The sequence below is a fragment of the Pseudomonas zhanjiangensis genome (assembly GCF_041027545.1).
GTDB classification, from domain to species: Bacteria; Pseudomonadota; Gammaproteobacteria; order Pseudomonadales; family Pseudomonadaceae; genus Aquipseudomonas; species Aquipseudomonas zhanjiangensis.
Genome location: NZ_JBFTEG010000004.1, coordinates 167,047 through 221,531, shown reverse-complemented (window position 1 = coordinate 221,531; position 54,485 = coordinate 167,047). Strand labels below are relative to the sequence as shown.

Below are 54,485 nucleotides of genomic sequence, written 5' to 3'. Positions count from 1 at the left end.
CAGCCGCGGCAAGGCGCTGTCGAGTACGCGGGTGGACAGCAGGTTGTCATAGAAGGCCGGGTCGAGTTCATCGGCCATGGCCTTTTCGCTCAGCTGGTAGAGCAGCTGGTTGAACAGGCTGGCGGCGGTCGAATCCAGGCTGTGGTCGCCGTTCCAGCCGGCCAGCTGCTCGACTAGGTCGCGCTCGCGCGGGTTCGCCGCGGCGCCGCGCAGATCGTCGAGAATCGGCGCCAGCAGGCGCTGGGCGTAGCCGCTGCCGGGGTCGAGCTGCAGGGCCTGGCTGTTTTCCAGGTCCCACTTCACCGAGGCGTCGGCCAGGCGCTGGTCCAGGCGCTGGCCGCGGTCCGGCAGGTTGTAGTAGCCGGGAATCGCCAGGCCGCTGGGCGATTGCGGCTGGAAGTTGGCCGAGACGATATAGCCGCGTGGCGGGTTCTCCTCCTGGGGATTGGCGCTGAACGGATAGAAACCGTCCTTCTCGGCCTCGCCGCCGGCGCCGTCGAGAATGAAGCTCGGGTTGACCCCGGCCGGGCGCCGCGGCAGCTTGGCCGCCGCCCACCAGCCGATGTCGCCGGCGGCGTTGGCCCAGACCACGTTGAGCCCCGGTGCCTCGATCTTCTCCACCGCGGCGCGCGCCTTGGCCAGGCTGTCGGCGCGGTTGAGCCGATAGAAGCCCTCGAGGATCGGGTTGTCGGTCTCGAGGAAGGCCCACCACAGGGCGATCGGCGTCTGCCCGGCGGTGGCGCCGAGGGCCTCGTTGATCAGCGGGCCATGGGGCGAGCGGCGCAGGGTCAGGGTGACGGGCTCGGCGTCCTTGACCCGGATGACTTCCTCGCGGCGCTGCAGGTCGACCCACTGGCCGCGGTACCAGACCTGCTCGGGGTTGTCCGGGTTGAGCCGCTCGGCGATCAGGTCGACGTCGTCGTTCTGGAACATGGTCAGGCTCCAGGCGAAGTCGCGGTTGTGCCCCAGCGAGGCGACCGGGTTGAGCGCCTGATGGTGGCCGTACAGCTCGAAGCCCGGGTAGCTCAGCTGCGCCTCGTACCACACCGCCGGCACGGCGAAGCGGATGTGCGGGTCGCCAGCCAGCAGCGGCTTGCCGCTGGCGGTGCGGCTGCCGGATACCGCCCAGGCGTTGCTGCCCTCGAACTGCGGCAGGCCGGCATCGCTCAGCGCCCGGTGGCTGAGGCTGGCCAGCGCGCCCAGGTCGCGCCAGTCGCCGGCGCTCAGCGGCTGGTCGAGCACGCCCTGCGGGCGCCAGTCGAGGTCGAACACCCGCAGGTAGTCGGCGCCCAGGCGGTCGCGCACATAGCTGAGCACCGGCTCGGTGCGAAAGGCCGCGGCGAAGCTGTAGGCCATGTAGCCGGCCACGCTGAGGGTGTCGGCGACCGTGAAGGGGCGCGGCTCGATGCCCAGCAGGTCGAACTCCAGGGGCCTGGCGCCCTTGGCCTGATACTGGTTGATGCCGTCCAGGTAGGCCTGCAGGGCCTGCCCGGACGGGCTGTTCAGGTCCAGTTTGCGCGCATAGGCGTCGGCGTGGGCGCGGATGCCGAGGGTGCGGAACAGGCGGTCGGTGTCGACCAGTTGGCTGCCCAGGACCTCGGCCAGCTCGCCGCGAGCCAGGCGGCGCAGCATCTCCATCTGGAACAGGCGGTCCTGGGCGTGGACGAAGCCCAGGGCGCGGTACATATCGATCTCGTGCCGGGCCTGGATATGCGGTACGCCGCGTTCGTCGTAGCGCACCTCGACCGCAGCCTGCAGGTGCTCGAGCACCCGCTCGCCAGCGCGCTGCGGCTGCTTGCTGTGCAGGTACCAGGCGCTGCCGGCGGCGGTGGCGGCGACGATCAGGGCGAGGGCGGTCAGGCGGCGTTTCATCGGCTCATCCTCAGGGTGATGTGGCGGGCATTGTGCGCAGCGTTTCGGCTGCTGGCATTGACCAAATGCACCAGGGCCTGCAAGTCTTTGGTCAATCATATGGAGAAGCCATGCCCGCCAGCGCCGCCCTGACCCATTCGCCGACCCTGCGCCGCCTGCTCTACGAGGCCCTGGCCGATCTCGGCCTGGACCCGACCGATACCTACAGGCGCGCCTACCGGGGCCTGCCCCTGGCGCCGCCGCTGCTCGAAGCGCGCGAGGGGCATGACAACGCGCCGCGCTTCTGGCAGGCGCTGGAAGGCATCAGTGGCGATGCCGACATCGGCCTGCACCTGGGCGAACGCATGCGCCCGCGGCCCATGGATGTGGTCGGCTACCTGCTGCTGGCCAGTCGCGACCTGCGCCAGGCGCTGGAGTGCTTCGTGCGCTTCCAGCACATCCTTTCCGGCGGCTTCGCCGCACGCCTGGAGGAGCACGAGCAGACCGCGCGGCTGATCATCGACCTCAACTACCGTGGCATCGGCTCGCTGCGCCAACAGATGGAGTGCCTGGCGGTGCTGCTGCGCAAGATGCTGGCCAGCGTCAGCGACGATGAGTTCAGCCTCACGGCCATCGAATTCCGTCATCCTCAGCCGCGCCGCCTCGGCGAGCATCGGCGCCTGCTCGGCCTGACCCCGCGCTTCGCCCAGGCCCACGATGCCCTGTTGTTTCCGCAGGCGTTGCTCGCTCGGCCGTCGCGCAGCGCCAATCCGCGGCTGTTCGCCTTGCTCTGCGCCGAGGCCGAGCGCGAGTTGGCCGAACTGGCCGAGAACCAGCTGCTCAACCGGGTGCGCTACTGGCTGGCGCTCAACCTGGGCCTGCAGGCCTGCAGCCTGGTCGCCTGTGCGCGGGCGCTGGGCCTCTCCGGCGGGGCGCTGCAGCGGGCGCTGGCCGAGCAGGGCAGCAGCTTTCGCGCCCTGCACGACGAGGTGCGGCGTCTGCGCGCGCTGGAACTGCTGGAGGCCGGCCAGGCGATTCGCGACGTGGCGCGGGCCTGCGGCTTCGCCGAGCTGTCGCCGTTCTACCGGGCGTTCCGCCGCTGGCAGGGGCAAACCCCGCAGGCCTGGCTGGCGCGCTGAGGGCCCTTCGCTCAGTCGTCGCCGGCCTGCCAGTCGCAGAAACAGCCCAGCGCCAGGGTGTTGCTGGCGTTCACCGTGCGCCCGGCGGCCAGGGCCTCGAGTATCGGCTCGATGAAGCTGTTGCTCGAATTGCAGGTGAGGCCCTCGCTGTAGGGGCCGAAATAGGCCAGCTGACCCTGCCTGTCCCAGATGGCCACGGCCGGGCTGGCCGGCAGCTGGTCGGACCCGGGCAGCTGCGGCAGGGGCTCCAGGGAGCCCAGGCTGGCCGGCAAGGGGGCGGTGCTGCCGGGCTTGCGCACGACATGGAAGGTCACCCCTTTGTGCGCGAACTGCTCGAACAGCTCGGCCAGGTGCTGCTGGTTGCCGACGTTGCACGGGCAGGCCGGGTCCCAGAAATGCACCAGGCGGATCGGGCCGGGCCCCGCCAGCTCATCGGGCAGGCGCAATTCGGCACCCGAGAACAGCGCCGCCCGTTCGTCGAAGGGCCTCAGGTAGCGGGCCTGGAACCACTGGTAGGCGGCGAGCAGGGCGCCGCAACAGAGCAGGGCGATCAGGCCGGTGAGCAGGGTCTTGCGGCTGGGACGGGGCATGGCGACGCATCTGGCGGGGGACGGCATAGCTTGCCATGGCCGGCTCGCCAGCAGAATATTGGCAGTTGGCCGGGCGCTGCTGACAGCGCCCGGAAAGCCTGTGCGAATGATTGGAAAGCCCCATGCCAGAACGTTTTCAGCCCGATGACCTGAGTGCCAGCCTGCGACCCTTGGACGCGGCAACCGGGGCGTCGGCGCACGAGCAGGCCTATCTCCGCTTCTACGGCCTGGAGTCGGTACCGGCCCGGCAATTCCGTCTGGGCTACTTCCAGGTGGCCGGCTACCGCATCGCCGCCCAGGTCTGGTGGCCGGCGCAGCCGCGGGCGACGCTGATCCTGGTGCATGGCTACTACGACCACAGCGGTCTGTACCGCCATGTGGTCGAGTGGGCGCTGCAGATGGGCTTTGCCGTGCTGGCGTTCGACCTGCCGGGGCATGGACTGTCCAGTGGCGCGCGCGCCAGCATCGACGACTTCTCCGAGTACCAGCTGGTGCTCCAGGGTGCGCTGTTGCAGGCCGCCGACCTGGGGCTGCCGCAGCCTTGGCACCTGTGTGGGCAGAGCACCGGCGGGGCCATCCTGATCGACTACCTGCTCAACGGCCAGCCGGCGCCGGAGGTGGGCCGCACCATTCTCCTGGCGCCGCTGGTGCGGCCGCGGGCTTGGGGCTGGTCGCAGCTCAGTTACCGCCTGCTCAGGCCGTTCGTTCGTGAGATTCCCCGGCGTTTCAGCGACAACTCCAACGATCCGGCGTTCGTCGAGTTCGTCGAGCACGGCGACCCCTTGCAGCCGCGCAGCCTGCCAACCGCCTGGGTCGGTGCCTTGAGCCAGTGGGTGCCGCGCATCGAGAAGGCGCCGCGCAGCGAGCGCAGCCCGCTGATCGTCCAGGGTGAGGCGGACATGACGGTGGACTGGGCGCACAACCTCGAGGTGCTCAAGGGCAAGTTCGCCGAGCCGGAGATTCTGCGCCTGGCGCAGGCGCGCCATCACCTGGCCAACGAGTCGGAGGCCTTGCGCCGGCGCTATTTCGACTTTCTGCGCGAACGCCTGGACTGAACCTTCAGCTGCCCTGGACCGGCATCAGGCTGCTGGCGGGCTGGCCCACGGCCAGGCTCGCCCGCAGCGCCGCGAGGGCGGCCTGGTAGTAGGCCTGGCCGGCGCTGGACTGGGCGAACTCGACGAACTGCTCCAGCTCCGGATCGGACAGCTCGCGATAGACATGCAGCAGGGTGTTGTCCAGGTCGCTGGCGATCTGCTCGACCAGGCGCTGGCGCTGGCTGTCCAGCAGCGTCTGCGCGGCATCACCGCCGAACAGGCCGGGCATCATCTGGCTGAGGCTGTCGGCGGCGACCCCGGCCAGGGCCAGGCTGACCTCGGCGCCGGCTTCGCCGGCCGGCAGCGCCTGGGCCAGGTGGCGGATCAGCAGGCGCCGGGTGGCGTCGGCCTCGCTGCGCGGCAGGCCGTTGGCGTAGCGCGCCAGTTGCTCGCTGCGGGTCGCCAGCAGTTCGGCGGCGACCACCTTGCGGCCCAGCGGCGACTGGAAGAACGCCAGGGCCGGCGCGGGGTCGGCCAGGCTCTGGCGCAGGCTCTGCTGGGCGCGCCGATCCATTGCCAGCGGCGCGAAGCGGCGGTTGCTGTTGTTCACCAGGGCGTCGTAGAGCGCCGGTGGCAGGCTGCCCCGATAGCGCTCCTGGGTGGCGTTCAGGGCGTCGAGAAAGTGCGCCCGCTGCTGTGGCCAGCCGGCGCTCTGGTACAGCTGCAGGTAGGTGTCGGCCAGGCTCGGCAGGCTCAGCAATGACAACAAGACAACACAAAGGGCACGCATACAGACTCCTGTCGGGCGGGCGGCTATTCTCGATGGCGGTTCCGGGCTTGTCGAGCCGCCGTGACGAGCCTGTGAGGCTTGCCGACGGGCTGCTAGAATCGCCGCCATGACCAATACCGCCCCTCTCCCGTTGCTGGCGAACATCGTCGACGACCTGGCCGAACACGGCTGGTCGCTGCAACCGCTGTTCGCTTCTCAGACTCTGACCCTCGAACTGGCCGAAGAGTGCCGCGCGCGTGCCGCGCAGGGCGCCTTGAGCCCGGCCAACATCGGTCGCGGCAGCACCCAGACGGTCAACGAGGGCATCCGCGGCGACCGAATCCAGTGGCTGGAGCGCGGCCAGTCGGCGGCCTGCGATCGTTACCTGGCGCTGCTCGACGAGCTGCGCCTGGCGCTCAACCGTGGGCTCTACCTGGGCCTGGAGGACTACGAGAGCCACTTCGCCCTGTATCCGCCGGGGGCCTTCTACCAGAAGCACCTCGATCGTTTCCGCGACGATGACCGGCGCACGGTGTCGGCGGTGTTCTACCTCAATCAGGACTGGCAGCCCGGCCAGGGCGGCGAATTGCGTCTGTACCTGGCCGACGGCAGCACCCGTGACGTGCTCCCCGAAGCCGGCAGCCTGCTGGTGTTCCTCTCCGCCGACATGCCGCACGAGGTGCTGCCGGCCAGCCGCGAACGCCTGTCGCTGACCGGCTGGTTCCGCCGCCGCGGCCCCGGCCTGTCCTAAGCGGCGGCGCACCACACTGTGAGTGCGCGTCCCGGCCCTCCCTCACTCGCCGATGGCGCCGTCGACGGCCGCTTGCGCGTGTAGCCAGTCGATGAAGTCCCTGACCAGCGGGCGCTGGCGCGCGGCCGGCGGGCAGATGACGTAGTAGCCCAGCCCGGTGTCGATGCAGTGGGCGAAGGGCCTGACCAACCGTCCCGCCGCCAGGTGGTTGGTGACCAGGGCCAGGCCGCACAGGGCGATGCCCTGACCGTCGATCGCGGCCTGGGTCAGTACGTTGGTGTCGTCGATGACGATGCCGCTCTCCGCCTTGATCTCCTGGTCCCCCGCCGTCGTCAGCCACTGGCGCCAGCCGTCGTAGTCGCAGTCGTGCAGCAGCGTGTGCCGGGCCAGATCGGCCGGCGTACGCAGCGGTTGTGCGCCCTCCAGCAGGGCGGGGCTGCAGACCGGGGTAAAGGCCAGCCCCATCAGCCGTTCCGCGCTCAGGTTGGGCCAGTCGTCGCGCCCCCAGCGCACCGCCAGATCGAGCTCCTCGCGGGCGAAGTCGACCCGATGGCGGGAGTGATGCAGGCGCAGGTCCACCCCCGGATGCTGCGCCCAGAAGCGCCCGAGGCGGGGCGACACCCAGTTGGCGCCGAAGGAGGGCTCCAGGCCGACCGTCAGCGTGTGCTTGCCCTCGTCGGCGCGCAGGGTGGCCAGGGTGTCGGCGATCCGGGCGAAGGCGTCCTGCACCACCGGTAGCAGGGTCTGGCCCTCGTCGGTCAGGCGCAGCTTGCGGATCATGCGCTGGAACAGGGGCATGCCCAGGTGCTCCTCCAGCAGCTTGATCTGGTGGCTGACGGCGGCCTGGGTGACGTTCAGTTCCTCGGCCGCGCGGGTGAAACTCAGGTGGCGGGCGGCGGCCTCGAAGCCGCGCAGGAGATTGAGGGGCGGAAGACGCTGGCTCATGGTTGTGCTCTATGGATTACCGTGGCTAATCCATTAGATCAATATTGATTGATTGTCAATGCGCCTGATCGAGATTTAAATCCAGACAAGTCGCGGTTGAAAGCACTCGTGTGCGGCCTGTTCTCAACTTCCGACGAATAAGCAGGAATTATCGATTGCGTGCGACGCGCGGCCTCGACAGGTCGTGCGCCCAAGACCGGCCCCGCAGGCAGGGCTCGAGTCAGAAAACAAGAAAGGCATGACCGACATGCCAGTTGCCGAGAGGAAAGCGTGATGACGGGTAGCCAGCAGGCGGCCATCGAGTGCCGCAATGTGTGGAAGATTTTCGGTTCGCGGGCCGACGAGGCATTGGCCGCGATCCGCACCGAGGGACTGGACAAGGATCAGGTGCGTGAGCGTTACGGCTGCGTGGTGGGGGTGGCCGATGCCAGCTTCAGCGTGGCCGAGGGTGAGATCTTCTGCATCATGGGCCTGTCGGGCTCGGGCAAGTCGACCTTGGTGCGGCATATCAACCGCCTGATCGAGCCCACCGCCGGCGAAATCCTCATCGACGGCGGCGACATCAACCAGCTGGGCGCCGAGGCGCTGCGTCAGGTGCGTGCCGAGAAGATCGGCATGGTGTTCCAGCACACCGCCCTGTTGCCGCACCTGACGGTGCGCGACAACGTCGCCCTGAGCCTGGAGCTGCGCGGGGTCGACAAGGAAACCCGGATCAAGGTGGCCGAGGCCAAGCTGGCCCTGGTGCAGCTGAGCGGCTGGGAGGAGCGCATGCCGGGCGAGCTGTCCGGCGGCATGCAGCAACGGGTCGGCCTGGCCCGGGCGATGGCCGCCGATCCGCGGGTGTTGCTGATGGATGAGCCCTTCAGCGCCCTGGACCCATTGATCCGCCGGCAGCTGCAGGACCAGTTCCTCGAGCTGGCGGCGGTGATGAAGAAGACCACGCTGTTCATCACCCACGACCTGGACGAGGCCATCCGCATCGGCAATCGCATCGCCATCATGAAGGACGGGCGGGTGGTTCAGGTCGGCACCCCGGAGCAGATCATCACCGCCCCGGCCGACGACTATGTGGCCGAGTTCGTCGAGGGCATCTCCCGCCTGCATCTGGTCAGCGCCCGCAGCGTGATGCAGCCGATCGCCGCCTACCGCGCCAGTCACGGCGAGCCGCCGGCGGGCTGCCCCACCGCCGGCCCCGACGCCGACCTCGACCAGCTGACCGATCTGGCCGTGTGCGGCGACAAGCCGATCCTCATCGTCGCCGCCGGCCAGGCCGTCGGTATCGTCACCACCCGCGACCTGTTGCGCGGCATTCAGGGGGAGAGCAGCCATGCACACTGACACCCGCCAGCAAGCTCCCTTGCAAGAGTTCGCCCACCGCTCCGCCGACTACTACGCCGAGGCGTTCGCGCGGCTGGGCGAGAAGGGCTGGGCGGCGCTGCCGTTCAACCTCGCCGCCACCCTGCTTGGCCCGCTGTGGGCCGCGGCCCGCGGGCTCTGGTGGCTGTTCTGGCTGGCCGCCGGGGCCGATGTGGCGGCGCTGATCCTGCTTGCCCGGGCCCTGTGGAGCGAGCCTGCGACCTCCAGCCTGTTGGCCGGCGGCGTGCTACTGCTGCTGGCGGCGCGGCTGCTGCTGGGTTTTGGCGCTAACGTCGCCTATCAGGCGCGCTATGTGCGCTGGCGCATCGATCGCCGGCTGAGCCACGGTCTGTCGAGCTGGCGGGTGGCCCAGGGGGCGCTGCTGATGGCCGCCACCTACCCGCTGACCATCTATCGCTTCGGCGCGCCGACGGTCTCGGCATGGGTCACCGAGTTTCCGACTCGCGAGGGCATCGCCAGCCAAACGGCCGAGGTCATCGATGCGGCGGTGGAGTGGCTGACGGTCAATTTCGAGGGGTTGTTCGAGGTCATTACCCTGAGCGTGCGCGCCATCCTCGATGCCCTGGAGCTGATGTTCGTCGGCACGCCCTGGCCGGTGATGGCCCTGATCGTGCTGCTGTTGGCCTGGCGCCTGGCCGGCTCACGGGTGCTGATCTTCACCGCCGCGTCGCTGCTCTATCTCGGCCTGTTCGGCTTCTGGGAAAAGGCCATGAGCACCATCGCCCTGGTGGCTGCCTCGGTGTTCATCTGCCTGCTGCTGGGCACCCCCATCGGCATCTGGTGCGCCAAGAGCCGGCGGGCCAATGCGCTGATCACGCCGATCCTGGACATGATGCAGACCATGCCCTCGTTCGTTTACCTGATCCCGGCCATCGCCTTCTTCTCCATCGGCAAGCCGCCGGCCGTGCTGGCCACCGTGGTGTTCGCCATGCCGCCGATGATCCGCCTGACCACCCTGGGCATTCTGCAGGTACCCGAGGCCGTCAAGGAGGCGATGCTCTCCTTCGGCGCCAGCCCCCGGCAGATCCTGTTCAAGGCGGAGCTGCCGCTGGCGGTGCCCTCGATCATGACCGGGGTCAACCAGGCCATCATGATGAGCCTGTCCATGGTGGTGGTGGCCGCGCTGATCGGCGCCGGCGGCCTGGGCTACGACGTGCTGTTTTCCCTGCAGCACCTGGAGACCGGCAAGGGCCTGCTCGCCGGTATCGCCATCGTCCTCAGCGCCATGGTTCTGGACCGCATCGTCCAGGGCCGGCGCAGCAAGAGCTGAGCCCGCCAGGGCCAAGCAAGATCGTCATCGATTCCAACCAAGGCGTGCACTACAACAACAAGAGGTATAGGCAATGTTAAAGACTGCAGTGAAATCCCTGCTTCTGGCTTCGGCCCTGGCCGTCGGCACCAGTGCCGTGGCGAAGGAAACCATCAGCATCGGCGAGCTGTCCTGGGACGGCGCCCGCGGCATTCAGTCGGTACTCAAGCTGGTCATGGAGGAACGCCTGGGGGTCGACGTGAGGATAGTCGCCGTCGATCAGCCGCTGATGTTCATGAGCATGGACAAGGGCCGCGGCAGCGTCGATGTGCTCCCCGATCTGTGGATGCCGCAGCACGGCGAGCAGTGGCAGAAGTACATCGCGCCGGGCTCCAGGGAGAGCGTGGTGGTCAACGAGCACCCCTACACCGGGACTCAGGGCCTGTTCATCCCCGGCTACATTCAGGACAAGTACGGCATCACCTCGATCGAACAGCTGGCCGACCCCGAGGTGGCCAAGCTGTTCGATCAGGACGGCGACGGCAAGGGCGACCTCTGGCCGGGCGATCCGAGCTGGGATTCGACCAAGGCCGAATTGGTCAAGGCCAAGAGCTTTGGCTACGACCAGCACTTCAAGGCGCTAGAGATCCCCGATGCGATCTTCAAGGGCTACCTGAAGAAGGCCTTCCGCAAGGAAGTGGGCATCCTCTTCTACTACTGGGCGCCGGAGTGGATCTTCGCCGAATACGACCTGCGTCAGCTCAAGGAACCCAAGTTCGACGGCTATGCCATGGACAGCAAGAAGGACGATCCGCAGTACAACCCCCAGGGCTGCTGGAACATGGCCGATACCTCGAGCAGCGACTGGCTGGCCAAGAGCGAGGTCAAGTGCGGCTGGCAGGACGGCACCGTCTACGTGGCCTACTCCAAATCCCTCGAGCAGCGCTCGCCCAGGGTGGCGAAATTTCTCAAGCGGGTGAGCTTCGACCCGCAGGTGATCAACCAGTGGATCCTCAAGATCGGTCGTGACAAGGAAGCGCCCATGGCCGTGGCCAAGGCCTGGGTCAGCGCCCACCCGGACCAGATCAACGCCTGGCTGGCCGAGACCGACTAGCAACCGACGCGGGCTGGCGGCGAAGGCCGCCGGTCCGGCCATTCACTGCACGACTCACAGGGGGAGCAACCCATGCACGAGCATGTCACGCAAGCGCGTATCGATCTCGCCGCGGCATTTCGCTGGGCCGCCCGGCTCGGCTTCCATGAGGCGGTGGCCAATCACTTCAGCCTGGCCCTGACCGAGGACGGCTCGCGTTTCCTGATCCAGCCGCGCGGGCGGCATTTTTCCAGGGTGCGCGCCAGCGAACTGTTGGTGGTCGATGCCGACGGGCGCGTGCTCGAGGGCGCAGGCGCCGTCGATCCCACCGCCTTTCACATCCATTCGGCCATTCACCGCGGCGTGCCGCAGGCACGCTGCATCCTGCATACCCACATGCCCTATGCCACGGCGCTGGCCTGCATCGAGGGCGGGCGCCTGGAGCCGATCAGCCAGAACGCCCTGCGGTTCCATGGGCGCATCGCCTACGACGAGGATTTCGCCGGCATGGCCCTGGCGAGCGACGAAGGGGCGCGCCTGTGCGCGGCGCTGGGCGACAAGCCGGTGCTGTTCATGGGCAATCACGGCGTCACCGTGGCAGGCGCCAGCGTCGCCGCGGCCTTCGATGAACTGTATTTCCTCGAGAAGGCCTGCGAAACCCAGATCCTGGCCATGTCCAGCGGACGGCCGCTGAAGCGGGTGCCGCACGCCATCGCCGAGAAGACCTGTAAGCAGTGGCTGGAGTACCCGGACCTGGCCCAGCTCCATTTCACCGAACTCAAGCGCATCCTCGATCAGGAGGAGCCCGACTATGCCGACTAAACCACCAAGGAGTACGCCAATGCCTGCACCTACCTTCACCTGTTTCACCGAGGCCCGCGCCGAGGACTGGCTGGCCATCGAAAAGCACTGCGACGAATACGAACGGGGCCTGGCCGATCGCGTCCTGGCCCATCTGCAGACGCTCAAGGGCAATGCCCTGGGCTTTCCGGTCGACCGCTACGAGCACTCCCTGCAGGCGGCCACCCGCGCGCTGCGCGATGGTGAAGACGAGGAAACGGTGGTCTGCGCCCTGCTGCACGACATCGGCGATGACCTGGCCCCCTACAATCATGGCGAGCTGGCCGCGGCCATCCTCAAGCCCTATATCTCGGCGGAGAACCACTGGATGCTGGCCAAGCATGCCATCTTCCAGGGCTACTACTTCTTCCATCACCTGGGCCGCGACCGCCATGAGCGCGACAAGTACCGCGACCATCCGGCCTTCGAGCGCACCACGCGCTTCTGCGAGCGGTGGGATCAGGCGGCCTTCGATCCCGACTACGATACCCTGCCGCTGGAGGCCTTCGAACCCATGGTTCGGCGGATCTTCGCCCGGCCCTCCTATGCCGGGGCCAAGGCGGCGGCCTAGGACCGCCGACGGCGCAGGGAAGCGCTGCACGGGTCTCGCCCGGACCGCTGGCTTGTGCTTATCCGCCAGGGCATTTAGGGTCGAGCGATTCGAACTGGAGTCGCATCTCATGCAGAAAATCCTGGTCAGTCGTTGCCTGCTGGGCCACCGGGTGCGTTACGACGGCGGTGCCCACGGCCCGTTCGGCCTGCTCGAGCGCTGGCAGGCCGAGGGGCGGGTGGTCGCCCTGTGCCCCGAGGTGGCCGGCGGCTTGCCGACGCCACGCCCACCGGCGGAGATTCCCGGTGGCCAGGGCGGCCTGGTGCTCGATGGCGAGCGGCCGGTGCTGTGCGCCGACGGCGCCGAGGTCAGCGCCGCCTTCGTCGCCGGTGCCGAGCAGGCGCTGGCGCTGGTTCGCCGGCACGGCATCCGCCTGGCCGTGCTCAAGGCGCGCAGCCCCTCCTGCGGCAACCTGGAGAACTACGACGGCAGTTTCACCGGCACCCGGGTCGCTGGCGAGGGGGTCACCGCGGCGGCCCTGCGGCGCGCCGGGGTACGGGTCTTCAACGAGGAACAGCTGACCGAGGCGGCTTGCGCACTGGCCGTGCTAGACGAGGTGGCGGGCGAGGGCGCGTCACTGGACTAGAGTCATAGCTTCTCGTCTTGCTTTGAGGTATCCGCCATGAATCCCGTGCTCGCCCGTCTTGGTCTGTTCGCCGCGCTGCTCGCGCCCCTCGCTTCGGCCTGGGCGGAAATGCCGCGCACCCCCGCGCCGGAAGGCGCGCAGGTGTACTTTATCGAACCGGCCGACGGCGCCAGCGTGGGGCAGAGTTTCACCGTCAAGTTCGGCCTCAAGGGCATGGGCGTGGCACCGGCCGGCACGGATGCGCCCGCCACCGGCCACCACCATCTGCTGGTGGATGTCGCCGAATTGCCGGCCATGGACATGCCGCTGCCGGCCACCGACAACATCCGCCATTTCGGCAAGGGCCAGACCGAGACCGAACTGAGCCTGGCGCCGGGCCAGCACAGCCTGCAGCTGCTGGTCGGCGACAAGAACCATGTGCCGTTCGATCCGCCGGTGATGTCGCAGAAGATCAGCATTACCGTGCAGTAGCCCGGTTGTCGCGGCGCTGCTGCAGCGGCGCAGCCTGCCTGCGCAGGCGTATTCAGCCGGCGCCGCCGAACCAGCCGAGACCCAGCAGCGTCTGCACCAGGGTGGCGTTGGCGATGTCGATGAAGAAGGCGCCGAGCAGGGGTATCACCAGGTAGGCCTTGGGGCTGGGGCCGAAGCGGCCGGTTACCGCATTCATGTTGGCGATGCCCACCGGTGTGGCGCCCAGGCCCATGCCGATAAAGCCGGCGCTGATACAGGCCGCGTCGTAGTCGCGCCCGAGCAGGGGGAAGATCAGCCATACGCTGAACAGGGCGATCACCACGGCCTGGATCAGCATCACCAGGCTGATCATGCCCAGCGCGCCCTGCAGCGACAGCAGCGGCAGGCTGATCAGGCTCATGCCGAGAAACAGCTGCAGGCTCAGTTCGCCCATCAGCTGGATGGGCCGTTGATCCACTTCGACCTTGCACAGCTCCAGACCGTTGCTCAGCAGGATGCCGAGGAACATGGCGGTCAGAAAGGCTGGCAGGCGCGTGCCCAGCGCGGCGAGCCAGTCGTACACGGCCGCGCCCAGGGCGAAGCACAAGGCCATCAGCAGCACCGCGGTCAGCAGGCTGTTGAGGTCGATCAGGTAGGTGGTGCGCTTGCCGACCTCGATGTGCGGCAGCTCGGGCTCCTGGCGGGCCGGCGACAGTCGGTGCCGGCGGATCAGGAAGGCCGCGACCGGGCCGCCGATCAGCCCGCCGCTGATCAATCCGGCCGTGGCGAAGGTCATGCCCAGGGTGCTGGCATTGGCCAGGCCGAAGTGCTCCTCGAACAGCTTGCCCCAGGTCAGCGCGGTGCCGTGGCCGCCGGCCAGGGAAATGCTGCCGCCAATCAGGCCGTACAGCGGGCTTTCCCCGGCGAGCATGGCCAGCGCCGTGCCGGTGAGGTTCTGGAACAACAGGAACAGCACGGCCAGGCCCAGCAGGATCGCTAGCGCCTTGCCGCCCTCGAGCATCTGACGCAGCCGGGCCGAGAGGCCGACGGTGCTGAAGAAGCCGATCAGCAGCAGGTCGCGCAGTTGCAGGTCGAAGCGGATCTGCCAGCCGCTGGCCCATTCCAGCAGCGCCACCAGCGTGCTGATCAGCAAGCCGCCGCTGACCGCGGGCGGAATATTGAAGCGGTTGAGCAGGCCGATCCTGTGGTTGATCCGATAACCCAGCCAGAGCGCCACTATGGCCAGCGCCAGGGTGCTGGCGGTGTTGATCAGCATGAGCGGGGAGTCTTGCATGGGCTACCCTTGAGCGCCTGGTCCCTTGCAGCTTAGTCGGGCCGGCAAGGCGCGCATGAAAAAGGGAGGCCTGCGCCTCCCTCCGTGTCCCGCCGGTGCGCCCTTAGAACAGCACGCGGCTGCGGATCGTGCCGTGGACCTGCTGGAGCTTCTCCAGGGCCAGGTCTGAGTAGTCGGCATCGACGTCGATCACCACGTAGCCGACCTTGTCGTTGGTCTGCAGGTACTGGCCGGAGATGTTGATGTCGTTGTCGGCGAACACCTTGTTGATCTCGCTCATCACGCCCGGCACGTTGGCGTGGATGTGCAGCAGGCGGTGCTTGCCCGGATGCGACGGCAGGGCCACCTCGGGGAAGTTGACCGAAGACACCGAGGTGCCGTTGTCGCTGTACTTGACCAGCTTCTCCGCCACTTCCAGGCCGATGTTGGCCTGGGCCTCGGCGGTGGAACCGCCGATGTGCGGGGTCAGGATCACCCGGTCGAGGCCGCGCAGCGGGCTCTCGAATTCCTCATTGTTGGCCCGCGGCTCGACCGGGAACACGTCGATGGCGGCGCCGATCAGGTGCTCGTCCTTGATCGCCGCGGCCAGGTGCTCCAGCTCGACCACGGTGCCGCGGGCGGCGTTGATCAGGATGCCGCCCTTCTTCATCGCACGGATCTCCCGTTCGCCGATCATCCACTGGGTGGAGGGCAGCTCGGGCACGTGCAGCGAGACGATGTCGCACAGGCCCAGCAGTTCGTGCAGGTTGCCGATCTGGGTGGCGTTGCCCAGTGGCAGCTTGGTCACGGTGTCATAGAAGTACACCTGCATGCCCAGCGCTTCGGCCATCACCGACAGCTGGGTGCCGATCGAGCCGTAGCCGACGATGCCGAGCTTCTTGCCGCGGATCTCGAAGGAGTTGGCCGCGCTCTTGATCCAGCCGCCACGGTGGCAGGAGGCGTTCTTCTCGGGAATCCCGCGCAGCAGCAGGATGGCTTCGGCCAGCACCAGTTCGGCCACCGAGCGGGTGTTCGAGTAGGGCGCGTTGAACACGGCGATACCGCGCTCGCGGGCGGCGTCCAGGTCGACCTGGTTGGTGCCGATGCAGAAGCAGCCGACGGCCACCAGCTTGCTGGCACAGTCGAAGATCTCGGCGGTCAGCTGGGTGCGCGAGCGGATGCCGATGAAGTGGGCATCGGCGATCCTTTCCTTGAGCTCGGCTTCCGGCAGTGAGCCGGTCAGGTACTCGATGTTGGTGTAGCCGGCAGCCTTCAGGGTGTCCACGGCATTCTGGTGGACGCCTTCGAGAAGAAGGAACTTGATCTTGCTCTTGTCGAGAGAGGTCTTGCTCATCGGAGTACCTGTTGTCCCACAAATAGTGTCAGGAGAGGCGTCAGCGGCAGTGCTGACCGGACCCGGCAAATCGGCGCGAGGGGCACGATTCGCGGGAGGCGTATGCTAGCATGATCTCCTTTTTCCATGCTCGGTTGCGACCTGAATGGTTCTCAGGGCGACCATGAATCGTTTGAGAGTTCACTTGATGACCACTGCTGCCCTGATCGAAGAGCTGAAGACCCTGGTTGAGCCCGGCAAGGTGCTGACCGACGCCGATTCCCTCGAGGCCTACGGCAAGGACTGGACCAAGCATTTCGCCCCGGCGCCGACCGCCATCGTGTTTCCCAAGAGCATCGAACAGGTCCAGGCGATCGTGCGCTGGGCCAATCAGCACAAGGTCGCCCTGGTGCCGTCCGGTGGCCGTACCGGCCTGTCGGCCGCCGCCGTCGCGGCCAACGGGGAGGTCGTAGTCGCGTTCGACTATATGAACCAGATTCTTGCCTTCAACGAGTTCGACCGCACTGCGGTGTGCCAGCCCGGCGTGGTGACCAAACAGCTGCAGCTGTTCGCCGAGGACAAGGGCCTGTACTACCCGGTGGACTTCGCCTCCAGCGGCTCCAGCCAGTTGGGCGGCAACATCGGCACCAATGCCGGCGGGATCAAGGTGATTCGCTACGGCATGACCCGCAACTGGGTCGCCGGGCTCAAGGTGGTCACCGGCACCGGCGAACTGCTGGAGCTGAACCGCGACCTGATCAAGAACGCCACCGGCTACGACCTGCGCCAGCTGTTCATCGGCGCCGAAGGCACCCTGGGTTTCGTGGTGGAAGCCACCATGCGCCTGGATCGCGCGCCGCAGAACCTCACCGCCATGGTCCTGGGTGCGACCGATGTCGACTCGATCATGCCGGTGCTGCATGCCTTCCAGGGCAAGCTGGACCTGACCGCCTTCGAGTTCTTCTCCGACAAGGCCCTGGCCAAGGTGCTCGGCCGCGGCGATGTGCCGGCGCCGTTCGAGACCGAATGCCCCTTCTATGCCCTGCTGGAATTCGAGGCCACCACCGAAGAGGTGGCCGAGGCCGCCCTGGCCACTTTCGAACATTGCGTCGAGCAGGGCTGGGTGCTCGACGGCGTGATGAGCCAGAGCGAGCAGCAATTGCAGAACCTGTGGAAACTGCGCGAGTACATCTCCGAGACCATCAGCCACTGGACTCCGTACAAGAACGACATCTCGGTAACCGTGTCGAAGGTGCCGGCCTTCCTCCACGACATCGACCGCATCGTCGGTGAACACTATCCGGATTTCGAGATCGTCTGGTTCGGCCATATCGGCGACGGCAACCTGCACCTGAACATCCTCAAGCCGGACAACCTGAGCAAGGACGAATTCTTCGCCAAGTGCGCCACGGTCAACCAGTGGGTGTTCGAGACCGTGGAGAAGCACAACGGCTCAATCTCCGCCGAGCATGGCGTGGGCATGACCAAGCGCGATTACCTGCACTACAGTCGCAGCGCGGCGGAAATCGGCTACATGAAGGCGATCAAGGCAGTGTTCGACCCCAACGGCATCATGAACCCGGGCAAGATCTTCCCGCTCTGAGCCGCTCATCCCTTGGTAGCAGTGACCGCCGCCACAGCCACCGGCAGTAACGGCGGTCGAGCCTCGCATCCCATCAGGAGTCGCCCATGAGTTATCAGCACCAGTATGTCGACGGAACCCATATCCACTTCCCGATGGGCAAGGTGGTGTGCATCGGCCGCAACTACGCCGAGCACGCCAGGGAGCTGAACAACCCGGTGCCCAGCGAACCCCTGCTGTTCATCAAGGCCGGTAGCTGCGTGGTACCGCTGGACGAGGGCTTCGCCATCCCCGATGACCGCGGCGCGGTGCACTACGAGGCGGAGATCGCCGTGCTGATCGGCAAGCCGCTGTCGCGCACCCCGGATGCCGAGGAAGTGCGCGACGCCATCACCGGCTTCGCTCCGGCCCTGGACCTGACCCTGCGTGACCTGCAGACCGCGCTCAAGGAGAAGGGCTATCCCTGGGAAATCGCCAAGTCGTTCGACGGCGCCTGCGTGCTGGCGCCCTTCGTGCCCGGTGATGCACTGGAGGATCTAACCGATATCGGCATCCGCCTGAGCATCAACGGCGAGGTGCGCCAGGATGGCAACAGCCGCGACATGCTCAATCCGATCCTGCCGATGGTTCAGCATATCTGCGGTCACTTCAGCCTGCAGCCGGGCGATGTCATCCTCACCGGTACACCGGTCGGGGTCGGTCCGCTGCACAAGGGCGACGCCCTGGAGCTGGAGTTGGTCGGCCATTCGCGTTTCACCAGCCGGGTGCTGTAACTCGACCACCCTGCATGGGGCGCCTGGAGGCGCCCTCGATCGGTCATCGAACCTTAAGCCCTGGTCGCTAGTCTGACGGCCATGGTTCTCTTGAGTCCTGTCCGATGCGCCGTCTGCCTTTGCGTCTCTTGCCTTCGCGCCGCCTGGCGCTGTTGCTGTTGATCCTCGTCGCCGTGCTGCTGGTCGGCTATCAGCGCTGGGAGCAGCGCGCCTGGTACTGGTTCAAGGAGCAGGGCGTCGGTGCCGCCCGCCAGCAGGCGAGCATCTGGCTGCCGGGCTACCGGGTGGTGCTGCAGGGCAAGCCGTTGGCGGGCCTGGAGCATGACGAGACGTCCGGGCTGACCTATAACGCCGCCAGCGACACCCTGTTCACCGTGACCGGCAAGCGTCCGCAACTGGTCGAGCTGTCGCTCGCCGGGGACGTGCTGCGGCGCATCCCGCTCACCGGCTTCGCCGATCCCGAGGGGGTCGAGGTCATCGGCGCGGGGCGTCTGGCGATCATCGACGAACGCCGGCGCAGCCTCACCGCATTCAGGCTGGAGGACGACGCGCTGAGCCTGGATGCGGCCGATTATCCAGCGTTCGACCTGGGCTTCGCCGATGCCGGCAACAAGGGTTTCGAAGGCATCGCCTGGGATTCGCGCAAACAGCAGCTGCTGCTCGGCAAGGAGCGCGGTCCGCTGGGGCTGTTCAGTCTGCCGTTTCCCGGCGAGGACGGCGCGGCAGGGGTGATGCGGGCCTTGCCGGCGGGGCAGCTGTTCGTGCGCGACATCTCCTCGCTGAGCTACGACGCCCGTACCGGCCATTCGCTGGTGTTGTCCGACGAGTCGCGATTGTTGCTGGAGCTGGATGGCGACGGCGAGCCGGTCAGCTTCATCAGCCTGATCGGCGGGCTCAACGGCTTGAGCGAGAGTATCGAGCAGGCCGAAGGGGTGACCATGGACGCGGCAGGCAATATCTATATCGTCGGCGAACCCAACCTGCTCTACGTCTTCAGCAGGAAGCCGCGGACCGAATTGCCGCTCAACTAGTGTTGGCCGCGCCCGGCCCCGTCCAACGGCGGGGCCACTGGCCAGGGTTCAGCTGTCGTCCTGGAGCACGGCGCTCACGGCATTGCGTTTCACCGATTCGACGCCATTGTCGCAACCGGACTGGCTGGCATACAGCTGACTCTGTCCAATCACCTGGCCGTTGGTCGCCTTGAGCACGAAGTGGAACTTGTCGCCGGCGGCGGGTTTGCTCTCGAAGGCACCCTCGCGCTGCGAGTTGTTGCGCACCGAAGCAATGCCGTTGAGCGCCGAGGCCTTGCTCTTGTACAGCTCGCTGGTGAGGATCACCTCGCCGTTGCCGGCGAGCAGGTTGAAGTGAAACTGGCCATCTTTGGCGGTCTTCAGGTGGAACTTGCTGGCCATGGCGGCCTCCTGGTCTGCTGGGGGGAACCTTTAGATCCTAGCGCCCCCAGGCTTTACCGCCAGTCGAGTTCACGGGTTGCTGAGGCGCTTGACCCCTTCGGCGGTGCCGAGCAGCAGCAGGTCGGCCGGACGCGCGGCAAACAGACCGTTGGTGACCACCCCGACGATGTTGTTGATCTGCGCTTCCAGTTCGCGCGGGTTGACGATCGACAGGTTGAACACATCGAGAATCTGGTTGCCGTTGTCGGTGATCACGCCTTCGCGGTACACCGGGTCACCGCCGAGCTTGACCAGTTCGCGGGCAACATGGCTGCGCGCCATGGGAATCACTTCGACCGGCAGCGGGAAGCTGCCGAGCACCGGCACCAACTTGCTGGCATCGGCGATGCAGATGAAGGTTCTGGCCACGGCCGCGACTATCTTCTCGCGGGTCAGCGCGGCGCCGCCGCCCTTGATCAGGTTGAGGTGTTCGTCGCTCTCGTCGGCGCCGTCGACATAGAACTCCAGGTCGCTGACCGAGTTCAGCTCGTACACCGGGATGCCGTGGCCCTTCAGGCGCGCGGCGGTGGCCTCGGAGCTGGCCACGGCGCCGTCGAATTCCATCTTGTGCTTGGCCAGGGCATCGATGAAGCAGTTGGCGGTGGAGCCGGTGCCGACGCCGATGACGCTCTTAGCGTCCAGCTGGGGGAGGATGAAGTCGACTGCAGCCTGGGCGACTGCTTGCTTGAGTTGATCCTGGTTCATCGCGGGTTGTGCGCCTGAGTGAAATCGTGAGGGCAAATTATAGCCGCAAGCGCCGGCAAAACCCCGGGTTTCGTATGGTCGTTCGGCGCGGCCCTGGGGTAGACTCGCTGGCTCCCTTGCCTGAACGCCTGCGAAATCGCCATGCTCGAACAGTACGTCAAGAAGATCCTCACCTCGCGCGTCTATGACGTTGCGGTGGAAACCCCACTGCAAACGGCCAACCAACTGTCCGAACGCCTGGGCAACCAGATTCTGCTCAAGCGCGAAGACCTGCAGCCGGTGTTTTCCTTCAAGATTCGTGGCGCCTACAACAAGCTGGCCCAGCTGTCGGCCGAGGAGCAGGCGCGCGGTGTGGTCACCGCCTCGGCCGGCAACCACGCCCAGGGCCTGGCCCTGGCGGCCAAGGTGCTGGGGGTCAGGGCGACCATCGTGATGCCCAAGACCACCCCGGAGATCAAGGTCCAGGGCGTACGCTCGCGCGGCGGCAAGGTAGTGCTGCACGGCGACAGCTTTCCCGAGGCGCTGGCCTATTCGCTCAGGCTGGTGGAGGAGAAGGGCTTCACCTACATCCACCCCTACGACGACCCGCACACCATCGCCGGCCAGGGCACCGTGGCCATGGAGATCCTCCGTCAGCACCCCGGCCAGCTCGACGCGATCTTCGTGCCGGTGGGCGGCGGCGGCTTGATCGCCGGGATCGCCGCCTACGTCAAGTACCTGCGCCCGGAGGTCAGGATCATCGGCGTCGAGCCGGACGACTCCAACTGCCTGCAGGCGGCGATGGCTGCTGGCGAGCGGGTGGTGCTGCCGAGTGTCGGGCTGTTCGCCGATGGCGTGGCGGTGGCGCAGATCGGCGAGCATACCTTCGCCATCTGCAAGGATCATGTCGACGAGGTGATCACCGTCAGCACCGATGAGATCTGCGCGGCGATCAAGGACATCTACGACGACACCCGCTCGATCACCGAGCCGGCCGGTGCCCTGGCCGTGGCCGGGATCAAGAAGTACGTCGAGCGCGAGGCCTGCAGCGGCCAGGTGCTGGTCGGCATCGACTCGGGCGCCAACGTCAACTTCGACCGCCTGCGCCACGTCGCCGAGCGTGCCGAGTTGGGCGAGAAGCGCGAGGCCATCATCGCGGTGACCATTCCCGAGCGGCCGGGCAGCTTCAAGGCCTTCTGCGAGGCGATCGGCAAGCGCCAGATCACCGAGTTCAACTACCGCTACCACAGTGGCGAAGAGGCACATATTTTCGTTGGCGTGCAGACCCACCCGGAAAGCGACCCGCGCGCGGCCCTGGTGGAGAACCTGCGCGGCCAGGGTTTCCCGGTGGTCGACCTGACCGATAACGAACTGGCCAAGCTGCATATTCGCCACATGGTCGGCGGCCATGCCCAGCGGGTCAGCGACGAGCTGGTGTTCCGTTTCGAGTTTCCCGAGCGCCCCGGCGCGCTGTTCAACTTCCTCCAGCGCCTGGGCGGGCGCTGGAACATCTCGATGTTCCACTACCGCAACCACGGTGCGGCCGATGGCCGGGTGGTCGCCGGCCTGCAGGTGCCCCAGGCCGAGCGTCACCTGGTGCCGGCGGCGTTGGATGCGATCGGCTATCCGTACTGGGATGAGAGCGACAATCCCGCCTACAAACTCTTTCTTGGAAAACCGTGATGGAGCATTACCAGCTGTTGAAGATCGCTCACAGCCTGCCGGCAATCCTGCTGCTGCTGCTGGGCGTGCTGGCCCATGTGCTGATGCTGTGGAAGGCCGCCCGCAGTGGTGATGCGGCGCTGCTGCAGCGCAAGCTCAGGCGCACCCGGCTGATCAGCCTGCCGCTGCTGGGCCTGTTGGCATTGAGCCTGCCGGTCAGCGGCTGGTGGCTGGCCAACCTGGCCGGCCTGCCGTTGTCGCAGACCTGGCTGCTGGCCAGCAGCCTGCTGTTCGCGGTACTGGCGTTGTTCGGCCTTCTGCTGGCCGGTCGCCTCGGCGCCTGGCAGGCGCTGGGCGATGCCCCGGCGCCGACGCGTCTGCTGCGCTTTACCGGCGCCTATGCCGGCCTGCTGGTGATTCTGCTGCTGGCGATCATGGCGCTGATGGGGGCCAAGCCGGCCTGAGTGTTGTAGGGAAACGAAAACGCCGCCTGTTCAGGCGGCGTTTTTCGTTGCGACGCGGGGCGGCTTCAGCGCAGCGAGATGATCGGCCAGCCACGCTGTTCGGCTTCGGCGCGCAGCCTGGGGTCGGGGTCGACCGCCACCGGACGGGTCACCTGCTCCAGCAGGGCCAGGTCGTTCATCGAGTCGCTGTAGAAACAGCTGTCGTCCAGGCTCAAGCCGGTTTCGGCGAGCCAGCGGTTGAGCCGGGTCACCTTGCCTTCCTTGAAGCAGGGCACGTCGGTGGTGCGGCCGGTGTAGCGGCCGCCTGCCATCTCGCATTCGGTCGCCAGCAGGGTGTCGACGCCCAGGCGGGCGGCGATCGGCGCGGTGACGAAGCGGTTGGTGGCGGTGATGATCAGCAGCTTGTCGCCGGCCCGGCGGTGTTCTTCCAGCAGGGCCTCGCCCTTGCTGAGGATGATCGGTTCGATGCAGTCGCGCATGAACTCGCGGTGCCATTGCTCGAGCTGGGCCATCTCGGTGCGGCCGAGGATCGCCAGGCTGAAGTTCAGGTACTCGCGAATGTCCAGACGGCCGGCCAGGTAGTCCTGGTAGAACTCGTCGTTGCGTGCCTTGTAGGCCTCGCCGTCGAGGATGCCGCGCTCGCACAGATAGTCGCCCCAGGCGTGGTCGCTGTCGCCGCCGAGCAGGGTGTTGTCGAGATCGAATAGAGCCAAGCGCACGGGGCAACCTTCCTCACAAGCCAATGAAAGGCGCCCAGAATAACGGCTTTTGCCTGGCATTCCTATTGCAGGGGACGGCCGCGTTGCCGCTGTAATGGCCTTTGTGGAACAATGCCGTAACATGCGTTTACGAGGTTGCGCGCCGTGATCGATCCAGATGGTTTTCGCCCCAATGTCGGCATCATTCTGACCAATGAGGTCGGCCAGGTGCTCTGGGCGCGTCGGATTAACCAGGACGCCTGGCAATTCCCGCAAGGCGGGATCAACGACTATGAGTCGCCGGAAGAAGCGCTGTATCGCGAACTCAACGAAGAGGTCGGCCTGGAGCAGCAGGATGTGAAAATTCTCGCCTGCACCCGTGGTTGGTTGCGGTATCGTCTTCCCCAGCGTCTGGTGCGGACCCACAGCCAGCCGCTGTGCATCGGCCAGAAGCAGAAGTGGTTTCTGCTGCGCCTGACGGGCTCTGAGGAGCGGGTGCGGATGGACCTGACCGGCAAGCCGGAATTCGATGGCTGGCGCTGGGTCAGCTACTGGTACCCCTTGGGCCAGGTGGTGACGTTCAAGCGCGAGGTCTACCGGCGCGCCCTCAAGGAACTCGCTCCGCGCCTGTTGGCGCGGGACTGATACGGACTAGAGCCGACTTATGCTCAATACGCTGCGCAAGATCGTCCAGGAAGTCAACGCCGCCAAGGACCTCAAGACCGCATTGGGCATCATCGTGCTGCGGGTCAGGGAGGCCATGGGCAGCCAGGTCTGCTCGGTCTACCTGCTCGACCCGGAGACCAATCGCTTCGTCCTGATGGCCACCGAAGGCCTGAACAAGCGCTCCATCGGCAAGGTCAGCATGGCCCCCAACGAGGGCCTGGTCGGTCTGGTCGGTACCCGCGAGGAGCCGCTGAACCTGGAGAACGCCGCCGCTCACCCACGCTACCGCTACTTTGCCGAAACCGGCGAGGAGCGCTACGCCTCTTTCCTCGGCTCGCCGATCATCCATCACCGCCGGGTGATGGGCGTGCTGGTCGTCCAGCAGAAGGAGCGCCGGCAGTTCGACGAGGGCGAGGAAGCCTTCCTGGTGACCATGAGCGCGCAGCTGGCCGGGGTCATTGCCCATGCCGAGGCGACCGGTTCGATCCGCGGCCTGGGCAAGCAAGGCAAGGGCATCCAGGAAGCCAAGTTCATCGGCGTGCCCGGCTCGCCCGGCGCCGCCGTCGGTACCGCCGTGGTGGTGTTGCCGCCGGCCGATCTGGAGGTGGTGCCGGACAAGACCGTCGAGGACATCGACGCCGAACTGGCCTTGTTCAATACCGCCCTTGAGGGAGTGCGCGCCGATATGCGTGCGCTTTCGACGAAGATGGCCACTCAGTTACGCCCGGAAGAGCGCGCGCTCTTCGATGTGTACCTGATGATGCTGGAAGACGCCGCCCTGGGTAACGAGGTGGTCGAGGTCATTCGCACCGGCCAGTGGGCCCAGGGCGCCTTGCGCCAGGTGGTCGGCGAACACGTCAAGCGCTTCGAGCTGATGGACGACGACTACCTGCGCGAGCGGGCCTCCGACGTCAAGGACCTGGGGCGGCGCCTGCTGGCCTATCTGCAGCAGGCGCGCCAGCAGACCCTGGTGTATCCGGACAACTGCATCCTGGTCAGCGAGGAGCTGTCGCCGACCATGCTCGGCGAGGTGCCGGAGGGCAAGCTCGCCGGCCTGGTCTCGGTGCTCGGCTCGGGCAACTCGCACGTGGCGATATTCGCCCGCGCCATGGGCATTCCCACGGTGATGGGGGTGGTCGATCTGCCCTATTCGAAGATCGACGGCATTCAGCTGATCGTCGACGGCTATCACGGCGAGGTGTTCACCAACCCCAGCGAGATCCTGCGCAAGCAGTACGCCGACGTGGTCGAGGAGGAACGCCAGCTGACCCAGGGGCTCGATGCCCTGCGCGCCTTGCCCTGCGAGACCCTGGACGGCCACCGCATGCCGTTGTGGGTCAATACCGGCCTGCTCGCCGACGTGAAACGCGCCCAGGAACGTGGCGCCGAGGGTGTCGGCCTGTACCGCACCGAAGTGCCGTTCATGATCAAGGAACGCTTCCCCAGCGAGAAGGAGCAGCTGGCCATCTACCGCGAGCAGCTGGCCGCCTTTCACCCGCAGCCGGTGACCATGCGCAGCCTGGATATCGGTGGCGACAAGGCCCTGTCGTATTTTCCGATCAAGGAAGAAAACCCCTTCCTCGGCTGGCGCGGCATCCGCGTGACCCTCGACCACCCGGAGATCTTCCTGGTGCAGACCCGCGCCATGCTCAAGGCCAGCGAGGGGCTGGACAACCTGCGCATTCTCTTGCCTATGATTTCCGGCATCCAGGAGCTGGAGGAGTCGCTGCACCTGATCCACCGCGCTTGGGGCGAGGTACGCGACGAGGGCGTGGACATCCCCATGCCGCCGGTCGGGGTTATGATCGAGATCCCCGCCGCGGTCTATCAGGTTCGCGAGCTGGCGCGTCAGGTCGACTTCCTCTCGGTGGGCTCCAACGACCTGACCCAGTACCTGCTGGCGGTCGACCGCAACAATCCGCGGGTCGCCGACCTCTATGACTTCCTCCACCCGGCCGTTCTGCAGGCGCTGCAGCTGGTGGTCAACGGCGCCCATGCCGAAGGCAAGCCGGTGAGCATCTGCGGCGAGATGGCCGGCGACCCGGCGGCGGCCGTGCTGCTGATGGCCATGGGCTTCGACAGCCTGTCGATGAACGCCACCAACCTGCCGAAGGTGAAATGGCTGCTGCGCCAGGTCAGTCTGGGCAAGGCCAAGGAACTACTGGCCCAGGTCATGACCATCGACAGTCCGCAGGTGATCGACAGCACCCTGAGCCTGGCCCTGCGCAACCTCGGCCTGGGCCGGGTGATCAATCCGGCCTCGAATATCCAGGCCTGACTGTCAGCAGTCGATGCTGACCTCGCCCAGGTGGGCGCCGTAGGGCCCATAGCTGCGCTCGACCAGTTGCCGCGAACCATCGGCGCGGACCAGCAGCACGCTGCTGGCGCGGGTGCCGTAGGTGCCGGTGGCGATGAAGATGCTCGAGAGCAGGCGCTCGCTCTGCAGGCCGATGCCGGTGTCCGGCAGGTGGGCGTCTTCGGCCTGGCGGTCGTCATGCAGCAGGTCCAGCAGGGACGGCACCTGAGGGTCGATCAGGCATTCGCCGAGCAGGGCCTTGGCCTTCTCGACCTTGGGCCAGGGAGTGTCGAGGTCGGCATTGGACAGGCCGTAGAGCCCGGGCGCGAGCCGTTGCGGTTGGCCTACCCGGGAGTTGAGCAGCCACAGCTGCCGGCGGTCGCCGAGCAGCAGGTTGAAGCCCGCGTAATCATCGGCACGCTGCGCCGCTGCGCGCAGGAAGCTCTCGGGGGCCTGGGTGCCGCGCAGGAACTGCGCCGGCAACTCCCCCCGCGAGCGCCCCCGCGGCGGCTGGCGCGGGTCGCGGATATTGGTCAGGGCGGCGAAGCGGCCTTCGGCCCCGACCCCCAGCCAGGTGCCGCCGGCCTCCAGGTCGCGGCCGCCGCAGATCTCGGGGGCGTCTTCCCAAGCCGCCAGGGGCAGGCTGGGGCGGGCGTAGAATTCGTCGCGGTTGGCGGCCAGGACCAAAGGCAGTCGATGGTCGGGGCGCCAGGCGAAAATGATCAGGCACATGCCAATCTCCCTGTCTCGCGAGTTGTGCTCGTACGGCGTCCTCCATCTCGGCGCGCGGGGCCTGTCCGACACTGTACGCAAAGCGGCGGACGGTATCCATCGTCGCAACTGGAGGCGAGGGGGTCGCATCCGGTACCATGCCGCTTTGCTTGCGGGGGTGTCGATGGAACTGCTGCTGTATCTAGTGCTGGGCTCGGCTGCCGGGGTGCTGGCCGGGCTGTTTGGCGTCGGCGGCGGGATCATCATAGTGCCGGTGCTGGTGCTCAGCTTCACCGCCCAAGGCATCGCCCCGGAGGTGCTCACCCACCTCGCCGTCGGCACCTCGCTGGCCACCATCATCTTCACCTCGATCAATTCGGTACTCGAGCACCAGCGCAAGGGCGCAGTGCGCTGGCCGATCTTCGTCTGGATGACGGTCGGCATCCTGCTCGGCGCGGCGCTGGGTTCGCTGACTGCCGCGGCCATCCAGGGCCCCCTGTTGCAGAAGATCATCGGCGTGTTCGCCATCATCATTTCCATCCAGATGGCCCTGGACCTCAAGCCCAGGGCCAGCAGCAGCGTTCCCGGCAAACTGGGGCTGACGGCCGCCGGCGGGGTGATCGGCTGGGCCTCGGCGATCTTCGGCATCGGCGGCGGTTCGCTCAATGTGCCCTTCCTGACCTGGCGCAGCGTGCCCATGCAACAGGCGGTGGCCACCTCGGCGGCCTGCGGCCTGCCGATCGCCGTGGCCAGCGCGCTGAGCTTCATGTGGCTGGGCTGGGGCAATCCGCGGTTGCCGGAGTGGAGCCTGGGCTTCGTCTACCTGCCGGCGATGGCCGGGATCGCCTTCACCAGCATGTTCTTCGCCCGTTTCGGCGCCCGCCTGGCCCATCGTCTGTCGCCGCGGGTGCTCAAGCGTCTGTTCGCCCTGCTGCTGTTCAGCGTGGGCCTGAGTTTTCTGATTTAAGGAGTGCAGCATGCTGCCTTACCCGCAGATCGACCCGGTGGCCATCGCCCTGGGACCGCTGAAAATCCACTGGTACGGGCTGATGTACCTGGTCGGTATCGGCGGCGCCTGGCTGCTCGCCACGCGCCGTTTGCAGGCCTTCGACCCGCAGTGGAGCAAGGAGAAGCTCTCCGACCTGGTGTTCTGGGTGGCCATGGGGGTAATCCTCGGCGGCCGCCTCGGCTACGTGCTGTTCTACGACCTGGAAGCCTACCTGGCCCAGCCGAGCCTGATCCTGCAGGTATGGAAGGGCGGCATGTCCTTCCACGGCGGCTTCATCGGGGTGATGCTGGCGACCTGGTGGTTCGGCAGCCGTAACGACAAGAGCTTCTTCCAGCTGATGGACTTCATCGCGCCGCTGGTGCCCATCGGTCTGGGCGCCGGGCGGATCGGCAACTTCATCAATGCCGAGCTGTGGGGCAAGGCCACCGACCTGCCCTGGGCCATGGTCTTCCCCACCGACCCCCAGCAGTTGCCGCGCCATCCCTCGCAGCTGTACCAGTTCGCCCTGGAGGGCGTGGCGCTGTTCGTCATCCTCTGGCTCTACTCGCGCAAGCCGCGCCCGACCATGGCGGTGTCCGGCATGTTCGCCGCCTGCTACGGGCTGTTCCGCTTCGTCGTCGAGTTCGTCCGGGTGCCCGATGCCCAGCTCGGCTACCTGGCCTGGGGCTGGCTGACCATGGGCCAGCTGCTCAGCCTGCCGATGATCCTCGGCGGCCTCGGCTTGATCTGGTTCGCCTACCACCGCCAAGCCGCCCAAGGAGCCGCCTGATGAAACAGTACCTCGACCTGATGCGCCGGGTGCGCGAGACCGGCACCTTCAAGAGCGACCGCACCGGCACCGGCACCTACAGCCTGTTCGCCCAGCAGATGCGCTTCGACCTGGCCGAGGGCTTCCCTCTGGTCACCACCAAGAAGTGCCACCTGAAATCCATCATCCATGAGCTGCTGTGGTTTCTGGCGGGCGACACCAACATCAAGTACCTGAAGGACAACGGGGTGCGCATCTGGGACGAGTGGGCCGACGAGAACGGCGACCTCGGCCCGGTCTACGGCTACCAGTGGCGCAACTGGCCGGCGCCGAACGGCGAGTCGATCGACCAGATCGGCCAGTTGATCGAGATGATCAAGCGCAACCCGGATTCGCGCCGGCTGATCGTCTCGGCCTGGAACCCGGCGCTGGTCGAGCAGATGGCCCTGCCGCCGTGCCACGCGCTGTTCCAGTTCTATGTCGCCAACGGCAGGCTCAGCTGCCAGCTGTACCAGCGCTCGGCCGACATCTTCCTCGGCGTGCCCTTCAATATCGCCAGCTACGCCCTGCTGACCCTGATGGTGGCCCAGGTTTGCGATCTGCAACCGGGCGAATTTATCTGGACCGGCGGCGACTGCCACCTGTACGCCAACCACCTGGAACAGGCCGACCTGCAACTGACCCGCGAGCCCCTGCCGCTGCCGACCATGAAGCTCAACCCGGAAGTGAAGGATATCTTCGCCTTCAAGTTCGAGGACTTCGAACTGGTCGGCTACCAGGCTCATCCGCACATCGCCGCAGCGGTCGCGGTCTAGCCGCTCAGGCGGCCAGGCTGCGGCGAAAGCGCAGCGCCGCCAGAACGAAGAAGCCCAGGCCGATCGCCGTCAACGCCGCCAGCTCGGGCCAGACCACGTCCGGGCCGGCGCCGCGGAACAGGATCGAGGTGCTCAGGCTCAGGTAGTGGGTCGACGGCGAGAACTGCATCACTTGCTGCAGCCAGACCGGCATGCTTTCCATCGGCGTGCTGCCGCCGGAGAGCATCAGCATCGGGATGATCACCGGGATCGCCAGCAGGCCGAACTGCGGGATCGAGCGCGCCAGGGTGGCGAGGAAGATGCCCAGCGCGGTGCTGGCGAACAGGTAGAGCGCGGTCACCGCCAGGAAGAATGCCAGCGAGCCGCTCAGCGGCACACCGAGCGCGCCCTTGATGACCAGTTCCAGCGACAGCCAGGTGCAGCCGACCACCACCAGGGCGTTGCTCCAGATCTTCGCCAGCATGATCTCCAGCGCCGTCAGCGGCAGTACCAGCAGGTGGTCCAGGGTGCCGTGTTCGCGTTCGCGCAGCAGCGCCGTGCCGGTCAGCAGGATGGCCAGGATGGTGATGTGGTTGACGATCTGGAACAGGGCGAGGAACCAGCCGCCCTGCAGGTTGGCATTGAACAGCGCGCGGCTGCTCAGGCCGATGGGCGCCTGCCCGGTCGCCTGCCGGCCCGCGTAGTCGAGCAGTTCGCCCTGGAGAATCCGCCCCAGGTCGCGCGCGCCCATGAACGCCTGGCTCATGGCGGTGGCATCGACGTTGACCTGCAGCGCCGGCTGGCGGCCGGCCAGCAGGTCGGCCTGGAAGTTCGCCGGCACGTCGATGACGAAGGTAAAGCGGCCGCTGTCCAGGGCCGCGTCCAACTGGTCGTAGGGCAGCGTCTCGGGCGCCTGGAACTCCGGTGGCTGCAGCGCCTCCGCCAGGCGCCGCGACAGCAGGCTGCGGTCCTCGTCGACGATGGCCACGCTGGCATTGTGCACGCCGATCACCGAACCGGTGGCCGGCAGGTAGACGGCCACGCTGAAGGCATACAGCAAAAACAGCAGCAGTACGCTGTCGTAGCGCAGGCTGGTCAGCTCCTTGAGGCCGAGGCGGAAGATGTGCGCCAGCTTGTCCACCCTAGACCTCCTGCTTCTTCAGCAGCCATAGGCTGAGCGTGGTGCTGGCGAGAAAGAAGCCCAGCAACGCCAGACACTGCGGCCACAGGCTGCGTAGGTCGAGGGCCTTGGTGAAGGTGCCGACCGCGATGTCGAGGAAGTGCCCGGCCGGGAACAGCTGGCCAATCAGCGCCGAGCCGCCCTCCAGCGAGGAACGCGGCACGATCAGCCCGGAATACTGGATGGTCGGCAGGGTGGTGATGATCACCGTGCCGAGGATCGCGGCGATCTGGGTACGGGTGAAGGCCGAGATCAGCAGGCCCAGGCTGGTGGTGGCGAGCACGTAGAGCAGGCCGCCGAGGGCCAGGGTCAGGCCGCTGCCCTTGAACGGCACGCCGAACAGCAGGCGGTTGAGCGCCACCAGCATGGCCAGGTTGAGCAGGCTGATGGCGAGGTAGGGCAGCTGCTTGCCGAGGAGGAACTCCAGGCGGGTCAGCGGGGTGGCGTAGAAGTTGGCGATCGAGCCCAGCTCCTTTTCCCGCACCACGCCCAGGGCGGTGAGCATCGCCGGGATGAAGGCCAGGATCAGCGCCATCACCCCGGGGCCGATGGCGTGCACGCTGACCACGTCCTGGTTGTAGCGAAAGCGCGTCTGCAGGCTGGCGACCGCCGGGGCGGGCGGGGGCGGACTGCTTTCCCGGGCCAGGCGCTCGAGGTTGCCCTGGTGCACCGCCTCAACGTAGTTGCGGCTGGTCTCGGCGCGAAACGGCATGCCGCCGTCGAGCCAGGCGGCCACCTGCGGCTGGCGCCCGGCGAGCAGGTCGCGGCCGAAGCCGGGCGGGATCTGCAGCGCCAGCTTGAGCTCCGAACGCTGCAGGCGCCGGTGCAGCTCGGCGGCGGTGGCGATCGGCGCTTGTTCCTCGAAATAGCGCGAGCCGCGGAAGGCCTCCAGATAGGCGCGGCTCTGCGGCGTCTGGTCCTGGTCGAAGGCGGCGAAGGCGATGTGCTCCACATCCAGCGAGATGCCGTAGCCGAAGATCACCATCATGAACAGCGCGCCGAGCAGGGCGAAGCCCAGGCGCACGCGGTCGCGCAGCAGCTCCTTGCTCTCGCGCACGGCCAGGGCGACCAGGCGCTGCCAGCTGAAGCCGCCACGCGCCTCGCCCGTATGCGTGCCCCCCGCGCTCGCCAGCGGTGCCGGCGCGGGGCTGTCGCCCTGGGCCTGCTCCAGGCAATGGACGAAGGCCTCCTCCAGGGTGGCGCCGGCGAACTGCCGTTGCAGCACCGCCGGGGTGTCGCAGGCCAGCACCCGCCCGGCGTGCATCAGCGAGATGCGGTCGCAGCGCTCTGCCTCGTTCATGAAGTGGGTGGAGAGGAAGATGGTCACGCCCTGACCACGTGACAACTCCACCAGCAGCCGCCAGAAGTCGTCGCGCGCCGCCGGGTCGACGCCCGAGGTGGGTTCGTCGAGGATCAGCACCTCCGGCTGGTGGATCACCGCCACCGCCAGCGACAGGCGTTGGCGCAGGCCCAGCGGCAGCGCGCCGGCCGGCTCGCGCTCGTAGTCGCCGAGGCCGAAGCGCTGGATCAGTGCCTGGCTGCGGGCGCGGCCCTCGTCGGCCGGCAGGTCGAACAGGCGCGCATGCAGCTCCAGGTTCTGCCGCACGCTCAGTTCGCCGTACAGCGAGAAGCTCTGCGACATGAAGCCGACCCGCTTGCGCGTGGCCAGGTCGCCGGCGTCCACCGCCTGGCCGAGCAGGCGTGCACTGCCGGCGCTGGCCGGCAGCAGGCCGGTGAGCACCTTCATGGTGGTGGTCTTGCCGCAGCCATTGGAGCCGAGGAAGCCGAAGATCTCGCCGCGGCGGATGGCGAAGCTGACCCGGTCCACCGCGGTGAAGTCGCCGAAGCGCAGACTCAGTTCGCGGGCCTCGATGGCGATCTCGGCGGCGCGCGCGGCCAGCGGCGGGATCAGCAGCGGCGCCGGCGCCTGTCCGGCAGTGCCCTGGAAGTGGGTGAAGGCCTGGTCCAGGCGACCGTCTGTGCCGACCGCCGCCAGCTCGGCGGTGCTGCCGGCGGCGATCAGGCGGCCGCGGTCGAGCATCAGGCAGCTGGCAAAACGCTCGGCTTCCTCCATGTAGGCGGTGGCCACCAGCAGGGTCAGTTGCGGGCGGGCCGCGTGCACCTGCTCGACCAGCTCCCAGAAACGCCGCCGCGACAGCGGGTCGACCCCGGTGGTCGGCTCGTCCAGGATCAGCAGGTCCGGTTCGTGGATCAGCGCGCAGCACAGCCCGAGCTTCTGCTTCATGCCGCCAGACAGCTTGCCCGCCGGCCGCTCGGCGAATCGGCTCAGGTCGGTGGCGGCCAGCAGGCTGGCCATGCGCCGCGCGCATTCGGCAGGCGGCAGGCCGAACAGGGTGGCGAAGAACTGGATGTTCTCGGCGATCGACAGCTCGGGATAGAGGTTGTGGCCGAGGCCCTGGGGCATGAAGGCGATGCGCGGATACAGGCGGGTGCGATGGCGGCCCTCGGCGATCGAGCCGCCGAGTACCTCCAGGGTGCCCTGTTGCAGCTGCTTCACCCCGGCGATCAGCCCCAGCAGGCTGGACTTGCCGGCGCCATCCGGGCCGATCAGGGCGCAGCGGGCGCCGACCGGCAGGGCGAAGTCGATCGCCTGCAGCGCCAGCTGCTTGCCGTAGCGATGCTGCAGGCCCTCGGCGCGGATCGCCCAGCGATTCATTTCAGGTCGGCCGGCCAGGCCACCTCGCGGGTGCGCACGTAGCCGGCCCCGGGCATGCCGGGTTTGGCCTGGGGTACGGCGGCGGGCTCGCTCAGGCGCAGCTTGACCCGGAACACCAGCTTCTGCCGCTCGTTACGGGTCTCCACCTCCTTGGGGGTGAACTGCGCCTTGGCCGCGACATAGGCGATCGTCGCCGGCAGCGCCCGCTCGGGCAGGGCATCGAGGAGAATGCGCGCCTCGTCGCCCTGGGTCAGGCGGCCGGCCAGGGCGGCGGGCAGGTAGAGGTTCATGTACTGGTCGCTGGGGTCGATCAGCAGCAGCACCCGCCCGCCGGCGCCGAGCACTTCGCCGGGCTCGGCCAGGCGCAGCTGGACCAGGCCGTCGAGCGGCGCACGCAGGGTGCTGTCGTCGATCTCGCTGCTCAGTTGGGCGACCTGGGCCTGGGCCGCGCCGATCGCCGCGCGGGCGGCGGAGACCTGGGCCTCGGCCGCCTGCAGGGCGGCGCCGGCGGTATCGAAGCGCGCCTGCTGCTGGTCGAGCAGCTGGCGGCTGGTGTGGCCGCGCTGGAACAACTCGCGAAAGCGCTTGAGGTCCTGTTCGGCCAGCAGCCGTTCGCTGTTGCGCAGGCGCACCGTGGCCTGCGCCGCCGCCAGGTTCTCTTCGGCGCGGCGCACTTCGGCCTCGGCCTGGGCCCGCTGGGCCTCCAGGGTTCGGCTATCCAGGCGGGCCAGGGCCTGGCCGCGCACGACCCGATCGCCTTCCTGCACCGTCACCTCGGCCAGCCGGCCAGGATACTTGCTGGCGATCTGCACCTCAGTGGCCTCCAGGCGACCGTTGCCCATGGCCAGGCCCTCGGGCAGGCGGTCGGCGAGCGAACGCCAATAGCCGAACAGGCCGGCGGCCAGCAGGCCCAGCAGCAGTGGCAGGACGAACAGACGGGAAGGGCGGGTATCGCTAGACATGGGCTGCATCCTGCAAGGTGACCTGGTCAGTTTGCCAGCGGCGGGCGAAGGGGTCTTGATCCGTATCAATCGGTACCATGGTGCGATCTCGGCGCTGTCCGGAAAAAACCGCGGGCCGGTGTCGCTGGCGCTTTTTGTTACCCTTGAGCCTTTGCCGAACCAAGAGGAGCGTGCCGGTGCCGAGGATTCTGATCGTCCTGATGTTGGGGCTGCTGGGGCTGAACGCCGCAGCCGCGCAGGAAAGCGAACCGGTGCTGCGGGTCGGTATCAGCGAGGTACCGCCGTTCGTGATCAAGGAGCCGGACGGCAGCTGGCGCGGCATCAGCATCGATCTGTGGCAGACCGTCGCGGCCAATGCGGGTTATCGCTTCGAGCTGCAGCCGATGCCGTTCAAGCGCCTGTTGCCGAGCCTGGAGGACGGTCAGCTGGACGTGGTGGTCGGCGCCCTGACCATGACCGCCGAGCGTGAGGAGCGCTTCGACTTCACCCATCCGTTCTTCCGCACCGGCCTGGCCATCGGCGTGCCGCGGGGCGGCGAGGGCAGTGGCTGGGCCGCGGTCAGGGGCCTGCTGTCCTGGCAGTTCGTCAGCCTGATTCTCGGCCTGGCCGCGCTGCTGTTGCTGGTCGGCGGCCTGGTCTGGTTGTTCGAGCGGCGGCGCAACCACGAGCAGTTCGGCGGCAGCCCGGTGCAGGGCCTGGGTTCGAGCTTCTGGTGGGCGGCGGTGACCATGACCACGGTCGGCTACGGCGACAAGGCGCCGATGACCCTGGGCGGGCGCCTGATCGGCCTGGTGTGGATGTTCGCCGGCCTGATCATGGTCTCGACCTTCACCGCGGCGGTGGCCAGCGCGCTGACGGTGGGCAACCTGCAGGGCGGCATCCAGGGCCCCGACGACCTGCGCCGCGCCCATGTGGCGACCATCGACAAGACCGTCAGCGCGCGTTACCTGGACAGCCAGCGGATCCGCCACAGCGACTACCCCGACCTGCTCGGCGCCATGCGCGCGGTGCAGCAGGGCCAGGCCGACGCGGTGGTCTACGACCTGCCGATCATGCAGTACCGCAACGGCGAGCTGGGCCAGGGCGGCCTGCGCCTGCTGCCCGGCACCTTCGAGAACCAGTCCTACGCCTTCGCCCTGGCCGATGGCAGCCCCTACCGCGAGCGGCTCAGCCAGGAGCTGCTGCGGGTCACCGGCGGCGAAGACTGGGGCAAGGTGCTGCGGCTCTACCTGGGCACGCCCTGAGCCGTGTCAGCCGGCAGTGGCCAGGGCGCCGCTGAGCGCGTCGATCTGCTCCTGACGCTCCGCCTGCTGCAGCCGCGCGCCGGGGTTGAGTGACGACCATTCGGGGTGGGCGCGGGCCCGCTGCAGGGCGTCGGGCAGGCCGCCCTGGCGCCAGTCGGGCTCCTGCGGCGTCGCCAGCTGGATCCGCTCCACGGCGGCGTGCCCGCGTCGCTCCAGGGCATGCAGCAACTGCTGCTGGCGCAGCGCCAGCAGGCGCAGCACGGCGTCGTCCACGCTCAGCTCGCGCTCGCCCTTGAGCTTGCCTTTGAGGCGCGAACCGTAGCGGCGCAGGGTCTGTGCGCTACCGCCGATCAGCGCCCCCAGGGCGGCGGCGGCGCCGAGGGTGACGCCGCCGACCAGCAGGTCGATGCCGACCCCGGTGGCGGCGCCGGCCGCCATGCCGCCGCCCACCTGAACGCCGAGCTGGCGCAGGGTCTCCGGATTGAATAGGTCGTCGCCCCAGCGGCCGTCCAGCAGCGGCAGCTCGCCGGCCTGGGCATCCTCCGCGCGGAAGGCGTAGAGGCGCAGCAGCGCCTCGACGCAGCGCTGCTCGCGCTGGCGGATGGCATCGCGCAGCTCGCCGACCGCCCGCTGTTCCAGGGTCGCCTGGGCGGCCACGCTACGCCGGCAAGCGGCGCAGTCCAGCAGCAGCTCGGCGATCAGGCGCGTGGCGCTGTGCCGGCGCACCAGGCGCTGCTGCTCATGGTCATCGACCAGCCGTTGCAGCGCCGGGCGGGCCCGCTCCAGCAGCAGCGCCAGGCTTTCATACAGGCGCCGCTCGCCATCCTGCGGCGGCGCCACCGTATCGAAGGCCACCCGCGCATGCAGGCCGAGACGGGCCAGCGCCTCGCACCACTCGTCCTCGCGGTGCTGATGGCCGGCGACGAAGTTGAGTACCGGCAGCAGCGGTCGACCGCTCATGGCCAGTACCGCCAGTTCGTCACGGTACTTGGCCAGCACCGGCTCACGGGCGTCGATCACGTAGAGGCCGGCGTCGGAGGCGAGCAGCTGACGCAGCACCTTGGCCTCCTGCTCGAAGCGCTGGCGCGCCTCGCTGCCATCGAGGAAGCGGGCCAGGCGGTCCGGGCCGTCCAGCCGTTCGCCGGGACGGTCGAGGCGCTCGAGGTAGTCGAGCAGGGCGATGGCGTCTTCCAGGCCGGGGGTGTCGTACAGCTCCAGCAGCGCCTGGCCATCCACCGACAGCCGCGCGCCTTCGACATGGCGGGTGGTGCTGGCCCGGGGCGAGACCTCGCCAAAACCCTGGTCGCGGGTCAGGGTGCGCAGCAACGAGGTCTTGCCGACATTGGTGTGGCCGACCACGGCCAATTTGAGCGGCTGGCTCATCGCGCGTGCCTCGGTTCGGCGGCCCTGGATTGCATCCGGGCTACGGGGTTTCGCAGGGCGTGCACAGCTTCAATCATGTCCGCTCTCCAGCCAGCTCAGTGGCGCGCTGTCGCTGTGCGCCAGCTGCAGCCGGTCCAGGGCGTTGTGCCAGTCGGTGAGACGGGCACTGTCGATACTTTCGCCGGGCGCAGCGGGCAACAGCCAGACCCGCGTGCTGGCGGCGCTGCGCGCCAGTTCGCCGAGTAGTGCCAGGCTGCCGCGGTCCGGCGAGCGACGCGGGTCGCAGGCGATCGCCAGGCGCGCCGGCGGGAAGCGGGTCAGTTGTTCGAGCAGGTGCTGGCGCTGCTCGCGACTGTCGATCACCCCGGCGTCACCGACGCCCTGGGGCAGCGTCGGCGGCCAGGGCCGGCGTGGGTCCAGTTCGACGGCCACCAGCAGCGCGCCCTGGCTGTCGAGGGCCCGGCTGCCGGCCAAGGGTTGATGCAGCCGGGCCGGCGCCACATCGCAGATGCCGAGGCGTTCGCTGCTCGGCTGCAGGCGTTCGCGCAGCAGGCCATAGCCGGGCAGCTCGACATCCAGGCGCAGGGTGGCGCAGCCGCGGCGCCAGCGCCACAGGCACAGCAACAGCAGCAGCAGGCGCGGCAGCAGGCCATAGACCACCAGCACCCCGAGCAGCCAGCCGGCCCAGCTGTGCCGCGCCGCCTCGCCGCTCAGGGCGGTATCGCCGCTGGCGCGGATCAGTTCGGCGTCCGGCACGGCGAAGCCGAGCAGCGCCGGCAGCGCGCCGAGCCCCTGTGTCAGGCTGATGAAGCTGTCGCCGCCGAGCAGGGTGCTTTCCCAGACGAAGCCGTAGCGACGGGTCACCAGCAGGGCCAGCAGGCTGGCCAGCGCCGCGGTCAGGCTCAGCAGCCACAGGCCATTGGTCAGCACGCCCAGGGCCCAGCGGCCCAGGCGCTGGCGCTGCAACAACAGCAACAGGGCCGGGGCCAGCTGTGCGGCGCGGGCGTCACGGGCGAGCTTGTCGCTGAGCCACAGCCACAGGCGGCCCAGAGCGCCGGCATGGTCGCCGCCGAGCAGCAGGCCCAGGCCCCAGCCGAGCAACAGCAGCAGGTTGACCCCGAGCAGGCTGCCCAGGGCCCAGAACACGTTGACCGGGCGCAGGCCGTCACCCAGGGCGGCCAGGGCCAGGCCGGCGCCGCCGAGCAGGGCGAGTAGCACCAGCGCGAGCAGCGCCAGTTGCGCGCCCTGGTACCAGTGGCGCAGCGCCTGCACCTGGCCATCGCGCTCGGCCAGCAGCAGCGCACGCCGCTCGATGCGTGCGGCCAGGTCGCCGCCGGCGGCCCGGACCTGGCGATTGGCCTCGCCGTCCTCCAGCGGGCCGGCCCGTTCCTCGCGCAGGCGAATCGCCTCGCACAGCCACAGGCGTTGCAGTTTGTTCAGAGTCGGGGCAGCGCTCACGCGGCATCTCTTCGGCCAGTCCAGGGCTGAGCATAACCGTTGCCGCGCCCGCCGGCTAAAGGTTGTCCGTCCGGCTTCGGCTGCGCCGGCATCTGTCGCTCTGCTATGCTCGCCGCCATGAACAAGACCCTGCCCCTCTGCCTGATCGCCGCCCTCGCGCAGAACCGCGTGATCGGCCGCGACAACCAACTGCCCTGGCACCTGCCGGCGGACCTCAAGCACTTCAAGGCGCTGACCCTGGGCAAGCCGATCATCATGGGCCGCAAGACCTGGGATTCGCTCGGCCGGCCATTGCCGGGGCGACTCAACCTGGTGGTCAGCCGCCAGGCGGACCTGCACCTGGATGGCGCCGAGGTGTTCGCCTCGCTGGACGCGGCCATCCTGCGCGCGGACCAGTGGGCCCGCGAGCAAGGCGTCGACGAGCTGATGCTGATCGGCGGGGCGCAGCTCTATGGCCAGGCCCTGGGCCAGGCCGAGCGCCTGTACCTGACCCGGGTTGGCGTCAAGCCTGAAGGCGATGCCTGGTTCCCCGAGTTCGATGAGGCCGACTGGCGGCGTGAGGCTCTCGAGGAGCATCCGCCTGTCGAGGGCGTCCCGGCATACGATTTCGAGACCTGGGCACGCCGCTGATCGCCGCTTCCTTGACCCCGGCCAATTCGAAGAGCGCACGCTTGGTCTAGCATCCGCGCCTCACTCCTCGCACTCACAGGTTCGACACCATGGCCGACGCCAGCTCAGAGAGTCCGCCGGAAGACGCCGTTGCCGCGATCTTCATCCGTCATCCGCTGTGGGAAGATGCCCTGGCGCTGCTGATGGGCACCGCCATGGTGGCCCTGGGCATCGCCCTCTACGGCCACGCCGGGCTGCTGACCGGCGGCACCGTGGGCCTGGCCTTCCTGCTCAAGTACCTGCTGGGCTGGCCCTTCGGCCTGGCGTTCTTCCTGATCAACCTGCCGTTCTACGCGCTGGCCATCTGGCGCATGGGCTGGCCCTTCACCCTGCGCACGGTCTGCGCCGTCGCCCTGGTCTCGCTGCTGGCCGAGCTGACCCCGCAATGGATTGGCTTCGCCCAGTTGAACCCGCTCTACGCGGCGCTGTTCGGCGGCTTCGCCATGGGCCTCGGCCTGCTCATGCTGTTCCGCCATCGCGCCAGCCTGGGGGGGGTGAACATCCTCGCGCTGTTTCTCCAGGAGCGCTTCGGCCTGCGCGCCGGCAAGGTGCAGATGGGCATCGATGCATCGATCGTGCTGGCGGCACTGTTCGTCGTGTCGGCGGACAAGGTGGCGCTGTCGATCCTCGGCGCGGTGGCGCTGAACCTGGTGCTGGCGATCAACCACCGGGCCGGGCGTTATATGGGGGTGAGCTGATGGCTCGTAGGACAGGCACAAAAAACCCGGCGCCTGGCCGGGTTTCTTGTTGCGCAGCCGATCAGTCCTCGAGCATCGCCTTGTTGCGCACCGCGCCCTTGTCGGCACTGGTGGCGAGCAGGGCGTAGGCCTTGAGCGCGGTGGTCACCTTGCGCGCGCGGGGCGCGGCCGGCTTCCAGCCCTTCTGGTCCTGTTCGATGCGGCGGTGCGCCAGCTCCTCATCGGACACCAGCAGGTTGATGCTGCGCTTGTGGATGTCGATGAGGACCTTGTCGCCTTCGCGCACCAGGCCGATGGCGCCGCCGGCAGCGGCCTCCGGCGAGGCATGGCCGATCGACAGGCCCGAGGTGCCGCCGGAGAAGCGGCCGTCGGTGAGCAGGGCGCAGGCCTTGCCCAGGCCCTTGGACTTCAGGTAAGAGGTCGGGTAGAGCATTTCCTGCATGCCCGGGCCGCCTTTGGGGCCTTCGTAGCGGATGATCACGATGTCGCCGGCCTGCACCTCGTCGTTGAGGATGCCTTTGACCGCGCTGTCCTGGCTCTCGAAGATCTTCGCCGTGCCTTCGAACTCGAGGATCGACTCGTCGACCCCGGCGGTCTTCACCACGCAGCCGTCGACCGCGATGTTGCCGTAGAGCACGGCCAGGCCGCCTTCCTGCGAGTAGGCGTTCTCGACGCTGCGGATGCAGCCGTTCTCGCGGTCGTCGTCCAGGCTGTCCCAGCGGGTGCTCTGGCTGAAGGCGGTCTGGGTCGGGATGCCCGCCGGGCCCGCCTTGAAGAAGCTATGCACGGCCTCATCCGTGGTCTGGGTGATGTCCCACTGGGCGATGGCCTCGCTCATGCTCGGGCTGTGCACGGTGGCCACGTCGGTGTGCAGCAGGCCGCCGCGGGCCAGCTCGCCGAGGATGCTGAAGATACCCCCCGCTCTATGAACGTCTTCCATATGGTACTTCTGGATGTTCGGCGCCACCTTGCACAGCTGCGGCACCCGGCGCGACAGCCGGTCGATGTCGCGCAGGTCGAAGGCCACCTCGCCTTCCTGGGCGGCGGCCAGCAGGTGGAGGATGGTGTTGGTCGAGCCGCCCATGGCGATGTCCAGGCTCATGGCGTTCTCGAACGCCTTGAAGTTGGCGACGTTGCGCGGCAGCACCGACTCGTCGTTCTCGCCGTAGTAGCGCTGGCAGAGTTCGACCACCAGGCGCCCGGCGCGCAGGAACAGCTGCTCGCGATCGCTGTGGGTGGCCAGGGTCGAACCGTTGCCCGGCAGCGCCAGGCCGAGGGCTTCCATCAGGCAGTTCATCGAGTTGGCGGTGAACATGCCCGAGCAGCTGCCACAGGTCGGGCAGGCGCTGCGCTCGTACTCGGCGACCTTCTCGTCGGAGGCGCTGTCATCGGCGGCCACCACCATGGCGTCGACCAGGTCCAGGCCGTGGCTGGCCAGCTTGGTCTTGCCGGCTTCCATCGGCCCGCCGGAGACGAATACCACCGGGATGTTCAGGCGCAGGGCGGCCATCAGCATGCCGGGGGTGATCTTGTCGCAGTTGCTGATGCAGACGATGGCGTCGGCGCAGTGGGCGTTGACCATGTATTCCACGGAGTCGGCGATGATCTCGCGGCTGGGCAGCGAATAGAGCATGCCGTCGTGGCCCATGGCGATGCCGTCGTCCACGGCGATGGTGTTGAATTCCTTGGCCACGCCGCCGGCCTTCTCGATCTCGCGGGCGACCAGCTGGCCCATGTCCTTGAGGTGCACGTGGCCGGGCACGAACTGGGTGAAGGAGTTGGCGACGGCGATGATCGGCTTCTTGAAGTCCTCATCCTTCATCCCGGTGGCGCGCCAGAGGGCGCGGGCGCCGGCCATGTTGCGGCCTTGGGTAGAGGTTTTCGAGCGGTAATCGGGCATGACGGAAATCCTGCGGAGGCTGGTCAGGGTATGTGCGTATGTTGAGCGCGCTACGCGCCGCTGGCAAACGGAAGTGACCGTCTGCCGGGGCTGGGGCCTGAGATGGTGCGGGATCACCGCTGGCTCGGCCGGGGCTCACGAGCCCGCCTGGGGTTGGGCAGGAGAATGCCGATTCTAATCCCTGCGGGCGCGACGACGAAAGCCTGGGGGCGACGCCGGCCGTTCAGTCCTGGGCGGTGCGCCGGCCCCTTGCATCGGCGCCCGCATCAGGTCCGCGCGGGTGGTGGCTGGTTCAGGCGGGTCCGCCGGCCAGGCGACGCAGCTTCTCCAGCTCGTGCGCGGGCAGGCGGATGCCCTGGCGCTCGGCCTCGGCGCGCTGGCGGTAGCGGCGGTCGCCCGGCTGGCGCGTCTGCCCGGCATCGTGCATGCGCCCGATCAGCTGTTCGCAGCGCTCGGCGAAGTTGCGCCCGGCACCCAGACTCGGGTCGATGACGATCAGCAGCTGACCGGTCCAGGGCGTCTGCGCGCCCGGATGAGCGGACCAGTCGAACTCGAAGGAGAAATGCCCGCCGGTCAGCGCCGCCGCCAGCAACTCGACCATCATCGACAGCGCCGAGCCCTTGTAGCCGCCGAAGGGCAGCAGCGCGCCGCCGTCGAGAATGGCCTTGGGGTCGCGGGTGGGCTGGCCCTGGCGGTCGACGCCGTAGCCCTCGGGCAGCAGGTGGCCCTCGCGGGCGGCGATCTGCACGTCGCCGTTGGCGATGGCGCTGGTGGCCAGGTCGAACACCAGCGGCTGGCCGTTCGCGCGCGGGGCGGCGAAGGCGATCGGGTTGGTGCCGAACAGCGCGTGATGGCCGCCGTGGGGCACCACGCAAGCCATGCTGTTGACGAACGACAGGGCGACCAGGCCCTGCTCGGCGAAGGGCTCGACGTCCGGCCAGAGCGCGGCGAAGTGGTGCGAATTGCGGATCGCCAGCAGGGCGATGCCGGCACTACGGGCCTTGGCCTCGACCAGCGGGCGGGCGGTGGCCAGGGCCGGCTGGGCGAAGCCGCCGCGGGCGTCGACGGCGACGAAGGCCGGCGCCAGGTCCTCGACCAGCGGCACCGCCTGGCCATCCACCCAGCCGCTGGCCAGGCTCGACAGGTAGCCGGGGATGCGGAACACGCCGTGGCTGTCTGAACCGTCGCGCTGGGCGCTGGCGCAGTTGTGCGCCAGGCAGCGGGCGACCTCGGCCGAGGTGCCGTGGCCCTGGAAGATGGCGGCGAGCAGCTCGCTCAGCTCGGCAAAGCCGATGGTTTCCTGGGGGGTGTTGGCAGTCATGGGGCGTCTCCTGGCGGTCGTCTGGGAAGGTGGCTGCGGCGGCTCACTATCCGTTTTGTGCAAGTTATCTGTCAAATGTTGACTCTGTGACAGAAAACATTCATTTTGATCGTGAACGGGGAGTCACAGATGAATCAATCGATCAAACAGCGTCTCGAGAATAGCCTGGAACATTCGGCTGCTTCAGGGCGGGCAATCGCCAACTACATGCTGGCCAACCTGCACGAGCTGCCGTTCCAGACCTCGGCGGCGATCGCCGACAAGCTCGGCGTCAGCGAGTCGACGGTCGGGCGCTTCTGCCGTTCGCTGGGTTATGCGCATTTCAAGGCCTTGAAGAACGACCTTAAGGACGACCTCGGCGACAGCCCCTGGCTGATTGGCGACCGGCTCAAGGAATTCCAGCGCCAGGGCGGTGAGGACCGTTCGCACAGCCTGGAGCTGGAGATCGCCGGCCTGGTGCAGGTCTACGAACACAGTCGCAGCCCGCAGTGGCAGGCGGTGGCCGAGCGGCTGGCGAAGACCCCGCGGGTGTTCGTCGCCGGCTTCCAGACCGAGCGCGGCATCGCCGTGTCGGCGGTGCACCTGCTGCAATACCTGCGCGACGGCGTGCAGCTGGTCGATGGCGCCTCGGGGCACTTCGGCGAAGTGCTGCTCAGCCCGCCGCAGCAGGCCTGCCTGCTGGTGTTCGAGGCCCGCCGCTATTCGCGTCACGCCCAGCTGCTGTGCCGCAAGGCGCGTGAGGCCGGGATCAAGGTGACCCTGGTCACCGACCCCTATTGCGACTGGGCCGACAGCCACGCCGACGAGGTGCTGCGCGTGCCCACCGATATCAACCTGTTCTGGGAATCGACGGCGGCGATGCTGTCGCTGGTCCACCTGTTGATCAACGAGGTGTTCCGTCACCTGGGGCCCGAGGTCGAGGCGCGGCTGGAAGCCACCGCCGCGCTGCATAACGAGTTTGTCGGCTACACCGCGTCGCCGGGATTCAGCAAGAAACCATAACAACAAGTAGAGGTGCATGATGAATCGAGTAAAGAGCTTGGCCACCGCCTGCGCACTGTTGATCGGCAGCATGGGCGCCGCCCACGCGGAGTCGCTGCGGATCGCCACCGAGGGCGCCTACCCGCCCTTCAACTACGTCGACTCGAACAACCAGCTGCACGGCTTCGACGTCGACATCGCCAAGGCGCTGTGCGCCAGGATGCAGGTCGAGTGCACCCTGGTCGCCCAGGACTGGGACGGCATCATCCCCGCCCTGATGGCCAAGAAGTTCGACGCCGTGGTGGCCTCCATGGTGGTCACCGAGGAACGCCAGAAGAAGATCAGCTTCACCGACCGCTACTACCGCACCCGCCTGGCCGTGGCGGTGCCGAACGACTCCAGCCTGGCCGACACCCTGCCGGCGACCCTGGACGGCAAGGTGGTCGGCGCGCAGTCGTCCTCGACCCAGAGCATCTATGCCGAGGACGTCTACGGCGCGGCCGGCGCCGAGGTCAAGCTCTACCCGACCCAGGACGACGCCAACAGCGACCTGGCCAACGGCCGTCTGGACGCGGTGGTCAACGACAAGTTCCCGCTGCTCGACTGGCTGGCCAAGAGCGGCAAGGACTGCTGCAAGCTGCTTGGCGACATCCAGGGCAGCGACGACGATGTGGCCATCGCCGTGCGCCAGGATGACCAGGCGCTGCGCGAGCGGCTGAACCAGGCGCTGGCCGAGATCCGCGCCGACGGCACCTACCAGCAGATCGTCAGCCGCTACTTCGCCTTCGACATCTACTGATCGAGCCGGCGCACCGGCCCGCGCTCGCCACCCGAGGGTGGCCGCGGGCCGGGCCAGCGTCATCCTGCCTGAACCGCCAATTCCGGGGTTGCGACCATGCTCGAACCTTTCTCTCTGCTGTTTTTCGGCGACGGTGGCTGGGGCCTGACCCTGCTCGCCGGCGCCCTGGTGACCATCGCCCTGGCCCTGAGCTGCCTGCCGCTGGGGCTGCCGCTGGGCCTGCTGGTGGCGGTCGCGGCGCGCTCGAAAAAGCGCCTGCCGCGTGCCCTGTCGACTCTGTTCGCCACCGTGTTTCGCGGCCTGCCCGAGCTGCTCACCCTGCTGATCGTCTACTACGGCTGCCAGATCGGCCTGCAGAAGCTGCTGGCCCATTGGGGCTACGACACCGAGGTGACGATCAACGCCTTCGCCGCCGCGGTCATCGCCTTCGGCCTGGTGTTTGCCGCCTTCTCCAGCCAGGTCTGGCTGGCGGCCTTCAAGACCGTCGGCAAGGGCCAGTACGAGGCGGCCAGCGTGCTCGGCCTGTCGCGCTGGCAGGCGTTTCGCAAGGTGATACTGCCGCAGCTGGTGCGGGTTTCCCTGCCGGGGCTGTCGAACAACTGGCTGACCCTGCTCAAGGACACCTCGCTGGTCTCGACCATCTCCCTGGTCGACCTGATGCGCCAGACCAACCTGGCGGTGAGCGCGACCAAGGAACCCATGCTGTTCTACTTCGCCGCCTGTCTGCTCTACCTGTTCTTTTCGGCGATTTCCGGGCGGCTGTTCAGCCTGGCGGAGCGTCACTTCAGCTACGGTCAGCGGAGTGCCCGGTCATGACTGCCCCCGAATGGATCAACCTGTTCTTCGACCCCGAACTGTTCGAGCGCTACGGCCTGCGCATGTTCGACGGCCTGCTGGTGACCGCCAAGCTGGTGGCGATCTCCTTCAGCCTGGGCCTGCTGCTCGGCCTGCTGCTGGCGCTGGGGCGGCTGTCGCGCAGCGCCGTGCTGCGCTCGGTGACCTCGGGCTACATCTACTTCTTCCGAGGCTCGCCGCTGCTGGCGCAGCTGTTCATGCTCTATTACGGCCTGGGCTCGCTGCGCGAATTTTGGCAGGACCTGGGCCTGTGGTGGTTCTTCCGCGACGCCTGGTACTGCGCGCTGCTGGCCTTCACCCTGAACACCGCGGCCTACCAGGCCGAGATCCTGCGTGGCAGCCTGCAGGCGGTGGCCCGCGGCCAACACGAGGCGGCGGCGGCCCTGGGCCTGAGCCGGCGCACCACCTTCTTCAAGGTGATACTGCCGCAGTCGCTGCTGATCGCCCTCGGCCCCCTGGGCAACGAGCTGATCCTGATGGTCAAGGCCAGCGCCATCGCCTCCCTGGTGACCATCTACGATTTGATGGGGGTGACCAAGCTGGGCTTCTCGCGCACCTTCGATTTCCAGCTGTACCTGTGGGCGGCGGTTCTGTACCTGCTGATCGTCGAGGTCATCCGCCGTCTGCTGCGGCGCATCGAGGGGCGCCTGGGAAGGCACCTGCACGGCTGAACCGGACCAATTTCGTTAACAGTCGCGCCCGGGCAAGCGGGCGCGCGGCAAGGATCCAATCATGAGTTGCGACACTATCGTTCTGGGTGCCGGGATCATCGGCGTATCGAGCGCCTTGCACCTGCAGGCGCGGGGCCGGCGGGTGGCGCTGGTCGACCTCAAGGAGCCGGGCGAGGGCACCAGCTTCGGCAACGCCGGCCTGATCGAGCGCTCCAGCGTGGTGCCCTACGCCTTTCCCCGGGAGTTCTGGCGGCTGCTGCGCTACGGCCTGAACCGCCAGTCGGATGTGCGCTACAGTCCGGCCTACCTGCCCAAGCTGGCGCCCTGGCTGTACAGCTTCTGGCGCCAGTCGGCGCCCGGGCCGCTGGCCGAGTCGACCCGCGCCCTGCAGCCGCTGATCGAGCGCTGCGTGCTGGAGCACGACGCCCTGGTCGAGCAGGCCGGGCTCGGCCGGCTGATCCACGCCAATGGCTGGATCGAGATATTCCGCGACCCCGCGGCCCTGCGTCAGGCGCAGCGCGAAGCCGAGGCGATGAACGCCTACGGCCTGCACTTCGACCTGCTCGACGGTGCGCAGCTGCGCGAGCGCGAGCCCAACCTGTCGGGCGAGGTGTGCGGCGGCGTGCACTGGCTGGATCCGAAGACGGTCAGCGACCCCAGTCAGCTGGTCAAGGGCTACGCGGCGCTGTTCGCCCTGCGCGGCGGCCAGGTGCTCAAGGGCGATGCGCGCTCGCTGCGCCAGCACGCAGAGGGCTGGCAGCTGGTGAGCGACCAGGGCCTGCTGAGCGCCAGGGAGGTGGTGGTCGCCCTCGGCCCCGAGTCCAACGATCTGCTGCAGCCGCTGGGCTACCGCATCCCCCTGGGCATCAAGCGTGGCTACCACATGCACTACGCCCACGACCGCGAGCTCAGGCACTCGCTCTGCGACACCCAGGGCGGCTACGTGCTGGCGCCGATGGACCGGGGCATCCGCCTGACCACCGGCATCGAGTTTGCCGCGCCCGACGCGCCGCCCAACGAGATCCAGCTGAGCCGGGCCGAGGCCCTGGCGCGCAGCATCTTCCCCTTGGGCGAACGCCTCGAGGCGCAGCCCTGGCTGGGCCGGCGGCCGTGCCTGCCGGACATGCGCCCGGTGATCGGCCCGGCGCCGAACCACCCCGGCCTCTGGCTCAACTTCGGCCACGCCCACCACGGCCTGACCCTGGGCCCGGTGAGCGGCCGGCTGCTGGCGGAGATGATGACCGGCGAGAGGCCCTTCACCGACCCGACGCCCTTCAGTGCCGAACGCTTCTCCTGAGTGGCGAAGCACACAACAAGAAACGCCGGGCGGGCCCGCGTCCGCACCGGCAGCCATGGAGACACCCGCATGCTTTCGACCAGCCAGCCGTCCGGCGCAGTCGCGCCATCCCCCAGCCCGCTCCAGGCCGTGCCGTGCAGCGCGCCGGCCGTGGAGATTCAGGGCCTGAACAAGTGGTACGGCCCCTTCCAGGTGCTGCACGACATCGACCTGAGCGTGCAGCCCGGTGAACGCATCGTCCTGTGCGGGCCCTCGGGGTCGGGCAAGTCGACCCTGATCCGCTGCATCAACCGGCTGGAGATCGCCGAGCAAGGGCGCATCCTGGTCGAGGGCAGCGACCTGTCCAAGGACAGCCCGCAGGCTGCCCGGGTGCGCCGCGAGATCGGCATGGTGTTCCAGCATTTCAACCTGTTCCCGCACATGAGCGTGCTGGACAACTGCAGCCTGGCGCCGATCAGCGTGCACGGCCTGAGCCGTAGGGCCGCCGAGGAGCGGGCGCGCCACTACCTGGCCAAGGTCGGCATCGAAAGCCAGGCCGGCAAGTACCCCAGCCAGCTATCGGGCGGTCAGCAGCAGCGCGTGGCCATCGCCCGGGCGCTGTGCATGCAGCCGCGAATCATGCTGTTCGACGAGCCGACCTCGGCGCTGGACCCGGAAATGGTCAGCGAGGTGCTGGATGTGATGGTCAAGCTGGCCGACAGCGGCATGACCATGCTCTGCGTCACCCACGAGATGGGCTTCGCCCGCCAGGTGGCGCAGCGCGTGCTGTTCCTCGACGGCGGGCGCATCGTCGAGGACAGTCCGCCGGAGACCTTTTTCAACGCGCCGAAGAGCCCGCGGGCGCAGGCCTTCCTGACCCAGATCCTGCACTGAGGCGGGGGTGGACGATCAGCTGTTGGGCAGCAGGCGGCAGGTCAGGCTCTTGATGTAGCGGGTCTCGGCGATGGCCGGGTGCACCGGGTGGTCGGGGCCCTGGGCGCCGCGCTCGAGCAACTGGATATTGCGGTCCAGGTGGCGGGCGCTGGTCAGCAGGATGTTCTGCAGGTCGTCCTCGGGCAGGTGCATCGAGCAGCTGGCGCTGATCAGGATGCCGTCCTTGCCGAGCAGGCGCATGGCCTGTTCGTTGAGGCGGCGATAGGCGGCCTCGCCGTTCTTCAGGTCCTTCTTGCGCTTGATGAAGGCGGGAGGGTCGGCGATCACCACGTCGAAGCGCTCCTCGGCGCTCTTCAGTTCCTTGAGCGCGGCGAAGACATCGCCCTCGATGCAGGCCACCTGCTCGGACAGGCCGTTCAGCGCGGCGTTGCGCTCGACGCCGTCGAGGGCGAAGCCGGAGGCGTCCACGCACATCACCTCGGACGCGCCGAAGGCGGCCGCCTGCACGCCCCAGCCGCCGATGTAGCTGAACAGGTCGAGCACCCGCTTGCCCTTGACGTAGGGCGCCAGGCGCGCGCGGTTCATGCGGTGGTCATAGAACCAGCCGGTCTTCTGCCCTTCGATCACCGGCGCCTCGAACCTGACCCCGTTCTCTTCCAGGGCGACCCACTCCGGCACCTGGCCGTAGGCGGTCTCGACATAGCGCTCCAGGCCCTCGGCGTCGCGCGCCGCGGAGTCGTTCTTGAGCAGGATGCCGCTGGGCTTGAGCACCTGGATCAGCGCGGCCAGCACCTCGTCCTTGCAGCGTTCCATGGTGGCCGAGGCCAGCTGCACCACCAGGATGTCGAAGAAGCGGTCGACCACCAGCCCCGGCAGCAGGTCGGAGTCGCCATACACCAGGCGGTAGCAGGGCGCCTCGAACAGGCGCTCGCGCAAGCTCAGGGCGACGTTGAGCCGGTGCACCAGCAGCGACTTGTCCAGCACGTGCTTGACGTCACGCGAGACCAGGCGGGCGCAGATCAGGTTGTTCGGGCTCATCGCGACCACGCCCAGCGCCTTGCCGCCGGCGGCTTCGAGAATCGCCTGATCGCCGGCGGCAAAACCATGCAACGGGGTGGCGGCGACGTCGATCTCGTTGCTGTAGACCCACAGGTGGCCGGCGCGCAGGCGTCGGTCGGCGTTGGCTTTCAGGCGCAGGCTGGGCAGGGTCATGGGGCGCTCTCCGGAAAAAAGAGCGGGATTATAGCCCAGGGGCGAGCCGTCCCGCATTGGGGCGCCCGGCGGACTTCCCAGTGGCGATTCGACGGTCGGATTCTTGTCGAGCGGGGGCGCGGCCGAGGGGGCATTGCGGCTACACTCTGGCCTTCTGCCATCTCACCAGAATCGCCATGGCCCACGAACTCACCGCCGAACAAATCAAGAAGGCCCTGCAGGGCATCAGCGTGCCGCCGCAGCCGCAGATCATGGTCGACCTGCAGATGGAGCAGGTCATGCCCAATCCGGACCTGCGCACCATCGCCAAGCTGATCAGCCAGGACCCGGGCCTGTCCGGCGCGCTGCTGAAGATCGTCAACTCGCCGTTCTTCGGCCTGGCCAATCGCATTGCCTCGATCCAGCAGGCGGTCAATCTGCTCGGCTGCGACATGGTGATCAACCTGATCAACGCCCAGTCGATCAAGGGCGAGCTGAGCGACGAAGCCATCGTCACCCTCAATCGTTTCTGGGACACCGCCCAGGACGTGGCCATGACCTGCCTGACTCTGGCCAAACGCATCGGCTACCAGGCGCCCGACGAGGCCTACACCCTGGGCCTGTTCCACAACTGCGGCATCCCCCTGATGGTCAAGCGCTTCCCCAACTACATGGTGGTGCTGGAGGAGGCCTACTACAACGCCCGCGGCGAACAGCGGGTGGTCGATACCGAGAACCGCCTGCTCAACACCAATCACGCTGTGGTCGGCTACTTCACCGCCAAATCGTGGAACCTGCCGCTGCACCTGTGCGAGGCGATCGCCAGCCACCACAATGCCCTGTCGATCTTCAGCGACGACTCCGGGCGCGACGCGCAGCTCAAGACCCTGCTGGCGATCCTGAAGATGGCCGAGCACATCTGCGAGAGCTATCGGGTGCTCGGCAACCAGGACGAGGACCATGAGTGGCAGAGCATCGAGCAGCTGGTGCTGGAGTATGTCGGCCTGTCCGAATACGACTTCGAGAACCTGCGCGAGAGCATTCGCGAACTGGGCACGGTCTAACGAAGAGGCCGCTGTTGCTGCTAAGGTAGCGGTTGCCGTTCAGCCTCCCTCGCGATCGATTGCCATGCCCGAACTGCCCGAAGTCGAAACCACCCGCCGCGGTATCGCCCCCTACCTGGAAGGCCAGCGCGTCAGCCGGGTGATAGTGCGCGAGCGCCGCCTGCGCTGGCCAATTCCGGAGGACCTCGATGCGCGCCTGTCCGGCCAGCGCATCGAGTGCGTCGAGCGGCGCGCCAAGTACCTGCTGATCAAGGCCGAGAGCGGCAGCCTGATCAGCCACCTGGGCATGTCCGGCAACCTGCGCCTGGTGCCGGTGGGGACGCCGGCGGCCAAGCATGAGCACGTCGACATCGAGCTGGAATCGGGCCTGGCCCTGCGTTACACCGACCCGCGGCGCTTCGGCGCGCTGCTCTGGTGCAGCGATCCGCTGCAGCATGTGCTGCTCAGCAAGCTCGGCCCGGAACCGCTGACCGAGCTGTTCGACGGCGAGCGGCTGTTCCAGCAGTCACGCGGCCGCAGCATGGCGGTCAAGCCGTTCATCATGGACAACGCGGTGGTGGTCGGGGTCGGCAACATCTACGCGACCGAGGCCCTGTTCGCCGCCGGCATCGACCCGCGTCGCGAAGCCGGCTCGGTCTCCCGGGCGCGCTACGTCAGGCTGGCCGAGGCGATCAAGCGCATCCTCGCTCACGCCATCGAGCGCGGCGGCACCACCCTGCGCGATTTCGTCGGTGGCGATGGCCAGCCGGGCTATTTTCAGCAGGAGCTGTTCGTCTACGGCCGCGGCGGCGAGTTCTGCAAGCACTGTGGCAGCACCCTGCGCGAACTCAAGCTGGGCCAGCGCGCCAGCGTCTATTGCCCGTGCTGCCAGCGATAGCCGGCCGCGCCAGCGCAACGACACAGAGGTCAAGCGATGGTCGGCAACTACCTGCCCCGCAACCCGCTGGCCGAATGGATCGGCCGCCGTGTGCTCGGGTTGATGGGCTGGCGCATCGAGGGCGAGTTGCCCAAGCTCGACAGGTTCGTCGCGATCGGCGCGCACCACACCTCCAACTGGGACTTCGTGATCTTCATCGCGGTGAAGTTCGTGTTGCGCCTCAATGCCCGCTGGTTCGGCAAGCACACGCTGTTCCGCTGGCCGTTCGGCTACCTGATGCGTGCCTGGGGTGGCATCCCGATCCGTCGCGAGCTGCGCCGCCAGACGGTCGAGCAGGCCATCGCGGCGTTTCGCCAACACCGCCAGTTCATGCTGATCCTCTCGCCGGAGGGCACGCGCAAGAAGGTCGCGCGCTGGAAGATGGGCTTCTATCACATCGCCCTGGGTGCCGGTGTGCCCATCGTCCTGGGTGCGCTGGACTACCGAAACCGGCGGGTGGTTATCGGTCCGACCTTCTGGCCTAGCGGCGACGAGGCCGCCGATCTCGAGGCGATTCTCGCGTTCTACCGGCCCTTCGTGCCGAAAAAGCCGGAGAACGCCTTTCATGGCGATTGACGGCCGTCACGCTGACAATTGTCCGAGCGCTGTTATAGTTAGCCTCACCGCCCTTACAAGCTGAAGGATCGCCCCATGAATCTGTTTCGTTCGACCGCTGCTGTCCTGGCGCTGACCACTGGCCTGCTGGCGCTGCCGGCTCAGGCGGAAGTGACGCAGCAGAATGCCAGCGGCGACCCGCTGTATACCGCCAATGCGCCCAAGGCGTTCTCGATGATCGGCGACCTGGTGATTGCCCGTCCGTTGCTGATCGGCGCGACCGCCATCGGCGCCGTGGCCTTCGTCGTCAGCCTGCCGTTCACGGCCCTGGGTGGGAACGTCGGCGAGGCGGCTCAGGCGCTGGTCGTCGAGCCGGGCAAGGAAGCCTTCGTGCGCTGCCTGGGCTGCACGGAAGCAGGGTACAAGCAGGATCAGTGACACTGCCGATGCCGTTCTAGATGCCTGACGCCGACCACCCTGCGTTATCCCGATTACGGTCGGCCTCCTGGGTTTTCCTGTTCGCCCTGCTGGCCCTGAGCTTCTGGTTCAGCGCCGGTTGGCTGGCCTTGTGCGGCGGCCTGGCCTTCTTCCTGTTCGGTATGCAGTGCCTGGAAGAGGGCTTGCGCCAGCTGGCCGGCGGCAAACTGGAGCGCCTGCTGGCCCTGAGTACCGCTACCCCCTTCAAGAGCCTGATGTTCGGCATCAGCGCCACCATGCTGGTGCAATCCAGCTCGCTGGTGTCGCTGCTGACCATCGCCTTCATCGGCACCGGCCTGATCCAGTTGGCGGCCGGTATCGCCATCCTGTTCGGCGCCAACCTGGGCACCACCAGTGGTATCTGGCTGCTGGCGCTGGCCGGGCAGAACGTCAGCCTAACGCCATTGGCCTTGCCGTTGCTGGTATTCGGAGTACTCGGCGGTTTCGGTGGCCCGCGCGCCCAGGCCATCGCTCGGGTGATTCTGGGGGTGGCCCTGCTGCTGCTCGGGATCGAACAGATGAAGACAGCCTTTACCGGTTTGGCGGTCGATTTCGATCCCTTGCAGTACCAGTTGCCGGGTAGCGCCGGCCATCTGCTGTTCATCGCCGTCGGTGTCCTGGTCACCGTGCTGCTGCAATCGAGCCATGCCACCCTGATGCTGTCGCTGACGGCCCTGGCCAGCGGACACCTGTTGCTGGAACAGGGGCTGGCCATCGCCATCGGCTCCAACCTGGGCAGCACGGTGACGGCCGTGATCGGCGCGGTCGGCGGTAGCCGGGGCGGCCAGCGCCTGGCCCTGGCCCATGTGCTGTTCAACTTCGGTACCGGCCTGTTCGCCCTGAGCCTGTTGCCGCAGTTGGCCCAGCTGGTGGGCTGGCTGATGGCGCCGCTGGGCCTGGGCGACAACCTGTTGATTCAGCTGGCGCTGTTCCATTCCCTGTTCAACGCCGCCGGCGTGCTGCTGTTCTGGCCCTGGCAGGCGCGTCTGGCGGCGCTGTTGCAGCGCCTGCTGCCCGAGCGGCCGGAACCGCGGGTATTGATCACCGAATTGGTCCAGCCGCCTGCCGAGCCGACCCGCGCCCGCTACCTGGACGAGAGCGCGCTGGCCAGCGCCGAAGCCGCTGCCAGTGCGGTGGTTCAGGAGCTGCAGCATCTGGCCAGGCTGAGCCTGGAGGTGATCTGCCATGCCCTCTATCTGCCGGTGGACCAACTCGAGCGCAGCCGTGCGGACCAGGCCCTGCTGAACAGCCGGCCCGACCCGCAGGCGCTGGAGGCCGAGCAGCTCTATCAGCGCCATATCAAGGGCGTGTATGCCGACCTGCTGAGTTTCATGAGCCGCCTGGAAGTGGACCTGGACGCTGCCCACCAGCACTTCTGGGTCAGCTGCCAGCTGGCCGCGCTGCAGCTGGTGGATGCGGTCAAGGACGCCAAGCACCTGCAGAAGAACCTCGGCCGCTACCTGCGCCAGGATGATTCGCCGGCGCGCCAGGCCTATGTCGAGTTGCGCCGGCACCTGCTCGGGGTGTTGCACGAGGTGCGCGAACTGGGCCAGCTGGCGCTGTCCGATGGACTCTGGGATGAGCGCTTGCGCCAGTTCGACGAGGGTGCGGCGCAGTTCGATGCCGCCTTCCGCCAGCGCCTGTTCGCCGCGGTGCGCGAACGGCGCCTGGACGGCCTGCAGGCCGGCTCGCTGATGAACGACCTGGGTTACGCCAGCCGTATCACCCAGAGCCTGCGCAATGTCCTGCTGCTCGGCCAGGGCGACGGCAACCAGGCCTTCCGCGCGCTGCGGCATCTGGCAAGCGAGGACGGCCCGCTGATCCGGGTCGGATAAGCGGGCGCCGCACTAGCGCGGCGGCAGGTTGAAGACCGCGCTGGTGCCGAT

General features: G+C 67.7%; 53 protein-coding genes (2 of these 53 only partly in view). 34 read left to right on the top strand and 19 right to left on the bottom strand.

Annotation, left to right across the window (positions count from 1 at the left end; all coding sequences use genetic code 11):
* Window positions 1–1,872, bottom strand: the 5' portion of a protein-coding gene (locus AB5S05_RS08000; protein WP_369286973.1) for a penicillin acylase family protein. The gene continues 519 nt to the left of window position 1, outside the view; the window shows 1,872 of its 2,391 coding nt (coding positions 1–1,872); the start codon lies at window positions 1,870–1,872; its stop codon lies beyond the left edge, outside the window.
* A 110-nt stretch (window positions 1,873–1,982) separates the two neighbouring features.
* On the opposite strand from AB5S05_RS08000, the gene AB5S05_RS07995 reads away from it, so the two are divergent.
* A complete protein-coding gene (locus AB5S05_RS07995; protein WP_369286972.1) occupies window positions 1,983–2,990 on the top strand; it encodes an AraC family transcriptional regulator in 1,008 nt (335 codons plus the stop codon).
* An 11-nt stretch (window positions 2,991–3,001) separates the two neighbouring features.
* On the opposite strand, the gene AB5S05_RS07990 is transcribed toward AB5S05_RS07995, so the two are convergent.
* Window positions 3,002–3,580 (bottom strand): DUF6436 domain-containing protein, encoded by a 579-nt coding sequence (locus tag AB5S05_RS07990; RefSeq protein ID WP_369286971.1) that lies wholly within the window; start codon window positions 3,578–3,580, stop codon window positions 3,002–3,004.
* A gap of 122 nt (window positions 3,581–3,702) precedes the next feature.
* On the opposite strand from AB5S05_RS07990, the gene bipL reads away from it, so the two are divergent.
* Window positions 3,703–4,635 (top strand): phospholipase BipL, encoded by a 933-nt coding sequence (gene bipL / locus AB5S05_RS07985; protein ID WP_369286970.1) that lies wholly within the window; start codon window positions 3,703–3,705, stop codon window positions 4,633–4,635.
* A gap of 4 nt (window positions 4,636–4,639) precedes the next feature.
* Here the strand turns inward: bipL and AB5S05_RS07980 are convergent, their stop codons facing one another.
* The gene (locus tag AB5S05_RS07980) at window positions 4,640–5,404 is read right to left on the bottom strand and encodes a DUF2059 domain-containing protein (protein ID WP_369286969.1); all 765 of its coding nucleotides are present in this window, start codon (window positions 5,402–5,404) and stop codon (window positions 4,640–4,642) included.
* Between the two features lie 106 nt (window positions 5,405–5,510).
* On the opposite strand from AB5S05_RS07980, the gene AB5S05_RS07975 reads away from it, so the two are divergent.
* The gene (locus AB5S05_RS07975; RefSeq protein ID WP_369286968.1) at window positions 5,511–6,134 is read left to right on the top strand and encodes a 2OG-Fe(II) oxygenase; all 624 of its coding nucleotides are present in this window, start codon (window positions 5,511–5,513) and stop codon (window positions 6,132–6,134) included.
* A gap of 42 nt (window positions 6,135–6,176) precedes the next feature.
* Here the strand turns inward: AB5S05_RS07975 and AB5S05_RS07970 are convergent, their stop codons facing one another.
* Window positions 6,177–7,079 (bottom strand): transcriptional regulator GcvA, encoded by a 903-nt coding sequence (locus AB5S05_RS07970; protein ID WP_369286967.1) that lies wholly within the window; start codon window positions 7,077–7,079, stop codon window positions 6,177–6,179.
* Window positions 7,080–7,352: 273 nt separating this feature from the next.
* On the opposite strand from AB5S05_RS07970, the gene AB5S05_RS07965 reads away from it, so the two are divergent.
* The 7 genes from AB5S05_RS07965 (at window position 7,353) to AB5S05_RS07935 (ending at window position 13,305) form a co-directional block, all read left to right on the top strand.
* Window positions 7,353–8,417 carry a quaternary amine ABC transporter ATP-binding protein gene (locus AB5S05_RS07965; RefSeq protein WP_369286966.1) on the top strand — a complete coding sequence of 355 codons (1,065 nt, stop codon included), beginning with the start codon at window positions 7,353–7,355 and terminating at the stop codon, window positions 8,415–8,417.
* Complete coding sequence (locus AB5S05_RS07960; RefSeq protein WP_369286965.1) at window positions 8,407–9,726, top strand: ABC transporter permease; 1,320 nt, start codon at window positions 8,407–8,409, stop codon at window positions 9,724–9,726. The genes AB5S05_RS07965 and AB5S05_RS07960 overlap by 11 nt, the downstream gene beginning before the upstream one ends.
* A gap of 73 nt (window positions 9,727–9,799) precedes the next feature.
* Window positions 9,800–10,819 carry an ABC transporter substrate-binding protein gene (locus tag AB5S05_RS07955; RefSeq protein WP_369286964.1) on the top strand — a complete coding sequence of 340 codons (1,020 nt, stop codon included), beginning with the start codon at window positions 9,800–9,802 and terminating at the stop codon, window positions 10,817–10,819.
* 72 nt (window positions 10,820–10,891) lie between these two features.
* On the top strand, window positions 10,892–11,620 hold the full coding sequence (locus AB5S05_RS07950) for an aldolase (protein WP_369286963.1): 729 nt from the start codon (window positions 10,892–10,894) through the stop codon (window positions 11,618–11,620).
* Between the two features lie 19 nt (window positions 11,621–11,639).
* Window positions 11,640–12,209, top strand: coding sequence for an HD domain-containing protein (locus tag AB5S05_RS07945; RefSeq protein WP_369286962.1), 570 nt, complete (start codon window positions 11,640–11,642; stop codon window positions 12,207–12,209).
* A 109-nt stretch (window positions 12,210–12,318) separates the two neighbouring features.
* Window positions 12,319–12,834: a 2-thiouracil desulfurase family protein gene (locus AB5S05_RS07940; RefSeq protein ID WP_369286961.1), complete on the top strand. Its 516-nt coding sequence runs from the start codon at window positions 12,319–12,321 to the stop codon at window positions 12,832–12,834.
* A 36-nt stretch (window positions 12,835–12,870) separates the two neighbouring features.
* Window positions 12,871–13,305 (top strand): DUF4399 domain-containing protein, encoded by a 435-nt coding sequence (locus AB5S05_RS07935; RefSeq protein WP_438943553.1) that lies wholly within the window; start codon window positions 12,871–12,873, stop codon window positions 13,303–13,305.
* A 52-nt stretch (window positions 13,306–13,357) separates the two neighbouring features.
* Here AB5S05_RS07935 and gltS read toward each other — a convergent pair whose 3' ends face one another.
* Window positions 13,358–14,578 (bottom strand): sodium/glutamate symporter, encoded by a 1,221-nt coding sequence (gltS, locus tag AB5S05_RS07930; RefSeq protein WP_369286960.1) that lies wholly within the window; start codon window positions 14,576–14,578, stop codon window positions 13,358–13,360.
* Between the two features lie 103 nt (window positions 14,579–14,681).
* The gene (gene serA, locus AB5S05_RS07925; protein WP_369286959.1) at window positions 14,682–15,911 is read right to left on the bottom strand and encodes a phosphoglycerate dehydrogenase; all 1,230 of its coding nucleotides are present in this window, start codon (window positions 15,909–15,911) and stop codon (window positions 14,682–14,684) included.
* 187 nt (window positions 15,912–16,098) lie between these two features.
* Here serA and AB5S05_RS07920 point away from each other — a divergent pair, with 187 nt between their 5' ends.
* The 3 genes from AB5S05_RS07920 (at window position 16,099) to AB5S05_RS07910 (ending at window position 19,276) form a co-directional block, all read left to right on the top strand.
* Window positions 16,099–17,493 (top strand): D-2-hydroxyglutarate dehydrogenase, encoded by a 1,395-nt coding sequence (locus AB5S05_RS07920; RefSeq protein WP_369286958.1) that lies wholly within the window; start codon window positions 16,099–16,101, stop codon window positions 17,491–17,493.
* Between the two features lie 86 nt (window positions 17,494–17,579).
* On the top strand, window positions 17,580–18,245 hold the full coding sequence (locus AB5S05_RS07915; protein ID WP_369286957.1) for a fumarylacetoacetate hydrolase family protein: 666 nt from the start codon (window positions 17,580–17,582) through the stop codon (window positions 18,243–18,245).
* A 104-nt stretch (window positions 18,246–18,349) separates the two neighbouring features.
* Entirely contained in the window at window positions 18,350–19,276 is a 927-nt protein-coding gene (locus AB5S05_RS07910) for an SdiA-regulated domain-containing protein (protein ID WP_369286956.1), read from the top strand.
* 48 nt (window positions 19,277–19,324) lie between these two features.
* Here the strand turns inward: AB5S05_RS07910 and AB5S05_RS07905 are convergent, their stop codons facing one another.
* On the bottom strand, window positions 19,325–19,657 hold the full coding sequence (locus AB5S05_RS07905; RefSeq protein WP_369286955.1) for a YegP family protein: 333 nt from the start codon (window positions 19,655–19,657) through the stop codon (window positions 19,325–19,327).
* 69 nt (window positions 19,658–19,726) lie between these two features.
* Window positions 19,727–20,401, bottom strand: coding sequence for a ribose-5-phosphate isomerase RpiA (gene rpiA / locus AB5S05_RS07900; protein WP_369286954.1), 675 nt, complete (start codon window positions 20,399–20,401; stop codon window positions 19,727–19,729).
* 141 nt (window positions 20,402–20,542) lie between these two features.
* On the opposite strand from rpiA, the gene ilvA reads away from it, so the two are divergent.
* Window positions 20,543–22,063, top strand: a complete 1,521-nt coding sequence (ilvA, locus tag AB5S05_RS07895; protein ID WP_369286953.1) for a threonine ammonia-lyase, biosynthetic — start codon at window positions 20,543–20,545, stop codon at window positions 22,061–22,063.
* Window positions 22,063–22,506, top strand: coding sequence for a DUF2269 family protein (locus tag AB5S05_RS07890; protein WP_369286952.1), 444 nt, complete (start codon window positions 22,063–22,065; stop codon window positions 22,504–22,506). The genes ilvA and AB5S05_RS07890 overlap by 1 nt, the downstream gene beginning before the upstream one ends.
* A gap of 65 nt (window positions 22,507–22,571) precedes the next feature.
* On the opposite strand, the gene AB5S05_RS07885 is transcribed toward AB5S05_RS07890, so the two are convergent.
* Entirely contained in the window at window positions 22,572–23,225 is a 654-nt protein-coding gene (locus tag AB5S05_RS07885; RefSeq protein WP_369286951.1) for a histidinol-phosphatase, read from the bottom strand.
* A 144-nt stretch (window positions 23,226–23,369) separates the two neighbouring features.
* Here AB5S05_RS07885 and AB5S05_RS07880 point away from each other — a divergent pair, with 144 nt between their 5' ends.
* Window positions 23,370–23,849, top strand: a complete 480-nt coding sequence (locus AB5S05_RS07880; protein WP_369286950.1) for an RNA pyrophosphohydrolase — start codon at window positions 23,370–23,372, stop codon at window positions 23,847–23,849.
* Window positions 23,850–23,868: 19 nt separating this feature from the next.
* Complete coding sequence (ptsP, locus tag AB5S05_RS07875) at window positions 23,869–26,148, top strand: phosphoenolpyruvate--protein phosphotransferase (protein ID WP_369286949.1); 2,280 nt, start codon at window positions 23,869–23,871, stop codon at window positions 26,146–26,148.
* Window positions 26,149–26,151: 3 nt separating this feature from the next.
* Here the strand turns inward: ptsP and AB5S05_RS07870 are convergent, their stop codons facing one another.
* Window positions 26,152–26,898: an NRDE family protein gene (locus tag AB5S05_RS07870; RefSeq protein WP_369286948.1), complete on the bottom strand. Its 747-nt coding sequence runs from the start codon at window positions 26,896–26,898 to the stop codon at window positions 26,152–26,154.
* A 163-nt stretch (window positions 26,899–27,061) separates the two neighbouring features.
* Between AB5S05_RS07870 and AB5S05_RS07865 the strand changes: the two genes are divergently transcribed.
* Genes AB5S05_RS07865 through AB5S05_RS07855 form a run of 3 tightly spaced genes read left to right on the top strand, consistent with a single transcriptional unit; the run spans window position 27,062 to window position 29,449 of the window.
* A complete protein-coding gene (locus tag AB5S05_RS07865; protein ID WP_369286947.1) occupies window positions 27,062–27,844 on the top strand; it encodes a sulfite exporter TauE/SafE family protein in 783 nt (260 codons plus the stop codon).
* A 10-nt stretch (window positions 27,845–27,854) separates the two neighbouring features.
* Window positions 27,855–28,655: a prolipoprotein diacylglyceryl transferase gene (gene lgt, locus AB5S05_RS07860; RefSeq protein WP_369286946.1), complete on the top strand. Its 801-nt coding sequence runs from the start codon at window positions 27,855–27,857 to the stop codon at window positions 28,653–28,655.
* Complete coding sequence (locus tag AB5S05_RS07855) at window positions 28,655–29,449, top strand: thymidylate synthase (RefSeq protein WP_369286945.1); 795 nt, start codon at window positions 28,655–28,657, stop codon at window positions 29,447–29,449. The genes lgt and AB5S05_RS07855 overlap by 1 nt, the downstream gene beginning before the upstream one ends.
* 4 nt (window positions 29,450–29,453) lie before the next feature.
* Here AB5S05_RS07855 and AB5S05_RS07850 read toward each other — a convergent pair whose 3' ends face one another.
* The 3 genes from AB5S05_RS07850 to AB5S05_RS07840 are packed head-to-tail and all read right to left on the bottom strand — an operon-like array spanning window position 29,454 to window position 34,247.
* The gene (locus AB5S05_RS07850; RefSeq protein ID WP_369286944.1) at window positions 29,454–30,569 is read right to left on the bottom strand and encodes an ABC transporter permease; all 1,116 of its coding nucleotides are present in this window, start codon (window positions 30,567–30,569) and stop codon (window positions 29,454–29,456) included.
* Window position 30,570: 1 nt separating this feature from the next.
* Window positions 30,571–33,285, bottom strand: coding sequence for a ribosome-associated ATPase/putative transporter RbbA (gene rbbA / locus AB5S05_RS07845; protein ID WP_369286943.1), 2,715 nt, complete (start codon window positions 33,283–33,285; stop codon window positions 30,571–30,573).
* Window positions 33,282–34,247, bottom strand: a complete 966-nt coding sequence (locus AB5S05_RS07840; RefSeq protein WP_369286942.1) for an HlyD family secretion protein — start codon at window positions 34,245–34,247, stop codon at window positions 33,282–33,284. The genes rbbA and AB5S05_RS07840 overlap by 4 nt, the downstream gene beginning before the upstream one ends.
* A gap of 176 nt (window positions 34,248–34,423) precedes the next feature.
* On the opposite strand from AB5S05_RS07840, the gene AB5S05_RS07835 reads away from it, so the two are divergent.
* On the top strand, window positions 34,424–35,491 hold the full coding sequence (locus AB5S05_RS07835) for a transporter substrate-binding domain-containing protein (RefSeq protein WP_369286941.1): 1,068 nt from the start codon (window positions 34,424–34,426) through the stop codon (window positions 35,489–35,491).
* A gap of 6 nt (window positions 35,492–35,497) precedes the next feature.
* Here AB5S05_RS07835 and AB5S05_RS07830 read toward each other — a convergent pair whose 3' ends face one another.
* Window positions 35,498–36,874, bottom strand: a complete 1,377-nt coding sequence (locus AB5S05_RS07830) for a GTPase/DUF3482 domain-containing protein (protein WP_369286940.1) — start codon at window positions 36,872–36,874, stop codon at window positions 35,498–35,500.
* 69 nt (window positions 36,875–36,943) lie between these two features.
* A complete protein-coding gene (locus AB5S05_RS07825) occupies window positions 36,944–38,332 on the bottom strand; it encodes a DUF2868 domain-containing protein (RefSeq protein WP_369286939.1) in 1,389 nt (462 codons plus the stop codon).
* A 105-nt stretch (window positions 38,333–38,437) separates the two neighbouring features.
* Here AB5S05_RS07825 and AB5S05_RS07820 point away from each other — a divergent pair, with 105 nt between their 5' ends.
* Window positions 38,438–38,962: a dihydrofolate reductase gene (locus AB5S05_RS07820; RefSeq protein WP_369286938.1), complete on the top strand. Its 525-nt coding sequence runs from the start codon at window positions 38,438–38,440 to the stop codon at window positions 38,960–38,962.
* Window positions 38,963–39,051: 89 nt separating this feature from the next.
* Entirely contained in the window at window positions 39,052–39,699 is a 648-nt protein-coding gene (locus AB5S05_RS07815) for a YitT family protein (protein ID WP_369286937.1), read from the top strand.
* 61 nt (window positions 39,700–39,760) lie between these two features.
* Here the strand turns inward: AB5S05_RS07815 and ilvD are convergent, their stop codons facing one another.
* Together ilvD and AB5S05_RS07805 are read right to left on the bottom strand one after the other, a co-directional pair.
* Window positions 39,761–41,599 (bottom strand): dihydroxy-acid dehydratase, encoded by a 1,839-nt coding sequence (gene ilvD / locus AB5S05_RS07810; protein ID WP_369286936.1) that lies wholly within the window; start codon window positions 41,597–41,599, stop codon window positions 39,761–39,763.
* Window positions 41,600–41,891: 292 nt separating this feature from the next.
* Complete coding sequence (locus AB5S05_RS07805) at window positions 41,892–42,920, bottom strand: Ldh family oxidoreductase (protein WP_369286935.1); 1,029 nt, start codon at window positions 42,918–42,920, stop codon at window positions 41,892–41,894.
* A 129-nt stretch (window positions 42,921–43,049) separates the two neighbouring features.
* Between AB5S05_RS07805 and AB5S05_RS07800 the strand changes: the two genes are divergently transcribed.
* The 6 genes from AB5S05_RS07800 to AB5S05_RS07775 all read left to right on the top strand — a co-directional run bounded on the left by AB5S05_RS07800 (window position 43,050) and on the right by AB5S05_RS07775 (window position 48,396).
* A complete protein-coding gene (locus tag AB5S05_RS07800; RefSeq protein WP_369286934.1) occupies window positions 43,050–43,922 on the top strand; it encodes a MurR/RpiR family transcriptional regulator in 873 nt (290 codons plus the stop codon).
* 19 nt (window positions 43,923–43,941) lie between these two features.
* Window positions 43,942–44,700, top strand: coding sequence for an ABC transporter substrate-binding protein (locus tag AB5S05_RS07795; protein WP_369287029.1), 759 nt, complete (start codon window positions 43,942–43,944; stop codon window positions 44,698–44,700).
* Window positions 44,701–44,796: 96 nt separating this feature from the next.
* Window positions 44,797–45,516, top strand: a complete 720-nt coding sequence (locus AB5S05_RS07790; RefSeq protein ID WP_369286933.1) for an ABC transporter permease — start codon at window positions 44,797–44,799, stop codon at window positions 45,514–45,516.
* Complete coding sequence (locus AB5S05_RS07785; protein WP_369286932.1) at window positions 45,513–46,226, top strand: ABC transporter permease; 714 nt, start codon at window positions 45,513–45,515, stop codon at window positions 46,224–46,226. Before AB5S05_RS07790 ends, AB5S05_RS07785 begins: the two co-directional genes overlap by 4 nt.
* Window positions 46,227–46,287: 61 nt before the next feature.
* A complete protein-coding gene (locus AB5S05_RS07780) occupies window positions 46,288–47,523 on the top strand; it encodes an NAD(P)/FAD-dependent oxidoreductase (protein ID WP_369286931.1) in 1,236 nt (411 codons plus the stop codon).
* Between the two features lie 69 nt (window positions 47,524–47,592).
* Entirely contained in the window at window positions 47,593–48,396 is an 804-nt protein-coding gene (locus AB5S05_RS07775) for an amino acid ABC transporter ATP-binding protein (protein ID WP_369286930.1), read from the top strand.
* Window positions 48,397–48,411: 15 nt separating this feature from the next.
* Here the strand turns inward: AB5S05_RS07775 and AB5S05_RS07770 are convergent, their stop codons facing one another.
* Entirely contained in the window at window positions 48,412–49,608 is a 1,197-nt protein-coding gene (locus AB5S05_RS07770) for a class I SAM-dependent rRNA methyltransferase (protein ID WP_369286929.1), read from the bottom strand.
* 230 nt (window positions 49,609–49,838) lie between these two features.
* On the opposite strand from AB5S05_RS07770, the gene AB5S05_RS07765 reads away from it, so the two are divergent.
* The 5 genes from AB5S05_RS07765 (at window position 49,839) to AB5S05_RS07745 (ending at window position 54,434) form a co-directional block, all read left to right on the top strand.
* A complete protein-coding gene (locus tag AB5S05_RS07765; protein ID WP_369287028.1) occupies window positions 49,839–50,651 on the top strand; it encodes an HDOD domain-containing protein in 813 nt (270 codons plus the stop codon).
* Window positions 50,652–50,715: 64 nt separating this feature from the next.
* Window positions 50,716–51,528, top strand: coding sequence for a bifunctional DNA-formamidopyrimidine glycosylase/DNA-(apurinic or apyrimidinic site) lyase (mutM, locus tag AB5S05_RS07760; RefSeq protein ID WP_369286928.1), 813 nt, complete (start codon window positions 50,716–50,718; stop codon window positions 51,526–51,528).
* A gap of 36 nt (window positions 51,529–51,564) precedes the next feature.
* Complete coding sequence (locus tag AB5S05_RS07755) at window positions 51,565–52,143, top strand: lysophospholipid acyltransferase family protein (protein ID WP_369286927.1); 579 nt, start codon at window positions 51,565–51,567, stop codon at window positions 52,141–52,143.
* Between the two features lie 75 nt (window positions 52,144–52,218).
* Window positions 52,219–52,560 (top strand): multidrug transporter, encoded by a 342-nt coding sequence (locus AB5S05_RS07750; protein WP_369286926.1) that lies wholly within the window; start codon window positions 52,219–52,221, stop codon window positions 52,558–52,560.
* Window positions 52,561–52,580: 20 nt separating this feature from the next.
* Window positions 52,581–54,434 carry a Na/Pi cotransporter family protein gene (locus AB5S05_RS07745; protein ID WP_369286925.1) on the top strand — a complete coding sequence of 618 codons (1,854 nt, stop codon included), beginning with the start codon at window positions 52,581–52,583 and terminating at the stop codon, window positions 54,432–54,434.
* 12 nt (window positions 54,435–54,446) lie between these two features.
* On the opposite strand, the gene ggt is transcribed toward AB5S05_RS07745, so the two are convergent.
* Window positions 54,447–54,485: the final stretch of a gamma-glutamyltransferase gene (gene ggt, locus AB5S05_RS07740; protein ID WP_369286924.1), read on the bottom strand. It continues 1,671 nt past the right edge of the window; 39 of the gene's 1,710 nt are visible here — the last part of the coding sequence; its start codon lies off the right edge, out of view — the gene reads right to left on this strand; it ends in the stop codon at window positions 54,447–54,449.

What these genes read in the sequence shown, in the direction of transcription:
- AB5S05_RS07755 (WP_369286927.1), top strand. Translation starts at nt 51,565, where the DNA reads ATGGTCGGCAACTACCTGCCCCGCAACCCGCTGGCCGAATGGATCGGC.
- AB5S05_RS07770 (WP_369286929.1), bottom strand. Translation starts at nt 49,608, where the DNA reads ATGACCCTGCCCAGCCTGCGCCTGAAAGCCAACGCCGACCGACGCCTG.
- bipL (WP_369286970.1), top strand. Translation starts at nt 3,703, where the DNA reads ATGCCAGAACGTTTTCAGCCCGATGACCTGAGTGCCAGCCTGCGACCC.
- AB5S05_RS07920 (WP_369286958.1), top strand. Translation starts at nt 16,099, where the DNA reads ATGACCACTGCTGCCCTGATCGAAGAGCTGAAGACCCTGGTTGAGCCC.
- AB5S05_RS07955 (WP_369286964.1), top strand. Translation starts at nt 9,800, where the DNA reads ATGTTAAAGACTGCAGTGAAATCCCTGCTTCTGGCTTCGGCCCTGGCC.
- ilvD (WP_369286936.1), bottom strand. Translation starts at nt 41,599, where the DNA reads ATGCCCGATTACCGCTCGAAAACCTCTACCCAAGGCCGCAACATGGCC.
- AB5S05_RS07790 (WP_369286933.1), top strand. Translation starts at nt 44,797, where the DNA reads ATGCTCGAACCTTTCTCTCTGCTGTTTTTCGGCGACGGTGGCTGGGGC.
- AB5S05_RS07980 (WP_369286969.1), bottom strand. Translation starts at nt 5,404, where the DNA reads ATGCGTGCCCTTTGTGTTGTCTTGTTGTCATTGCTGAGCCTGCCGAGC.
- AB5S05_RS07855 (WP_369286945.1), top strand. Translation starts at nt 28,655, where the DNA reads ATGAAACAGTACCTCGACCTGATGCGCCGGGTGCGCGAGACCGGCACC.
- AB5S05_RS07750 (WP_369286926.1), top strand. Translation starts at nt 52,219, where the DNA reads ATGAATCTGTTTCGTTCGACCGCTGCTGTCCTGGCGCTGACCACTGGC.
- AB5S05_RS07840 (WP_369286942.1), bottom strand. Translation starts at nt 34,247, where the DNA reads ATGTCTAGCGATACCCGCCCTTCCCGTCTGTTCGTCCTGCCACTGCTG.
- AB5S05_RS07950 (WP_369286963.1), top strand. Translation starts at nt 10,892, where the DNA reads ATGCACGAGCATGTCACGCAAGCGCGTATCGATCTCGCCGCGGCATTT.
- AB5S05_RS07865 (WP_369286947.1), top strand. Translation starts at nt 27,062, where the DNA reads ATGGAACTGCTGCTGTATCTAGTGCTGGGCTCGGCTGCCGGGGTGCTG.
- gltS (WP_369286960.1), bottom strand. Translation starts at nt 14,578, where the DNA reads ATGCAAGACTCCCCGCTCATGCTGATCAACACCGCCAGCACCCTGGCG.
- AB5S05_RS07830 (WP_369286940.1), bottom strand. Translation starts at nt 36,874, where the DNA reads ATGAGCCAGCCGCTCAAATTGGCCGTGGTCGGCCACACCAATGTCGGC.
- lgt (WP_369286946.1), top strand. Translation starts at nt 27,855, where the DNA reads ATGCTGCCTTACCCGCAGATCGACCCGGTGGCCATCGCCCTGGGACCG.
- AB5S05_RS07910 (WP_369286956.1), top strand. Translation starts at nt 18,350, where the DNA reads ATGCGCCGTCTGCCTTTGCGTCTCTTGCCTTCGCGCCGCCTGGCGCTG.
- AB5S05_RS07990 (WP_369286971.1), bottom strand. Translation starts at nt 3,580, where the DNA reads ATGCCCCGTCCCAGCCGCAAGACCCTGCTCACCGGCCTGATCGCCCTG.
- rpiA (WP_369286954.1), bottom strand. Translation starts at nt 20,401, where the DNA reads ATGAACCAGGATCAACTCAAGCAAGCAGTCGCCCAGGCTGCAGTCGAC.
- AB5S05_RS07815 (WP_369286937.1), top strand. Translation starts at nt 39,052, where the DNA reads ATGGCCGACGCCAGCTCAGAGAGTCCGCCGGAAGACGCCGTTGCCGCG.
- AB5S05_RS07960 (WP_369286965.1), top strand. Translation starts at nt 8,407, where the DNA reads ATGCACACTGACACCCGCCAGCAAGCTCCCTTGCAAGAGTTCGCCCAC.
- AB5S05_RS07975 (WP_369286968.1), top strand. Translation starts at nt 5,511, where the DNA reads ATGACCAATACCGCCCCTCTCCCGTTGCTGGCGAACATCGTCGACGAC.
- ptsP (WP_369286949.1), top strand. Translation starts at nt 23,869, where the DNA reads ATGCTCAATACGCTGCGCAAGATCGTCCAGGAAGTCAACGCCGCCAAG.
- AB5S05_RS07965 (WP_369286966.1), top strand. Translation starts at nt 7,353, where the DNA reads ATGACGGGTAGCCAGCAGGCGGCCATCGAGTGCCGCAATGTGTGGAAG.
- AB5S05_RS07870 (WP_369286948.1), bottom strand. Translation starts at nt 26,898, where the DNA reads ATGTGCCTGATCATTTTCGCCTGGCGCCCCGACCATCGACTGCCTTTG.
- AB5S05_RS07805 (WP_369286935.1), bottom strand. Translation starts at nt 42,920, where the DNA reads ATGACTGCCAACACCCCCCAGGAAACCATCGGCTTTGCCGAGCTGAGC.
- AB5S05_RS07970 (WP_369286967.1), bottom strand. Translation starts at nt 7,079, where the DNA reads ATGAGCCAGCGTCTTCCGCCCCTCAATCTCCTGCGCGGCTTCGAGGCC.
- AB5S05_RS07890 (WP_369286952.1), top strand. Translation starts at nt 22,063, where the DNA reads ATGGAGCATTACCAGCTGTTGAAGATCGCTCACAGCCTGCCGGCAATC.
- AB5S05_RS07795 (WP_369287029.1), top strand. Translation starts at nt 43,942, where the DNA reads ATGAATCGAGTAAAGAGCTTGGCCACCGCCTGCGCACTGTTGATCGGC.
- AB5S05_RS07820 (WP_369286938.1), top strand. Translation starts at nt 38,438, where the DNA reads ATGCTCGCCGCCATGAACAAGACCCTGCCCCTCTGCCTGATCGCCGCC.
- AB5S05_RS07775 (WP_369286930.1), top strand. Translation starts at nt 47,593, where the DNA reads ATGCTTTCGACCAGCCAGCCGTCCGGCGCAGTCGCGCCATCCCCCAGC.
- AB5S05_RS07915 (WP_369286957.1), top strand. Translation starts at nt 17,580, where the DNA reads ATGAGTTATCAGCACCAGTATGTCGACGGAACCCATATCCACTTCCCG.
- AB5S05_RS07945 (WP_369286962.1), top strand. Translation starts at nt 11,640, where the DNA reads ATGCCTGCACCTACCTTCACCTGTTTCACCGAGGCCCGCGCCGAGGAC.
- AB5S05_RS07745 (WP_369286925.1), top strand. Translation starts at nt 52,581, where the DNA reads ATGCCTGACGCCGACCACCCTGCGTTATCCCGATTACGGTCGGCCTCC.
- AB5S05_RS07905 (WP_369286955.1), bottom strand. Translation starts at nt 19,657, where the DNA reads ATGGCCAGCAAGTTCCACCTGAAGACCGCCAAAGATGGCCAGTTTCAC.
- mutM (WP_369286928.1), top strand. Translation starts at nt 50,716, where the DNA reads ATGCCCGAACTGCCCGAAGTCGAAACCACCCGCCGCGGTATCGCCCCC.
- serA (WP_369286959.1), bottom strand. Translation starts at nt 15,911, where the DNA reads ATGAGCAAGACCTCTCTCGACAAGAGCAAGATCAAGTTCCTTCTTCTC.
- AB5S05_RS07940 (WP_369286961.1), top strand. Translation starts at nt 12,319, where the DNA reads ATGCAGAAAATCCTGGTCAGTCGTTGCCTGCTGGGCCACCGGGTGCGT.
- AB5S05_RS07785 (WP_369286932.1), top strand. Translation starts at nt 45,513, where the DNA reads ATGACTGCCCCCGAATGGATCAACCTGTTCTTCGACCCCGAACTGTTC.
- AB5S05_RS07780 (WP_369286931.1), top strand. Translation starts at nt 46,288, where the DNA reads ATGAGTTGCGACACTATCGTTCTGGGTGCCGGGATCATCGGCGTATCG.
- AB5S05_RS07800 (WP_369286934.1), top strand. Translation starts at nt 43,050, where the DNA reads ATGAATCAATCGATCAAACAGCGTCTCGAGAATAGCCTGGAACATTCG.
- AB5S05_RS07995 (WP_369286972.1), top strand. Translation starts at nt 1,983, where the DNA reads ATGCCCGCCAGCGCCGCCCTGACCCATTCGCCGACCCTGCGCCGCCTG.
- ilvA (WP_369286953.1), top strand. Translation starts at nt 20,543, where the DNA reads ATGCTCGAACAGTACGTCAAGAAGATCCTCACCTCGCGCGTCTATGAC.
- AB5S05_RS07935 (WP_438943553.1), top strand. Translation starts at nt 12,871, where the DNA reads ATGAATCCCGTGCTCGCCCGTCTTGGTCTGTTCGCCGCGCTGCTCGCG.
- rbbA (WP_369286943.1), bottom strand. Translation starts at nt 33,285, where the DNA reads ATGAATCGCTGGGCGATCCGCGCCGAGGGCCTGCAGCATCGCTACGGC.